The 57,226-nt window shown below is 62.0% G+C and carries 51 protein-coding genes, 1 other RNA gene and 2 pseudogenes (2 of these 54 only partly in view); 23 read left to right on the forward strand and 31 right to left on the reverse strand.

Annotation, left to right across the window (positions count from 1 at the left end):
• Both BLS75_RS11735 and BLS75_RS11740 read right to left on the reverse strand, forming a co-directional pair.
• Positions 1–183, reverse strand: the start of a protein-coding gene (locus tag BLS75_RS11735; protein ID WP_072450910.1) for a 5-guanidino-2-oxopentanoate decarboxylase. It extends 1,425 nt beyond the left edge of the window; only the first 183 of its 1,608 coding nucleotides appear in the window; it begins with the start codon at positions 181–183; its stop codon lies off the left edge, out of view.
• A 123-nt stretch (positions 184–306) separates the two neighbouring features.
• Positions 307–1,227, reverse strand: a complete 921-nt coding sequence (locus BLS75_RS11740; protein ID WP_015636908.1) for a LysR substrate-binding domain-containing protein — start codon at positions 1,225–1,227, stop codon at positions 307–309.
• A 255-nt stretch (positions 1,228–1,482) separates the two neighbouring features.
• Between BLS75_RS11740 and BLS75_RS11745 the strand changes: the two are divergent.
• From BLS75_RS11745 to BLS75_RS11780, 8 genes and pseudogenes are all read left to right on the forward strand, one after another.
• A pseudogene (locus tag BLS75_RS11745) lies at positions 1,483–2,247 on the forward strand (ATP-binding cassette domain-containing protein); the annotation flags it as partial.
• Positions 2,248–2,296: 49 nt separating this feature from the next.
• Positions 2,297–3,070: a transporter substrate-binding domain-containing protein gene (locus BLS75_RS11750; RefSeq protein WP_011063271.1), complete on the forward strand. Its 774-nt coding sequence runs from the start codon at positions 2,297–2,299 to the stop codon at positions 3,068–3,070.
• A gap of 51 nt (positions 3,071–3,121) precedes the next feature.
• On the forward strand, positions 3,122–3,835 hold the full coding sequence (locus tag BLS75_RS11755; RefSeq protein WP_053153682.1) for an ABC transporter permease: 714 nt from the start codon (positions 3,122–3,124) through the stop codon (positions 3,833–3,835).
• 9 nt (positions 3,836–3,844) lie between these two features.
• The gene (locus BLS75_RS11760; protein ID WP_072450911.1) at positions 3,845–4,534 is read left to right on the forward strand and encodes an ABC transporter permease; all 690 of its coding nucleotides are present in this window, start codon (positions 3,845–3,847) and stop codon (positions 4,532–4,534) included.
• A gap of 43 nt (positions 4,535–4,577) precedes the next feature.
• Positions 4,578–5,759, forward strand: coding sequence for a pyridoxal phosphate-dependent aminotransferase (locus BLS75_RS11765; protein WP_011063274.1), 1,182 nt, complete (start codon positions 4,578–4,580; stop codon positions 5,757–5,759).
• Positions 5,760–5,867: 108 nt separating this feature from the next.
• Positions 5,868–7,613, forward strand: coding sequence for an amidohydrolase (locus BLS75_RS11770; RefSeq protein WP_053159991.1), 1,746 nt, complete (start codon positions 5,868–5,870; stop codon positions 7,611–7,613).
• A complete protein-coding gene (locus BLS75_RS11775; RefSeq protein WP_072450912.1) occupies positions 7,613–8,539 on the forward strand; it encodes a CobW family GTP-binding protein in 927 nt (308 codons plus the stop codon). Before BLS75_RS11770 ends, BLS75_RS11775 begins: the two co-directional genes overlap by 1 nt.
• Before the next feature lie 165 nt (positions 8,540–8,704).
• On the forward strand, positions 8,705–9,406 hold the full coding sequence (locus tag BLS75_RS11780; RefSeq protein WP_019094240.1) for a hypothetical protein: 702 nt from the start codon (positions 8,705–8,707) through the stop codon (positions 9,404–9,406).
• A 100-nt stretch (positions 9,407–9,506) separates the two neighbouring features.
• On the opposite strand, the gene BLS75_RS11785 is transcribed toward BLS75_RS11780, so the two are convergent.
• Positions 9,507–10,862, reverse strand: coding sequence for a serine hydroxymethyltransferase (locus BLS75_RS11785; RefSeq protein ID WP_015636911.1), 1,356 nt, complete (start codon positions 10,860–10,862; stop codon positions 9,507–9,509).
• A gap of 527 nt (positions 10,863–11,389) precedes the next feature.
• Here BLS75_RS11785 and BLS75_RS11790 point away from each other — a divergent pair.
• Positions 11,390–11,992 (forward strand): helix-turn-helix transcriptional regulator, encoded by a 603-nt coding sequence (locus BLS75_RS11790; RefSeq protein WP_072450991.1) that lies wholly within the window; start codon positions 11,390–11,392, stop codon positions 11,990–11,992.
• Positions 11,979–12,860: a queuosine precursor transporter gene (locus BLS75_RS11795; protein ID WP_019094238.1), complete on the forward strand. Its 882-nt coding sequence runs from the start codon at positions 11,979–11,981 to the stop codon at positions 12,858–12,860. Before BLS75_RS11790 ends, BLS75_RS11795 begins: the two co-directional genes overlap by 14 nt.
• A gap of 94 nt (positions 12,861–12,954) precedes the next feature.
• Here the strand turns inward: BLS75_RS11795 and queC are convergent, their stop codons facing one another.
• The 7 genes from queC to cyoA form a co-directional block, all read right to left on the reverse strand.
• The gene (gene queC / locus BLS75_RS11800; protein WP_072450913.1) at positions 12,955–13,653 is read right to left on the reverse strand and encodes a 7-cyano-7-deazaguanine synthase QueC; all 699 of its coding nucleotides are present in this window, start codon (positions 13,651–13,653) and stop codon (positions 12,955–12,957) included.
• 120 nt (positions 13,654–13,773) lie between these two features.
• The gene (locus tag BLS75_RS11805) at positions 13,774–14,328 is read right to left on the reverse strand and encodes a cytochrome b (protein WP_072450914.1); all 555 of its coding nucleotides are present in this window, start codon (positions 14,326–14,328) and stop codon (positions 13,774–13,776) included.
• A gap of 158 nt (positions 14,329–14,486) precedes the next feature.
• The gene (gene cyoE / locus BLS75_RS11810; RefSeq protein ID WP_011063283.1) at positions 14,487–15,374 is read right to left on the reverse strand and encodes a heme o synthase; all 888 of its coding nucleotides are present in this window, start codon (positions 15,372–15,374) and stop codon (positions 14,487–14,489) included.
• A gap of 10 nt (positions 15,375–15,384) precedes the next feature.
• Positions 15,385–15,714, reverse strand: a complete 330-nt coding sequence (gene cyoD / locus BLS75_RS11815; protein ID WP_011063284.1) for a cytochrome o ubiquinol oxidase subunit IV — start codon at positions 15,712–15,714, stop codon at positions 15,385–15,387.
• Positions 15,715–16,341, reverse strand: a complete 627-nt coding sequence (locus BLS75_RS11820) for a cytochrome o ubiquinol oxidase subunit III (protein ID WP_011063285.1) — start codon at positions 16,339–16,341, stop codon at positions 15,715–15,717.
• A 3-nt stretch (positions 16,342–16,344) separates the two neighbouring features.
• Positions 16,345–18,363, reverse strand: a complete 2,019-nt coding sequence (gene cyoB, locus BLS75_RS11825) for a cytochrome o ubiquinol oxidase subunit I (protein ID WP_011063286.1) — start codon at positions 18,361–18,363, stop codon at positions 16,345–16,347.
• 3 nt (positions 18,364–18,366) lie between these two features.
• Entirely contained in the window at positions 18,367–19,311 is a 945-nt protein-coding gene (gene cyoA, locus BLS75_RS11830; RefSeq protein ID WP_011063287.1) for a ubiquinol oxidase subunit II, read from the reverse strand.
• 27 nt (positions 19,312–19,338) lie between these two features.
• Between cyoA and BLS75_RS32790 the strand changes: the two are divergent.
• Positions 19,339–19,533: pseudogene (locus BLS75_RS32790) on the forward strand (hypothetical protein); the annotation flags it as partial.
• A 574-nt stretch (positions 19,534–20,107) separates the two neighbouring features.
• Here BLS75_RS32790 and BLS75_RS11840 read toward each other — a convergent pair.
• Complete coding sequence (locus tag BLS75_RS11840; protein ID WP_011063288.1) at positions 20,108–20,617, reverse strand: disulfide bond formation protein B; 510 nt, start codon at positions 20,615–20,617, stop codon at positions 20,108–20,110.
• 363 nt (positions 20,618–20,980) lie between these two features.
• Positions 20,981–22,162, reverse strand: coding sequence for an NO-inducible flavohemoprotein (gene hmpA / locus BLS75_RS11845; RefSeq protein WP_072450915.1), 1,182 nt, complete (start codon positions 22,160–22,162; stop codon positions 20,981–20,983).
• Positions 22,163–22,318: 156 nt separating this feature from the next.
• Between hmpA and norR the strand changes: the two genes are divergently transcribed.
• From norR to BLS75_RS11870, 5 genes are all read left to right on the forward strand, one after another.
• Positions 22,319–23,875, forward strand: coding sequence for a nitric oxide reductase transcriptional regulator NorR (norR, locus tag BLS75_RS11850; RefSeq protein WP_072450916.1), 1,557 nt, complete (start codon positions 22,319–22,321; stop codon positions 23,873–23,875).
• Between the two features lie 177 nt (positions 23,876–24,052).
• The gene (locus BLS75_RS11855; RefSeq protein WP_065365220.1) at positions 24,053–24,955 is read left to right on the forward strand and encodes a chemotaxis protein; all 903 of its coding nucleotides are present in this window, start codon (positions 24,053–24,055) and stop codon (positions 24,953–24,955) included.
• A gap of 3 nt (positions 24,956–24,958) precedes the next feature.
• Positions 24,959–25,438 (forward strand): GNAT family N-acetyltransferase, encoded by a 480-nt coding sequence (locus BLS75_RS11860; RefSeq protein ID WP_015636918.1) that lies wholly within the window; start codon positions 24,959–24,961, stop codon positions 25,436–25,438.
• Between the two features lie 94 nt (positions 25,439–25,532).
• Positions 25,533–25,859, forward strand: coding sequence for a hypothetical protein (locus BLS75_RS11865; protein WP_015636919.1), 327 nt, complete (start codon positions 25,533–25,535; stop codon positions 25,857–25,859).
• A gap of 91 nt (positions 25,860–25,950) precedes the next feature.
• Complete coding sequence (locus BLS75_RS11870; protein ID WP_011063294.1) at positions 25,951–26,700, forward strand: YkgJ family cysteine cluster protein; 750 nt, start codon at positions 25,951–25,953, stop codon at positions 26,698–26,700.
• Between the two features lie 31 nt (positions 26,701–26,731).
• Here the strand turns inward: BLS75_RS11870 and BLS75_RS11875 are convergent, their stop codons facing one another.
• Both BLS75_RS11875 and BLS75_RS11880 read right to left on the reverse strand, forming a co-directional pair.
• Positions 26,732–28,315, reverse strand: a complete 1,584-nt coding sequence (locus BLS75_RS11875; protein WP_015636920.1) for a methyl-accepting chemotaxis protein — start codon at positions 28,313–28,315, stop codon at positions 26,732–26,734.
• A gap of 158 nt (positions 28,316–28,473) precedes the next feature.
• Complete coding sequence (locus BLS75_RS11880) at positions 28,474–28,719, reverse strand: hypothetical protein (RefSeq protein ID WP_011063296.1); 246 nt, start codon at positions 28,717–28,719, stop codon at positions 28,474–28,476.
• Positions 28,720–28,932: 213 nt separating this feature from the next.
• Here BLS75_RS11880 and BLS75_RS11885 point away from each other — a divergent pair, with 213 nt between their 5' ends.
• From BLS75_RS11885 to BLS75_RS11915, 7 genes are all read left to right on the forward strand, one after another.
• Positions 28,933–30,093 (forward strand): efflux RND transporter periplasmic adaptor subunit, encoded by a 1,161-nt coding sequence (locus tag BLS75_RS11885; protein WP_011063297.1) that lies wholly within the window; start codon positions 28,933–28,935, stop codon positions 30,091–30,093.
• Positions 30,090–33,185, forward strand: a complete 3,096-nt coding sequence (locus BLS75_RS11890; protein ID WP_072450917.1) for a multidrug efflux RND transporter permease subunit — start codon at positions 30,090–30,092, stop codon at positions 33,183–33,185. The genes BLS75_RS11885 and BLS75_RS11890 overlap by 4 nt, the downstream gene beginning before the upstream one ends.
• 8 nt (positions 33,186–33,193) lie before the next feature.
• A complete protein-coding gene (locus BLS75_RS11895) occupies positions 33,194–33,871 on the forward strand; it encodes a heavy metal response regulator transcription factor (protein WP_011063299.1) in 678 nt (225 codons plus the stop codon).
• Positions 33,861–35,225 carry a heavy metal sensor histidine kinase gene (locus tag BLS75_RS11900; protein WP_072450918.1) on the forward strand — a complete coding sequence of 455 codons (1,365 nt, stop codon included), beginning with the start codon at positions 33,861–33,863 and terminating at the stop codon, positions 35,223–35,225. The genes BLS75_RS11895 and BLS75_RS11900 overlap by 11 nt, the downstream gene beginning before the upstream one ends.
• A 220-nt stretch (positions 35,226–35,445) precedes the next feature.
• On the forward strand, positions 35,446–35,670 hold the full coding sequence (locus tag BLS75_RS11905) for a hypothetical protein (RefSeq protein WP_072450919.1): 225 nt from the start codon (positions 35,446–35,448) through the stop codon (positions 35,668–35,670).
• Between the two features lie 190 nt (positions 35,671–35,860).
• Positions 35,861–37,186 (forward strand): OprD family porin, encoded by a 1,326-nt coding sequence (locus tag BLS75_RS11910; protein ID WP_072450920.1) that lies wholly within the window; start codon positions 35,861–35,863, stop codon positions 37,184–37,186.
• A gap of 139 nt (positions 37,187–37,325) precedes the next feature.
• A complete protein-coding gene (locus tag BLS75_RS11915; protein WP_072450921.1) occupies positions 37,326–38,849 on the forward strand; it encodes a sensor domain-containing diguanylate cyclase in 1,524 nt (507 codons plus the stop codon).
• A gap of 68 nt (positions 38,850–38,917) precedes the next feature.
• On the opposite strand, the gene lpxC is transcribed toward BLS75_RS11915, so the two are convergent.
• The 17 genes from lpxC to rnpB all read right to left on the reverse strand — a co-directional run.
• A complete protein-coding gene (lpxC, locus tag BLS75_RS11920; RefSeq protein WP_011063304.1) occupies positions 38,918–39,829 on the reverse strand; it encodes a UDP-3-O-acyl-N-acetylglucosamine deacetylase in 912 nt (303 codons plus the stop codon).
• A gap of 112 nt (positions 39,830–39,941) precedes the next feature.
• Complete coding sequence (ftsZ, locus tag BLS75_RS11925; protein WP_011063305.1) at positions 39,942–41,135, reverse strand: cell division protein FtsZ; 1,194 nt, start codon at positions 41,133–41,135, stop codon at positions 39,942–39,944.
• A 72-nt stretch (positions 41,136–41,207) separates the two neighbouring features.
• A complete protein-coding gene (ftsA, locus tag BLS75_RS11930) occupies positions 41,208–42,467 on the reverse strand; it encodes a cell division protein FtsA (RefSeq protein WP_011063306.1) in 1,260 nt (419 codons plus the stop codon).
• 14 nt (positions 42,468–42,481) lie between these two features.
• The gene (locus BLS75_RS11935; protein WP_015636926.1) at positions 42,482–43,348 is read right to left on the reverse strand and encodes a cell division protein FtsQ/DivIB; all 867 of its coding nucleotides are present in this window, start codon (positions 43,346–43,348) and stop codon (positions 42,482–42,484) included.
• Positions 43,349–43,352: 4 nt separating this feature from the next.
• Positions 43,353–44,309 carry a D-alanine--D-alanine ligase gene (locus BLS75_RS11940; protein WP_011063308.1) on the reverse strand — a complete coding sequence of 319 codons (957 nt, stop codon included), beginning with the start codon at positions 44,307–44,309 and terminating at the stop codon, positions 43,353–43,355.
• Positions 44,306–45,760 carry a UDP-N-acetylmuramate--L-alanine ligase gene (gene murC / locus BLS75_RS11945; protein WP_011063309.1) on the reverse strand — a complete coding sequence of 485 codons (1,455 nt, stop codon included), beginning with the start codon at positions 45,758–45,760 and terminating at the stop codon, positions 44,306–44,308. The genes BLS75_RS11940 and murC overlap by 4 nt, the downstream gene beginning before the upstream one ends.
• Positions 45,753–46,823 (reverse strand): undecaprenyldiphospho-muramoylpentapeptide beta-N-acetylglucosaminyltransferase, encoded by a 1,071-nt coding sequence (gene murG / locus BLS75_RS11950; protein ID WP_011063310.1) that lies wholly within the window; start codon positions 46,821–46,823, stop codon positions 45,753–45,755. The genes murC and murG overlap by 8 nt, the downstream gene beginning before the upstream one ends.
• On the reverse strand, positions 46,813–48,024 hold the full coding sequence (gene ftsW / locus BLS75_RS11955) for a putative lipid II flippase FtsW (RefSeq protein WP_169892250.1): 1,212 nt from the start codon (positions 48,022–48,024) through the stop codon (positions 46,813–46,815). Before ftsW ends, murG begins: the two co-directional genes overlap by 11 nt.
• Positions 48,025–48,026: 2 nt before the next feature.
• Positions 48,027–49,373 carry a UDP-N-acetylmuramoyl-L-alanine--D-glutamate ligase gene (murD, locus tag BLS75_RS11960; RefSeq protein ID WP_019093698.1) on the reverse strand — a complete coding sequence of 449 codons (1,347 nt, stop codon included), beginning with the start codon at positions 49,371–49,373 and terminating at the stop codon, positions 48,027–48,029.
• Positions 49,374–49,378: 5 nt separating this feature from the next.
• Positions 49,379–50,461 carry a phospho-N-acetylmuramoyl-pentapeptide-transferase gene (gene mraY, locus BLS75_RS11965; RefSeq protein ID WP_011063313.1) on the reverse strand — a complete coding sequence of 361 codons (1,083 nt, stop codon included), beginning with the start codon at positions 50,459–50,461 and terminating at the stop codon, positions 49,379–49,381.
• Entirely contained in the window at positions 50,461–51,828 is a 1,368-nt protein-coding gene (murF, locus tag BLS75_RS11970) for a UDP-N-acetylmuramoyl-tripeptide--D-alanyl-D-alanine ligase (protein WP_072450922.1), read from the reverse strand. Before murF ends, mraY begins: the two co-directional genes overlap by 1 nt.
• A complete protein-coding gene (locus BLS75_RS11975) occupies positions 51,821–53,284 on the reverse strand; it encodes a UDP-N-acetylmuramoyl-L-alanyl-D-glutamate--2,6-diaminopimelate ligase (protein ID WP_011063315.1) in 1,464 nt (487 codons plus the stop codon). Before BLS75_RS11975 ends, murF begins: the two co-directional genes overlap by 8 nt.
• Positions 53,284–55,023, reverse strand: a complete 1,740-nt coding sequence (locus tag BLS75_RS11980; protein WP_072450923.1) for a peptidoglycan D,D-transpeptidase FtsI family protein — start codon at positions 55,021–55,023, stop codon at positions 53,284–53,286. The genes BLS75_RS11975 and BLS75_RS11980 overlap by 1 nt, the downstream gene beginning before the upstream one ends.
• Positions 55,020–55,313 carry a cell division protein FtsL gene (gene ftsL / locus BLS75_RS11985; protein WP_011063317.1) on the reverse strand — a complete coding sequence of 98 codons (294 nt, stop codon included), beginning with the start codon at positions 55,311–55,313 and terminating at the stop codon, positions 55,020–55,022. The genes BLS75_RS11980 and ftsL overlap by 4 nt, the downstream gene beginning before the upstream one ends.
• Entirely contained in the window at positions 55,310–56,251 is a 942-nt protein-coding gene (rsmH, locus tag BLS75_RS11990) for a 16S rRNA (cytosine(1402)-N(4))-methyltransferase RsmH (RefSeq protein WP_085983368.1), read from the reverse strand. Before rsmH ends, ftsL begins: the two co-directional genes overlap by 4 nt.
• A 2-nt stretch (positions 56,252–56,253) precedes the next feature.
• Positions 56,254–56,709: a division/cell wall cluster transcriptional repressor MraZ gene (gene mraZ / locus BLS75_RS11995; protein WP_011063319.1), complete on the reverse strand. Its 456-nt coding sequence runs from the start codon at positions 56,707–56,709 to the stop codon at positions 56,254–56,256.
• A 308-nt stretch (positions 56,710–57,017) separates the two neighbouring features.
• An RNA gene (rnpB, locus tag BLS75_RS12000) (RNase P RNA component class A) lies at positions 57,018–57,226 on the reverse strand (it continues 145 nt past the right edge of the window).

Genomic DNA, 57,226 nt, shown 5'->3' on the forward strand with positions numbered 1-57,226 from the left:
GGCCCGGGCGTAGCCGTCGGCCATGAACCCGGCCCCCTGTTCATGCCGTGGGCTGACGTGGCGCAAGCGGCTGCCGTGCAGGCCGCGATAGAGCTCGACGGTGTGCACGCCGGGAATCCCGAATACCGTGTCCACGCCATAACCTTCCAGCAAACGAACCAGGGACTGCGCACAGGTGGTCATCGACTACTTCCTCTTGTTCTTATGTGCGGGCGACACCCTGCGCCCGGCTGATGTCGAGGGACATTAGTCGCTGCACCCAAGGGGCAACAATCGAAAAAAATCGCGGCGATTGCTCAATAAAATTCACGCTTTGCCGTTACGACGGGGTTCCGGGTGCAAGCGGGTGATGCCCTGCAGCTGGGACTTGACCCACTCGCTGAACGCCAGCACCACCGGCCGCTCGGATTTGAGCAGGTCGGCCACCAGGTAGTAGCCGCGATTGGACTCGATCTCGGTGCCGAAGGGCTGCACCAGTTGGCCCCGGGCCAGGGCTTCGCCGCTGATCAGGTTGTCGCCCATGGCAATGCCCTGGCCGGCGATGCAGGCCGACTGCACGAAGTGCGCGTCGGCAAACACGATGCCCCGGCGCACGTCGACATTCGGCGCCCCGGCGGCCGCCAGCCAGACCCGCCAGTCGGAGTAGTCGATCATGTGCAGGAGCAAGGCGTGATCCAGGCCATCAAGGGTTTTCAGGCCACCCATGGCATTCACCAGGCTCGGGCTGCACACCGGGAAATAGCGCAGGGAGACGATCTTCTGCACGTGCTGGTTGGGCCAGTCGCCCATGCCATAGGCCACGAACAGATCGACGCTGCTGTCGCTGGTGTCCCCCGGAGTGCGGGGCGACACCAACTGCAGTTCAACCTGGGGATACAGCGCCTGGAATTCGGCGATATGGGTGCACAGCCAATAGGTAGCGAACCCCGGCGGGCTGCTGATGCACAGCCGGCCGCTGACCTGCTGGCCATCGGAGCGCTGGCCGGCCTCGAGGATATTGGCCAGCAGCAGGTGGATGTCCCGGGCATAGCGCTCCCCCTGGTAGGTGATGCGAATGCTGCGGCCCTGGCGCTCGGTCAGGGCAAACCCCAGGGTCTGCTCCAGGCTCTTGATCTGGTGGCTGATGGCGCTGGGCGTCAGGTTCAGCTCATTGGCGGCCTCGGCGACACTGCCCAGGCGGGCCACCGCGTCCAGAGCGCGCAACGCGGTCATGGAGGGATAACGCATACCGATCATGCCTCGACTACAAAAAAACGAGTGGCAGCACCATAGCTGCAATCGGCGTCCGGCAATAGCCTTGCTCGTCGCCGAAAAAAAAGCCCATTACTGAAAAAAATTACCGTGTCCCACTAAAAATGCTCGATTGACCCGCCGCCGTCGATGGCTAATTCTCAAGCCCTACCCTGTGCCGGGTACTGCCCGGCCATCGCACAATAACAAGAGGGTCGACCCTTGCAATCGCAGCCCAACTCCGTCAATCCCGTGGTGGCGATCGATGATCTGCACAAGAGCTACGCCGATCACCACGTGCTCAAGGGCATCGCCCTGCGCGCCAATGAAGGCGAAGTGGTGTCGTTGATCGGTTCCAGCGGCTCGGGCAAAAGCACCCTGCTGCGCTGCATCAACCTGCTGGAGATTCCCTGCAGCGGCAGCCTGCGCATCAATGGCGAAGAAGTGCGCATCAGGACCGACCGTGCCGGCAACCCGCAGGTCGCCGACCCGGCCCAGGTGGCGCGCCTGCGCACCCAGTTGAGCATGGTGTTCCAGAGCTTCAACCTGTGGCCTCACCGCACCGTCCTGGAAAACGTCATCGAAGCGCCGGTGTATGTCCTCGGTGAAGACCGCAAGGACGCCATCGCCCATGCCGAGCACCTGCTGGAAAAGGTCGGCCTGGCCAACAAGCGCGACGCTTTCCCTTCCTTTCTCTCCGGCGGCCAGCAACAGCGGGTGGCCATCGCCCGGGCCCTGGCCATGCGCCCCCAGGTGCTGTTGATGGACGAACCGACCTCGGCCCTGGACCCGGAACTGGTGGGCGAAGTGCTCAAGGTCATCCAGGGCATCGCCGAGGAAGGCCGTACCATGATCCTGGTGACCCACGAAATGGCCTTTGCCCGGGATGTGTCGAGCAAGGTGATGTTCCTTCACCAGGGGCTGGTGGAAGAAGAAGGGCCCCCCCAGCAAGTGTTCCTCAACCCGGTCAGCGAGCGCTGCCGGCAATTCGTCATGGCTCAGGAAAACCGCGTCTGACGTTTCGCTTCAATCCTTGAAAACAACAACTTCGATAAAGGGTAAAGCCATGAAAAACCTGCTCAAGGTGCTCGCCACCGGTTGCCTGTTCAGTGCACTGGCCAGCCACGCCGTGGCCGCCGACAAGATCGTCTTCGGCATCGCCCTGGAACCCTACCCGCCGTTCTCGATGAAAAGCGGCAACGGCGACTGGAGCGGCTTCGAACCGGAGCTGATCAAGGCTCTGTGCGACCGCATGCAGGCCCAGTGCCCACTCAAGGAAGTGGCCTGGGACGGCCTGATCCCGGCCCTGCAATCGAGCCAGATCGACGCCATCCTCAACTCCCTGAGCATCACCGACGAACGGGAAAAGGTCATCGATTTCTCTGCGCCCTACTACCAGACCCCGGCCATGTGGGTCGCCGACCAGAGCCTGGAGCTGGTCACCACCCCCGAAGGCCTCAAGGGCAAGCTGATCGGCGTGCAGGGTTCGACCTCCAACGCGACCTTCGCCAAGACCTACTACGGCAAGACCTCGACCCTGCGCTACTACACCACCCAGGACGACATGATCGCCGACCTGCAGAGCGGGCGCATCGACGTGATGCTGGCCGACGCCCTGACCATCGAGCCGATCCTCAAGACCGCGGCCGGCGCCGGTCTGGCGGACAAGGGCCTGGCGCCCAAGGACCCGCTGTTCGGTTCCGGCATCGGGGTCGGCCTGCGCAAGGGTGACAGCGCCCTGCAGCAGCGGATCAACACCGCCCTGGCCTCGCTCAAGGCCGATGGCACCTACGACAAGATCCGCAGCCGCTACTTCAGCGTCGACATTTCTGCCAACTAAGCCGTCCGGCCGGCCCGTTTGCGCGGGCCGCCGGCGTTGACTGGATACGTCATGATTTCTCTGTCCGACCTTTCCCAACTGTTCGTCGCCGACGGCTGGCTCGGCGCCCTGGCCCAGGGCGCGCTGGTGTCCCTGCAGATTTCCGCCGGGGCCTTTGTGCTCGGCCTGGGCATCGGCCTGCTGGTGGCGATGATCAAGCTCAAGGGCCCGCGCTGGCTGGTGAAGCTGGCCAACGCCTACACCACCCTGTACCGGGCCATGCCCGAACTGCTGCTGATTCTGCTGCTCTACTACGCCGGCACCGACCTGCTGAACATGGCCATGGCCGCCATGGACCGGCCGAGTGTCACGGTCAACGGCTTCATTGCCGCGGTACTGGTGCTGGGCATCGTCCAGGGCGCCTATTCGGCGGAGATCATCCGTGGCGCGATCCAGGCCATCCCCCACGGTCAGATCGAAGCGGCCCGGGCCTACGGCATCGAGCGCTGGCTGCTGGTGCGGCGCATCCTGTTGCCGAGCATGCTGCCCTACGCCATGGCCGGGCTGTCGAACCTGTGGCTGGTGCTGGTCAAGGACAGCGCACTGATCAGCATCGTCGGCTACAGCGAGCTGCTCTCGGTGGGCAAACAGGCGGCCGGTTCCACCAAGCATTACCTGGTGTTCTACCTGGCGGTCGCGGCCTTCTATTTCGTCATCACCCTGGTGTCCGGCAGCGTGTTCCGCGTGCTCGAACGACGCACCAACCGCTGGCTGCCCCAGCACTAGGAGGCTCGGATGGACTTTTCCTGGATCAACGGTTTTTCCGCCGAGCTGCTGCGCGGCCTGGGCATCACCCTCAAGCTCCTGCTGCTGAGCGGAATCTGCGGCTTTGCCCTGGCAGTAGTGGTGGGCCTGGGCCGGGTGTCGCGCAACCCTCTGATTCGTGCGCCGATGCAGTTCTACATCAGTGTGTTTCGCGGCACCCCGCTGCTGGTGCAGATCTACATCCTCTATTACGGGGTCGGCAGCCTGTTCGCCGCCTACCCGCCGATCCGCGGCAGCTTTCTCTGGCCCTACCTGCGCGAAGGTTTCTGGTATGTGGCCTTGGCCCTGACCCTGAGTGTCGGCGCCTACGTCGGCGAAGTGCTGCGTGGCGGCCTGCGGGCCGTGCCACGAGGCGAGCTGGAAGCCGCCCGCGCCTATGGCATGGGCCACTGGCTGACCCTGCGCCGGGTGTGGCTGCCCCGGGCCCTGGAACTGGTGCGCCCGACCCTGGTGGGGGAATGTGTGCTGCTGCTCAAGGCCACTGCACTGGCGTCCACCGTGGCGGTCACCGACCTGCTGGGCGCGGCCAACCTGGTACGGGCACAGACCCTGAAAGTCTACGAGCCGCTGCTGGCCGTGGCACTGATCTACATCGTCCTGGCCTTTGTCATCGAACATCTGTGCGCACGCCTGGGCAAGGTCCCCCAGCGTCAGGCCTGAACCCATTCATTGCGCGGGCAGCGAGGCCCGTGAGGAGAACAACATGCGTTACTCACCTTTCGTACAGCGCATCAGCGGCGAATCCGTCAGCGCCTGGGACATCCACTACGCAGCCATCGAGGCCCGTGGTCGCGGCGAAGACGTGATCGTGCTCAGCGTCGGCGACCCGGACTTCGCCACCGACGAGCGCATCAGCGCCGCCGCCAGTGCCGCCCTGGAGCAAGGCGACACCCACTACACCCACGTCCTCGGCCGCCCGGCCCTGCGTGAGGCCATCGCCGCCAAGCAGCGCCGCCTGCTGGGCATCGAGGTCAGCGCCGACAACGTGGCGCTGGTGGCGGGTGCGCAGAACGGCTTGTTCGCCACATCGCTGTGCCTGTTCAGCAGCGGCGACGAAGTGCTGGTGCCAGAACCCATGTACCTGACCTACGAGGCCTGCATCCACGCCTCGGGGGCGCAGATCGCCTGCGTCCAGCAGCCGGCGGCCAATGGCTTTCGCCTGACCGCCGCGGCCCTGGAAGCGGCGCTCACCGACAAGACTCGCGGCATCGCCCTGGCCACCCCGTGCAACCCCACCGGCAACGTCTACAGCCGTGAGGAGCTGGAAGCCGTGGCCGAGGTGGCGCGCAAGCATGACCTGTGGGTGATCTCCGACGAGGTCTACGGGCAACTGACCTACGACCGCGAACACCTGAGCATCGCTTCACTGCCGGGCATGGCCGAGCGCACGGTGATCCTCAACAGCCTGTCGAAAACCCATGCCATGACCGGTTGGCGCGTGGGCTGGGTGATCGCCCCGCCGGCCCTGGTCGGGCATCTGGACAACCTCTTGCTGTGCATGCTCTACGGCCTGCCGGGGTTTATCCAGGAAGCCGCGCTCAAGGCCCTGGAGCTCGATGAAGAAGTGATCGGCAGCGCCCGCGAGGTCTATCGCCGGCGCCGCGACCTGGTGGTGGCGGGCCTCAAGCAGGTGCAACTGCTGGACTGCCGCGAGCCGGAAGCCGGGATGTTCATGCTGGTGGACGTACGCCGCACCGGCCTGTCGAGCATGGATTTCGCCTGGCAGCTGTTCCGCGCCACCGGGGTCTCGGTGCTCGACGCCCAGGCTTTCGGCGCCAGTGCCGAAGGCTTCGTGCGGATCTCCTTCACCGTCGCCGACGAGGTGCTCAAGGACGCCTGCCAGCGCATTGCCGGCTTTGTCGAAACCCTGGGCGCACAACGCTGAATGCATGACCCGGGCCGCCCAGCGGCCCTGGTACCTCCGACAAGAACACTGCTGCGCCTTACTTTTTTGCCCACCTTTGAAGGGCCCCCTGCTTGAGAGGTTGACCCCGTGACCGCTTCCGACCAATTCAACTCCACCCATAGCGCCGTCGATCAATACGCTGAACTGGTGCTGCACAACGGCCGGATGTACACCCTCGATCCGGCCCAGCCCTGGGCCGACGCCGTGGCCATCCGCCAGGGCAAGCTGATCGCGGTGGGCAGCCTCGCCTCCCTGGCTTCGCTGATCGGCCCCAACACCCGCCAGCACGATCTGGACGGGGCCTTCTGCATGCCCGGCCTGCATGACATGCACACCCACCCGGACCTGGCCCTGGCCCCGCGCTACGCCGACGACCTGGACGTGGGCATCGAAGACCCGACCCCGGAGCAACTGGCAGCCGCGATCCACGCCTATGCCGACAGCCATCCCGGCGACGGCTGGATCTACGGCCAGTACTGGGTGCGCTACACCTTCCGCGAAGCCGGGCTGACCCCGGGCCGCGAATGGCTCGACAGCGTCATGCCGGACCGCCCGGTGGCCCTGCTGGACCGCATGTGGGGGACCATGATGGTCAACTCCAAGGCCCTGGAACTGGCCGGCATCGACCGCCACACCAGCGACCCGCGCAACGGCTACCTGGAGCGCGACGAGCTGACCGGCGAACCCAACGGCTTGTTGATCGACGGGGCCTACGCCCTGATCCATGCCGCCATGCCGCCGACTCCGGTGTCGGTGCTGCGCCGTGCCTATCGCGATGGCGTGCACTTCCAGACCTCTCGCGGGGTCACCGCCACCAAGTACGTGCACGTCTGCGAAAACCGCCTGCAGGCCCTCAAGGAACTGGACGATGCCGGCGAGCTGACCCTGCGGGTGGAAGCCGCCATCAGTTGGCAGGACGACATCTTCCCGGTGCGCCGGCGCTGGGAACTGCTCAGTGGCGAGCGGCATTTCTATCGCAGCGCGCGCCTGAGTGCCAACGCGGTGAAGTTCCACTTCGATGGCACCGTGGAGCCCAAGTCCTCCTACCTGCTGACCCCCTGGCCGGAAGAGTCGAGCTGGCGCGGCAAGCTCAACCTGACCCCGGAACACATCACCGACATGGTGGTGGACATGGACAAGCGCGGCCTGCGGGTGATCGCCCACTGCACCGGCGACGGCGCCTCCGACGTGTTCCTCGATGCCGTGGCCGAGGCCCGGCGGCGCAACGGCAACAGCGGCATCCGTCACCAATGCGCCCACAGCACCCTGCTGCACCCGGGCAACCTCAAGCGCTTCCAGGCCCTGGACGTGATCGCCGAGTTCTCTCCGGCGGCCTGGTACCCGACGCCATTCGCCAGCGGCGCACGCTCCGGCTACGGCCAGGAACGCCTCAAGCGCATCTATGACTTCAAGGGCGTGCTGGCAGCCGGTGGCATCGCGGTGTTCGGCACCGACTGGCCGGTGGCGTCCATCGATCCATGGCTGGCCCTGGAAACCATGGTCACCCGGCAGAACCCGTGGAACCAGGAACCCGACACCTTCGGTGACCCCATCAGCCTGGAACAGGCCCTGCAAGTGGCGACCCTCAACGGCGCCCATGCCATGGGCCTGGAACACCTGACCGGCAGCCTGGAGGCCGGCAAGTCGGCGGACCTGATCGTCCTCGACCGCGACCTGTTTGCCCAGGGCGCACGCAACTACATCCACCACACCCAGGTGCAACTGACCTTCGTCGAGGGGCAACTGGTCTACGACCGCCAGGGCACCTTCAGCGACACCCCGCTGCAAGCGGTGTGGGAAGGCCTGCCACCGGTGATCGAGGGCAAGGAATAATGAACAGCACCCCGAGCATCCCGGTAACCGTGGTTGCAGGCTTTCTCGGCGCCGGCAAGACCACCCTGCTCAACCGCATGGTGCAACGCGCCGACAGCGGCCGGCTAGCGGTGATCGTCAACGATTTCGGCGAGCTGAACATCGATGCGGCGATCATCGCCGAGGTCACCGACGCGGTGTACAGCCTGCAGAACGGCTGCATCTGCTGCACCGTGCAGGAGGACCTGCTGGCGCAACTGGTGAGCCTGTCCAAGCTGCGCCCGGCCCTGGAGCGAATTGTCATCGAGTGCAGCGGCGTCTCCGACCCGCAGCGCATCGTGCAGACCATCGGCTACCCGCAACTGCGCAACCGCCTGCACCTGGACGCGGTGATCACCCTGGTGGACGCCAGCGGCTACCAGGGCCTGGAAGGGGAAATGGCCCGCCTGTCCCGAGCCCAGGTGGCCTGCGCGGACTGGGTGCTGCTGAACAAGGCCGATCTGGTGGATGCCGAGCAATTGCAGAGCATCCGCACCAGCCTCGGCAATCGCGCCCCGGTGTTCGACACGGTGCAGGCCGAGCTGCCCCCCGAGCTGCTGCTGGCGCCGCCGGTGCGCTCCACCGAAGTGCTATTCAAGGCCCTGCCCCAGGCCCACGACCAGTTGTTCGAAAGCTGGGTGTGGAAAAGCTCGCGACCGCTGCAACCCAAGGCTTTGCGGGACTGGCTGGCGCGCCTGCCCGCCGACCTGCTGCGCCTCAAGGGCCTGGTGCGCCTTGAAGGCAATGAACAACCTTATTGGTTGCAGCATGTGGGCAGCCGCAGCCAGTTCACCCTGGCCGCCGACCAGCCCACCGAGCATGCCGCGCAATTGGTATTCATCGCCCGCCGGGGCAGCGATCTGCGCCAGGAACTGGAGGCTGGGGTCAGCGATACACAAGTGCTTTGAACGACAGGGAATCTGTGGCGCGTAGGCCGGTCTGAGAGAGGCGCGGCTGCCGGGCCGTCGCTTGGTCCGTGACAATAGGGCCCGGGTCCAATAGATTAGGCGCCCCCGAAAATCCCCCTGGGCCTTTCGCGCCTCAAACCTGTTAAACCAAGTAGTGGATGTTCAATGCCTGATTCCAACACCGAAGAATCCGTAGTCGCCTTGTCCAACAAGGCCGAATACGAAAACGCCATTCATCTTTCACAACACGTGTCCCAGGCCAAGACCATCAGCGAGATGGTGCTCGACGCCTTCCACACCTCGAAAGAAAGTGACCAGATTCGCGAACTGCGCGCAGCGATTCGCCAGGCCCACGACCGCTTTGACGACGACACCGCCTATGAACTCATGGGCCAGCTCAAGCAGCTCAAAGACGCCGAGGCCGCCGACCTCGCCGCCCTGGAAGACCTGAGCAAGAAATTCCCCATCAGCCGGATTCTCTCCAGCTACAAGGAGGATCCGGATTTCCAGGAGCTGGTCTACGGCCTGGCCCTGAAGGTGCTGAACCAGACCCACCAGGCCATCAGCAACCCCAGCGGCGGCAAGAGCAAGGCGCGTCCGAAGAAGGAAATGGAAGTGTTCGCCATCAGCAAGGACGGCGTCAGCGTCACCCTGCCGATGCGCCCGCGCTCCAAGGCCAACGTCGACCGTGAAGCCTTCGAATTCCTCGGCTTCAGCTTTGTCGGCGAAGGCGACGAGGCGGAACTGGAAAGCGAGATGTTCCTCGACAAGGATGGCAACGAACAGCAGGCCACCCGCAAGAACATCGTTACCGCGATCCAGCAGCAGACTGCGTTCGAAGGCTACAGCGCGCAACAACAGCTGTAACCCGCCGCTGCAGGAGCGAGCTTGCTCGCGAAGCGCCAGCACAGCCTTCTGCAGACCTGAAAAGCCCCGTATTCCAGCGTGAAGACGGGGCTTTTTTTCTTCAGCGATCCCCGTACTCAAGGATGGGGTACATCGCACACAACGCCTCGGTCTCCAGCCGGAAGCGCTCCTGCTGCGCGGGCTCCAGAACGTATGGCTGCTCGCCCCGCGGCTGCAGCTGATCCAGTATCCGGCACACCAGGTCGACGATCTGCCGACAGCCCTGGGGGTCCACATAGCGCTGTGCGATGGAGCCCGTGCCGATACACAAGCCATTGGCGGCAAATGACGATCGAGTCTCCCCCGGTGCGCGTTTTTTGCTGACAATGATTCCGCACTTTTCCAATGCCGATTCGGCGAGGGAGCCGCTGATACCCTTAGGCAAGCGCAACAGGATCGTGTGGTTTTCCGTCCCGCCGCCCATTACCTCGTAGTCCCGCGCCATGAACGCGCAGGCCATTTCATCCGCCGTGGCGCGAATCCGCCCCATGTAGGCATCGAACTGTGCAGACATGGCATAGCCCAGCGCGGCCGCCTTGGCGGCGATCATGTTGACTGCAGGCGCCCCCTGCATCCCGGGGAAAACTGCCTGGTCGAGCACCCGACGAAAGCTCGACCTCAGGCCGGGCACCTTGGTGTCCGCGTCCCGCCCGGAAAGAATCAGGCCGCCGCGTGGCCCGGCGAGCTGTTTGTGGGTGCAAGTGGTGGTGACGTGCGCCACATCGATCGGGCTCGGATGACGCCCCGTGGCAACCAGGCCGGCGATATGGGAGATGTCGGCAAGGACGATGGCCCCGGCTTCATCGGCAATGTCGCGAAAACGCTGGAAGTCCACGACCCGCGAATAAGCCGTTGCCCCACAGATGATGATGCGCGGGCGGTGGGCCATCGCCAGCTGACGTACCTCCTGGTAGTCGATGGTGCCCTGGGCCGTGGTGCCGTAGCGGATCGCCTTGTAGTGGGCACCGGTAAAAGCGAGGGAGCTGCCGTGGGTCAGGTCGCCGCCATGATCCAGGGCCATCCCGAGCAGGGTGTCCCCCGGCTCAAGCAGCGCGGACAACACCTGGTAGTTGGCGTTCGAGGCCGAGTGCGATTGCACCGCGGCGTATTGCGCGGCAAACAGCTCCCGTGCCCTGCGGATCGCCAGGGATTCCACCAGATCGACGTTTTCGCACCCGGCGTGATGGCGTTTGCCCGCAACCCCCTGCGCCGTCACGTTGACCAGCGCCGAGGCCGAGGCGGCAAGGCTTCTGGGGGTGGCTGCACAGGAAGATGAAACCAGGGAAAGCGTGCGTTGTTGCCGGCTTACTTCAGCGTCCAGGATCCTGGCCAGCTCGGCGTCTTCTGTTCGCAGGTCCGCCAAGCCACATCGCAGCAAGTCGGCCTGGTTCCTCAGTGGTTCGGTATCGGCTGCCATAAATCTGTGCCCCTTCCTTGAGTGCTGCGCGCCACGAACGAGGGCGTGCTTCCTGGGTTTTACGTTCGTTGGTGTGAGTCGGGCTGATCCGGGCCCTGGGTCAAGACTGTATAAGGCGTAACAGAATTAATCAAAAAATTAAACATCCTCAAAGTTAAATGCTTCTTTTTTGAAGTAAAAAGACATCGGCGCAGCCTTGCCGGTGCAAGCCTCAGGGCGGGAGTGGTGATGCCCACCCCCTGGGGCTTTATTGTCATGGCTGACGCATGCAACACTTGTCCGTTGCGGCCCCGTGCAAACCGGCCCCTCTCAGCGACTTGATCGCCCACAGTCCCCGTAGCGAAGTATCCCAGGACGGATACAGGCTGGCTAAAGGAGCACTAGCGAATTACCAGACAACACAAAAGCAACTGACAGGCTTCTGCCACAATGATCCCGCTATTGGCGCCAGGCAATCGATGTCATGCGCGATGTGAACGCTAAAAAATTCGATGCATTACGACTATAAGGAAATGGTGAGGCATTTGATGCACAGAAGAGAAAGAACAGAGTATTTAAAAAGCAATATCAAATACCTGATTAAAAGTCGCGGAGAGACACAACTGTCTTTATGCAACGCCAGTGGCCTGACCAGAACAACCATATACAACATCCTGGAAGGCAAGGTCAGCAACGTCCAGCAGTCCACCATTCGAAAAATCTCCGACTTCTTCGGTATTTCCTATGAGGAAATAGAAACCGTCGACTTTGAAGAGAAGGAGATCATCGAAAGCAGCATTTCCCCGCAAGGGAACATGAACCCGGCTGCTGTTCCGATCCTCAAGGAAAGCCAGTTGATGGTCAACATGGATAAACGTATTGGCGAACTCGCCACTTGTTTCCCATTGACCTACTACTTCGGTACATCCTCTAACTTGATAGCCGTGCGCCTGGAAAACGATATCAAGGGCATGTATGAGGTCGGCGGCCTGTTGATCGTGCAAAAGGGGACGATCACCGATGAAAAGGAAAAACTGGCTTACGACAAACAGGCCAGGAAACTGCTGATCATGAACGAGGTCGTCTTCGACCCGGATCGTATATCTGTCGTCGGCGATATCATTGAGGAACGCTTCAATGACTGCCTATGAAGGTGATATCGAGAACAGCAAGTACAAGCTTCTGGGGTTTGAGAACAATAAAAACCTGGCCGTGATCATGATCATCGACACCGGCAAGGTCATAAAAATAAAGCTGAGCGAAGTAGTGAACAGCGAAATAATGGATAACTTGAACAAAATGGAAGTTAAAAACCTGTATAAAAAGTTCTACTCCCAAGGAGGAACACTTACTGCATACGACTTGAACGACCGCAATGAAAACTCATGGATGATCTACATCATCCTCAACCTGCTGCTCTTTACCTTTTATATTTTCACCAGCATCGCTGCAACAAAGCCGATCTACCTTGAGTCCCTCGACATCATTATTACCCCGGGCACCTTTCTGTACCCTCTGACATTCCTGATCGTTGACCTGCTGAACGAGAACTTCGGACTCAGGCTCGCCAGAAGAGCCATTCTGTTTGCATTTGCAAGCAACGCCATGATCATCATCCTGCTCTACGCGTCCACGTTTCTCCCCGGGCTTCCAGGCTGGAAACTCGATACACCTTATAACGACGTTATTATCCAGGTGTCGTCTGTACTGGTAGCGTCTTCCGTTTCCTTCCTTGTTTCTGAAAACATAAACTCATATTTGCTGTGCAAGATAAAGGAACTCACAAACTCCAGATTCCTATTTCTGCGGATATTCCTCAGCACCTTGTTTGCGGTCATCATCGACAGCTTCGTGTTTTGCTACATCGCATTCTATGGAGCCATGCAAAACAACGACATCCTGAACATGATTTATGTTCAGATCGCGATCAAGGTCTGTTTTGCATTCTTCAATATATTGCCCGCCTATGGCGCACGATCACTGTTCAAGAGATACATAACGGATAGCCAGGCAAAATGATCGATCGCTGTTTGTAGAGCAACGCCGGAGCTCAACACCTATCTGCCAGGCAGGTTCAGTGTTGGGCTCCAAGGGCAGCAAGCGGCTCAAATCCTCACTTCAGACCCATCTTGCTCTTCAGGCTATCCATGACTTGCGTCTTGTTCTCCAGATAAGCGTTCAAGCCTTTTGCCCGCAGATTGCAGGCGTCGCAGTTGGCGCAGCCACTGCCCATGATGCCGTTGTAGCAAGTCAGGGTTTGCTCGCGAACCAGCTCCAGTTGATTGTGGTAGTCCGCCAGGGCCCAGGTTTCTGCCTTGTTCAGCCACATCAGCGGAGTCTCGAGGCGCAACTTGTACTCCATGCCCAGTTCGAGGGCCTTGTTCAAGGCCTTTACAAATTCATCGCGGCAATCGGGGTAACCCGAGAAATCGGTCTCGCACACTCCGGTAATCACGGTCTCGGCTTTTACCTGATAGGCGTAGATAGAGGCCAGGGTAAGGAACAGGATATTTCTTCCGGGTACAAAGGTACTGGGCAAGCTCTCGCCTGAGCTGTTCACCGTGGGCACCGGAATGTTGTCCCGAGTGAGGCTGCTGATCGCCAGTTCGTTGAGCAACGAAGCGTCCAGCACTTTGTGCACGGTCGCCCCCAACTGCTTGGATAGCCGCTGCGCGGTCTCGATTTCCGCGTGGTGCCGCTGGCCATAGTCGAACGTAATGCAGTGCACTTCGTCATAGAACGGCAAGGCGTGGATCAGACAGGTTGTCGAGTCCTGTCCGCCGCTGAACACGATAACCGCTGTTTTCTTCATCATTCTGCTTCCTGCATGAGTTGGGTCATTTGAATAGTTGGGCAGCCCACGCAAGGGCTCTCAATAAAATACCCCGCGCGTCTCTCGAAGGCGGGGCTTTTCCGTGTTCGGGTGCGCGGCTCACGCCGAGTGTGCACTGCCGGCCATGCGCCGCAGAATATGCCCCTGGCCCTTGATGCAGTGCAGGACCAGCGCCGCCACATGGCCGACGATCAGCACCAGCAGGGTCCAGCCCAGGAGGCTGTGGAAATTGTTGCCCAGCTCGGTCATCCACTGGATCTTCGGCCCGTCGAAGCCGTTCATTACCGGCAGACCGAAGGCGGAAAAGGCACGGCCCGAACCGTACTGACGCAACAGGCCGAGAAACGGAATGGCAAACATCCCGGCATACAGCAGCCCATGCCCCAGGGTTGCTGCAAGGTTGAGGCTCGGCGGCCGGCGATGACGGTTCAACAGGCTCCAGACCACACGCACCAGCAGCAGGGCCATCAACAGCAGGCCGACTTGCTTGTGGGTCGGCCAGAGGAACTTGTCCAGGGCCGAATCGGCCAGCAGGTAATGCGCACTGGTGGTGCTGTAGATCCAGGCAAAGGCCAGGGCCATGGCCCAGTGCAGTCCGCGACTGATGACGCCATAGCGCGCCTTCGAGTCGTACAGTTCAATACGGTTTTCCATTGCATCCACTCAGGTTCTATCCACGAACGGCGCATTTTACCCGGCCAGGCCAGGCCTTCGGGCCGAAAAACTTTAAATGATGTGACCATCAACCCAGCGCAATGAAAAAAGCCCCGCGCTTCTTGCGAAGGCGGGGCTTTTCCTGTGGCCTGGACAGCTTAGTGTGCGTAGGTCAGCAGGAGCTCGGTCGGGGCCTTGAAATCCACCGACATCATCACGCTCAGCGCGGTGATGGTGAAGATCGAGAACACGAAGAGCTTGCGCGCCCACACGGTGTCATCCACTGCCTTGTAGCCGGTCCAGGCCATGTACAACCAGTACATGCCCATGGCCGCCGCTACCGCCAGGTAGCTCATGCCGGCGTAACCGCTGAAGGTCAGCATCAGGGTCGCCACCAGGAATGCCAGGATGTAGAGCAGGATGTGCTTCTTGGCCACGCGGATGCCACGCTTCACTGGCAGCACCGGAATCGATGCGGCCAGGTAATCGTTGAAGCGGAAGATCGCGATGGCGTAGGAATGCGGCATCTGCCACAGGCTGAACATCACCAGCAGGGTCAGCGCAGCCATGTCGAAGCTGTTGCTGACCGCGACATAGCCGATCACTGGCGGCATGGCTCCGGACAGGCTGCCCACCAGCGTGCCGTGAACCGACTTGCGCTTGAGGTACAGGCTGTAGAAGCCGACGTAGATGACAAAGCCGATTACCGCGAACAACGCGGCCAACGGGTTGGCCACGTAGTACAGCAGGGCGACGCCGGCGACACCGAGGATAGAGGCATAGACCAGTGCCACTTCCAGGGAAATCAGGCCCTGGACCAGCACGCGGTTCTTGGTGCGCTCCATCTTCAGGTCGATGTCACGGTCGATGCAGTTGTTGAACACGCAACCGGACGCTACCACCAGCGAGGTGCCGATCATGGCGGCCAGGAAAATGGCCAGATCGACATGCCCTTTCGAGGCCAGGAAGAACCCGCCTGCCACAGAAAGCACGTTACCGAAAATGATCCCCGGTTTGGTGATTTGGATAAAGTGCTTGAGCGACATCGGGTTTACCTCACTTCGCCATCATGACGGTGTGGATGCTGAACATGATCCACAACGACAGACCAACCAGCAGAACAATGACCAACGCGGCGAAGATGAACGCCACCACGTTGTTGCGCTGTGCTTCGGAACGGTCCAGGTGCAGGAAGTACACCAGGTGCACCAGCACCTGGATGACTGCGAACGCCAGGACGATCCACAGGGTCACGTCTTTGGGCAGCGATGGGTACATCACCAGACCGAACGGGATCAGTGTCAGGATGACCGACAGGATGAAGCCGATGGCGTAGGACTTGACGCTGCCGTGACCGGCTTCGTCGTGGGAGTGTGTGTTGGCCATTTACATAGTCCCCATCAGGTAAACAACGGTGAATACGCAGATCCACACCACGTCCAGGAAGTGCCAGAACAGGCTCAGGCAGCTCAGACGGGTCTTGTTGGTCGCCGTCAGGCCGTTTTTCTGCACCTGGTACATCATGATCGCCATCCAGATCAGACCGCTGGTCACGTGCAGACCGTGGGTACCGACCAGGGTGAAGAACCCGGACAGGAAGCCGGAACGGCTAGGGCCATAGCCTTCGGAGATCAGCAGATGGAACTCGTTGATCTCCATGCCGATGAAGCCCAGGCCGAACAGGAAGGTCATGGCCAACCAGCCCAGTACCTGCTTCTTGTTGCCCCGGAAGAACGCCAGCATGGCGAAGCCGTAGGTGATCGAACTGAACAGCAGCAGGGCGGTTTCACCCAGTACGTATGGCAGTTCGAAGATGTCGTGGCCCGACGGGCCACCCGCTACGTTGTTAACCAGTACCGCGTATACCGCGAAGATCGACGCAAACAGAATGCAGTCGGTCATCAGGTAGAGCCAGAAACCGAATACGGTCATCTCGCCCGAGTCGTGGTGATGGTCATCGTGCCCATGGTCATCGACATGGGCGTGTCCAGCATTGGTCACTAAGTTCGACATGGATTAAGCCTGTTCCAACGAGGTTTCAACACGGGTAGCCGGGATCTTGTTCTCCGATACCAGACGCTTGTGCTGTTCGGCTTCGATGCGCTCGATCGTTTCGACCGGCACCATGTAGCCTTGATCATCACGGGCAGCGTGGATCGCGAAATAGATCACGGTGCCGGCCAGGCTTGCGATGGCCAGCCACCAGATGTGCCAGATCATGGCGAAACCGAACACGGTCAGCAGAGCCCCCATGACCAGACCGGTAGCGGTGTTGTTGGGCATGTGGATCGGCTGGTAGCGGCCAGGCTGCGCGTAGGCAGTGCCGTTTTCCTTGGCTTCGGTGAACGGATCGATGCCTTCGGCTTTCGGCAGTACCGCGAAGTTGTAGAACGGAGGTGGCGACGAGGTCGACCATTCCAGGGTGTGAGCGTTCCAAGGGTCGCCGGATACACACATGTTCTGCTTGCGGTCACGCACGCTGACGTACAGCTGGATCAGCTGGCAGGCGATACCCACGGCGATCATCACCGCACCCACCATGGCGACGTACAGGTACGGCACCCACTCAGGGTTGGTGGTGGCGTTCAGACGACGGGTCATGCCCATGAAGCCCAGTGCATAGAGCGGCATGAACGCGACGAAGAAGCCGGAGATCCAGAACCAGAACGCAGCCTTGCCCCAACCTTCATGCAGCTTGAAGCCGAAGGCTTTCGGGAAGTAGAAGCTGAAGCCGGCGATGTAGCCGAATACCGCGCCGCCGATGATCACGTTGTGGAAGTGAGCGATCACGAACAGGCTGTTGTGCAGAACGAAGTCGGCACCCGGAATGGCCAGCAGTACGCCGGTCATGCCGCCGATGGCGAAGGTCACCATGAAGCCCAGGGTCCACAGAACCTGGCTGGTGATGCGCAGACGGCCGTGGTAGATGGTGAACAGCCAGTTGAACAGCTTCACCCCCGTCGGAATCGAGATCAGCATCGTCGCCAGGCCGAAGAAGGCGTTGACGCTGGCCCCCGAACCCATGGTGAAGAAGTGGTGCAGCCAGACCATGAAGCCCAGTACCGAGATCGCGCCGGAAGCGTAGATCATCGAATGGTGGCCGAACAGGCGCTTGCCGGAGAAGGTCGAGATCACTTCAGAGAAGATACCGAACGCCGGCAGGATCAGGATGTACACCTCGGGGTGACCCCAGGCCCAGAACAGGTTCACGTACATCATTGGATTGCCACCAAGTTCATTGGTGAAAATGTGGAAATCCATGTAACGGTCAAGCGTCAGCAGTGCCAGGGTAGCGGTGAGGATCGGGAATGAAGCCACGATCAGCACGTTGGCCCAGGTGCAGGTCCAGGTGAAGATCGGCATGTCCATCATCTTCATGCCCGGGGTACGCATTTTCAGCACGGTGGCCAGGAAGTTGACCCCCGTTAGCGTTGTCCCCAGCCCTGATAGCTGTAGCGCCCAGATGTAGTAGTCCACACCCACGCCCGGACTGTATTGCAAGCCCGACAGCGGCGGATAGGCAACCCAGCCGGTCTTGGCGAATTCGCCAACGCCCAGGGACAGGTTGATCAGCACCACGCCCGAAACCAGCAGCCAGAAGCTCAGGGAGTTGAGGAACGGATAGGCCACGTCACGCGCGCCGATCTGCAGCGGCACGACAAGGTTCATCAGGCCGGTGAAGAATGGCATCGCCATGAAGATGATCATGATCACACCGTGGGCGGTGAAGATCTGGTCATAGTGTTCAGGTGGCAGGTAGCCAGGCGAACCCTCGGTGGCCATGGCCAGCTGGGTACGCATCATGATGGCGTCGGCAAAACCACGCAGCAGCATGACCATGGCGACGATGATGTACATCACACCGATTTTCTTGTGGTCGACGGACGTCAGCCACTCGGTCCACAGATAGGTCCACTTCTTGAAGTAGGTGATTGCCGCGAACAGCGCCACGCCACCGAGCAGAATCATGGCAACGGTGACCATGACAATCGGCTCGTGGAACGGAATCGCTTCCAGACTTAATTTACCAAACATCGTTTACTCCTCTGCCCCGGCAGCTGAATGCGAACTCACGTCCATCCCTTCCGTTGCGGCCACTTCCTTTTCTTTCTTCTCGTGCTTGAGCGGCTTGCCCGGTTTCATGCCTTCATACTTGTCGATGACGGTCTGGAACAGGTTTGGCGCGTAGGCGGAGTAGAGCTCTACAGGATTGTTCTGGCTTGGCTTGGAAAGGGCTTCGTATTCAGCGGTGTCCAGCTGTTTAGGTGCCTTCTTGACTTCGTTTACCCAGGCGTCGAAATCTTCCTGACTGGTAGCGATCGCTTTGAACTTCATGCCGGTGAAACCCGCGCCGCTGTAGTTGGCGGAGATACCTTCAAGTTCGGTGTTCTGGTTGGCAATCAGGTGCAGCTTGGTGGTCATGCCCGCCATCGCGTAGATCTGGCCGCCCAGGCCCGGGATGAAGAACGAGTTCATCACGGTGTCGGAGGTCACGCGGAAGTTCACCGGGGTATGGGCCGGGAAAACGATCTTGTTGACGGTGGCGATCCCTTGGTCGGGATAGATGAACAGCCACTTCCAGTCCATGGCGACCACTTCGATGGTCACTGGCTTGACGTCGGAATCCAGCGGACGGTACGGGTCCAGGGCGTGGGTCGACTTGTAGGTGACATAACCCAGGGCAATGATGATGAGCACCGGAACCAGCCACACCGCGATCTCGATCTTGGTGGAGTGGGACCACTTCGGCGCGTAGGTCGCGTCCTTGTTGGAGGCGCGGTATTTCCAGGCGAAGGCGAAGGTCATGATGATGACCGGCACAACCACCAGCAGCATCAGGATGGTTGCCGTGATGATCAGGTTTCGTTCATCCAGACCGACCTGACCCTTGGGATCGAGCAAGGTCCACTTGCAGCCTCCCAGCATTAACATGCCGAGCAGCGGCAATAAGCCTAGTAATCTGGGGTACCTGTTTTTACTCATCTCACGACCTCTAAAGCAGCTTGCGCAATGCAGTTGGGTTTTGATCGCCAACACTTCACCCTGCCAAGGGTTGGCATTTTTCTTCAATTGAATAAGGGCCTGCCCGTTGCGTTAAGCGCTCAACGACACATCCCGGGCTAGCAGTGGTTCTTATTCGATCTCGTGGTCAAAGGCCTTGTTACAGACCAATTCCATTTGGTGCGGAAGTTTGGAAGGCGCCGACACCCGCAGTCGCATGGAGCGCTCTATCCGCCCCTCGACCGTCCTCGTGTGCTCAGGGTTGAGCAGCGTCGGAAATTCAGTGCGGGCGATTGTAGATATGTCGCGTTTTATAAACCATGTCTTATCCCGAAATAATTTTTATCCCATGGCGCAACAATCCCTCATGATTGTTGCGAAGGATCGCAATCATAGCGATTTTCATTTGCAACAAAAAGCCCCAAAAAGGACCTGAAACACCCCCCTTCCAGGACTCTCGATCCCCCCTGAGGGCCGCCTTCCATCAGGCTTCACCCCTTGTAAAACGGGCGCTGTGAAGATTTGTATCGATAGCAGGCTATGGTTCTCGGCCGACAGGCTCGCGTACACAAACTGACAGGCTCTCATTGAACCAGCGCGCCAGAATGCAGTCTGTTGCAGCGACTCAACCGCCCCTCTGCGACCGCGGCACTGTGACAACATGTCGCACTTTTGCCGCACCTGCGCTTGCCGCAAATCACGGACTTTTCAGGTGCCGAATGAACGGCACAAAAAAGCCCCGGCCCTCCCATGGGGAGCCGGGGCTTTTACGGGCGAATCAGTAGGTTTTCTTGCGATTGCGCACCACACCCAGAGGCACCAGGATCACCGTCAGCACGAACGCCACCAGCGCCCACTGGGCCAGGGACAGACCCAGGATCGGCGGGTACGGCGTGGAGCAGAAACCGTCCACCTGAAAGCCCAGGGGGAAGATCTTGGCCAATGGCAAGCTGTCGACAATCGGCTGCAGTACATCGATGCCACAGCTCACCGAGGGGTAGAACTGGGTGTACACATGGTGCCCGGCCACGCCCGCGCCGGCGAGGGCGCAGATGACCACCAGGGTTTCCATGACCGTGACCCCACGTCGCGAACTCATCGCCGCGCCGATGAAGGCAAACAGTGCAATCAGCAGCAAGGCATAACGCTGCAGGATGCACAGCGGGCACGGCGCCTCGCCCAGCACCACCTGCATGTACAGGGCTCCGCCGATCAGTGCCAGGCAAATAATCCCCAGCAGCACCAGGAAACGCCGCTCGCGTCCCAAACCCAGTCTGTCGTCACTCATCCCTATTCCTTTTTCTGTTGTGTTCAGCCTGCCCCCGAGACCCGAGGCGGCAGACCGAGATTGTCTTCGATGAACCCGTCGATCGCGTGCAGGCCAATGCTCGCAGAGGCACACCCGGCTGCCGGGAAGTCTACACGTTGAACATGACCTTTGAATGCAGGGACGTACAGCGCCACTGCAACGCGGCTTCGGGCGCTTTGCCAGTTGCGGACAATAGCGACAAGCAGGTTAAGAGTGGATTAACCGCCATACCAAATACGCCGAGAATAAAGGCGGTTTCGGGAAAATCAGCGAATGCCGGAGTCACATGAAACGAAGGGGAGAGAGAAAAGGCCGGCGCCCGTGGGGAGCCGGCCGGGGTGGTTATTCCAGGGCCGCTGCCGGACCGAAGAACTCATAGCGGCTCTGCTGCTCGGGAATGCCCAGGGCCTGAAGGTGGCGCTTGACCGCGGCCATGAAACCCTTGGGCCCGAGGAAGTAGGCGTCCAGGTCGCGTTGCTCCGGCAGCCACTCGGCCAGTTGCTCGCGGGTCAGCATGCCCAGCTTGTCCGCCGCCGGGCTGACACCGTCATCCTCGGCGTAGCAATAGAAGCGCTTGAGCTGTGGATACCGCTGGGCCAGTTCATCGACCCAGTTGCGAAAGGCATGCACCTGGCCGTTGCGGGCGCAGTGGATGAAATGCACCGGACGCTCGGTGGCCAGCGCCGCCTCCAGCATCGGCAGGGTTGGAGTGATGCCCACCCCGCCGCTGATCAGCACCAGCGGTTTGTCGCTGGCCGCCAGGGTGAACTCCCCCGCAGGAGGGAACAGCATGACGCTGCTGCCCACCGGGCATTGGTCATGCAGGTAGTTGGAGGCCACGCCGCCGGTTTCGCGCTTGACGCTGATGCGGTACTGGCCCTGGTTGGAAAGTGCCGAGAGGGAGTAGTTACGACGGATTTCCTCGCCCCCTATAAAGAGCTGCAAACCGATGTACTGCCCCGGTTCAGCGGCGAGGATCGGCCCCTGGTCCAGCGGTTCGAAATAAAAGGAGGTGATTTCCGCGCTTTCTTCCACCTTCTGCACCAGCCGGAACTCACGGGCACCGCGCCAGCCGCCGGGGGCCTGGGCTTTCTCGTCGTAGATCGCCGCCTCGGCGCCGATCAGGATATCCGCCAGCTGGTTATAGGCGGCGGCCCAGGCATCGATCACTTCCTGGGTGGCGATCTCGCTGCCCAGCACTTCGGAAATGGCCCGCAGCAGGCAACCGCCAACGATGGGGTAATGTTCCGGAAGGATCTGCAAGGCGACGTGCTTGTTGATGATCTTGGCCACCAGGTCCCCCAACTGGTCCAGTTGGTCGATGTGCCGTGCATACATCAGAACACCATTGGCCAAGGCCCTGGGCTGATCGCCGCTGGCCTGATGCGCCTGGTTGAACAGTGGCCGCACTTGCGGGTACTCGGAGAGCATCATCCGGTAGAAGTGGGTAATCAGGGCTTCGCCGCCGCTTTCGAGCAGGGGCACAGTGGCTTTGATAATGGCACGATCTTGAACGCTTAGCATAAGGACAACTCCTGGACTTTATGACTGCTTGCAGGTTTCCTATGCCCAATCAGTTTTCGTGCCAGAAATAAATACGTTAAATATCAACAAGTTAAAATAAATATAGTCATAAAGACACTCTGTCTTTTATAGTCATTAAGACACCACGGAGTCATTATGACTGCAAAATCCCTGCTCACCGCCCTGCTTCCCCTGGTCACCGACCTGTCCCGCGAACTGCCCGAAGGCGAGCGCTATCGCCGCCTGCTGGAAGCTCTGCGCGCCCTGCTGCCCTGCGATGCCACTGCACTGCTGCGCCTGGATGGCGAGTGGCTGGTGCCCCTGGCGGTCAATGGCTTGAGCACCGACACCCTGGGCCGCCGTTTCAAGGTCAGCGAGCATCCGCGCTTCGCCGCCCTGCTCGGCAGCCCGGGCCCGACCCGCTTTGCCAGCGACAGCGACTTGCCCGACCCCTACGACGGCCTGGTGGAAGGGCTCGATGATCACCTGGAAGTGCATGACTGCATGGGCTGCCCGCTGTTCGTCGACGAGCGCCCCTGGGGCCTGCTGACCCTCGATGCCCTGGACCCGCAGCGCTTCGAACCCATCGAGCTGGATGCCCTGCAAGCCTTCGCCAGCCTCGCCGCCGCAACGGTCAGCGCCGCCCAGCGCATCGAACGCCTGGCCCAGCGCGCCGAAAACGAGCACCAGCGGGCCGAGGTCTATCGCCAGGCCAGTGGGCAGAACCGCGAGATGATCGGCCAGAGCAAGGCCCACAAACGCTTGCTGGAGGAAATCAAGCTGGTGGGCGGCAGCGACCTGACGGTGCTGATCACCGGAGAAACCGGCGTCGGCAAGGAACTGGTCGCCCAGGCTATCCACGCGGCTTCGCCCCGGGCCGAGCAGCCGATCATCAGCCTCAACTGCGCGGCCCTGCCCGACACCCTGGTGGAGAGCGAGCTGTTCGGCCACGTGCGCGGCGCCTTCACCGGGGCCACCCAGGATCGCCGGGGAAAATTCGAACTGGCCAATGGCGGCACGCTGTTTCTCGATGAAGTGGGCGAGTTGTCGCTGACAGTGCAGGCCAAACTGCTGCGGGTGCTGCAAAGCGGCCAACTGCAACGCCTGGGGTCGGACCAGGAGCATCGGGTCGACGTGCGCCTGATTGCCGCCACCAACCGCGATCTGGCGGAAGAAGTGCGCAACGGCCGCTATCGTGCCGACTTCTACCACCGTCTCAGCGTCTACCCCCTACGGGTGCCGGCACTGCGCGAGCGCGGCCGCGATGTGCTGCTGCTCAGTGGCTACTTCCTGGAACAGAACCGCTCGCGCATGGGCCTGGGCAGCCTGCGCCTGAGCGCTGAGGCGCAACAGGCGCTGCTGGCCTACCACTGGCCGGGCAACGTTCGCGAGCTGGAGCACTTGATCGGGCGCAGCGCTCTGAAAGCGCTGGGCAACCACCCCGAGCGACCGAAGATCCTCAGCCTGGATGCCGGCGATCTGGACCTGCCCCGGGCCAGCGAAAGAACCAGCGCCCCCGTCGAGCCTGCTGGTGCAACCCAGGCCATGCCTGCCGTAGCCGGCGACCTGCGCCAGGCCACCGACCACTACCAGCGCCAACTGATCAGCAGTTGCCTGGAGCGGCACCAGCACAACTGGGCCAGCGCCGCCCGTGAGCTAGGCTTGGACAGGGCCAACCTGAGCCGCCTGGCCAAGCGCCTGGGCCTGCGGTAAACGCCAGCGCCGACAAAGCGCCCCGCCCCTCTGCAGGAGCCGGCTTGCCGGCCAGGGTCGCGCCGCCGACGGAAAGCGGGAACACCGCTAAAGCCAGCCCTGAACACGTCGATAACCCGTTATCAATGGTTGTCCGTGGCCCGTGCCACGAGCCAATTTTCTCCAGAGAAGGTTTTTATGTCCTCCAACAAAGCCCGCGCAGATTCGCTATCGCTTCTGCTGTTTACCTTGCGCAGCGGCAAGCTGATGGCAATCAACCTGCTTAAAGTCAGTGAGATCATTCCCTGCCCGCCGCTGACCAAGCTGCCCGAATCCCACCCCCACGTGAAAGGCATCGCCACCCTGCGGGGCAACTCGCTGTCGGTGATCGACCTCAGCCGGGCCATCGGCGAGCGGCCCCTGGCCGACCCCGACAGCGGCTGCCTGATCGTCACTGACGTCAGCCGCTCCAAACAGGGCCTGCACGTGCAGGCCGTGAGCAAGATCGTGCATTGCCTGACCACCGATATCCGTCCACCGCCCTTCGGTTCCGGCGGCCTCAAGTCCTACATCACCGGGGTGACCCAAGTGGACGGCACCCTGGTGCAGGTACTGGATATCGAGAAAGTGATCCATGGCATCGCCCCGGCCCAGATCGAGATGGCGCCCACCGAGCTGAGCATGGAAGACGCCGAAGCCCTGGGCAACGCGCGGATCCTGGTGGTGGACGACAGCCAGGTGGCACTGCAGCAATCGGTACACACCTTGCGCAACCTCGGCCTGCAATGCCATACCGCCCGCAGCGCCAAGGAAGCCATCGACTGCCTGCTGGAACTGCAAGGCACGGCCAACGAGATCAACCTGATTGTCTCGGACATCGAGATGTCGGAGATGGACGGCTACGCCCTGACCCGCACCCTGCGGGAAACCCCGGACTTCGCCCACCTCTACGTGCTGCTGCACACCTCCCTGGACAGCGCCATGAACAGCGAGAAAGCCCGTGTGGCCGGCGCCAACGCCGTGCTCACCAAGTTTTCCTCGCCAGAACTGACCCGCTGCCTGATCGACGCAGCCAAGACCATTGCCACCCAGGGCGCCTGAGGCATGAGCCAGATCCACTGTTTGTTGATGCGCCGCGATCTCACTGCCCCTTTGGCAGCGCCGCAGTGGCCTGCCGGCATCACTGTGCACAACTACAGCCCCGAGCATGCGCAGGCTGTGCATCAGTTGATGCATCTGGGCTACCAGGACGGTGGCGGCGACGTCCCGGTGCTGGACAGCTGGCGCCAGGCCTTCGAGAGCGATGCCGAATACGACCCCGAACTGTGCCTGGTGGCCCGGGATGCCGAAGGTGTGATCGGCGTCGCCCAGTGCTGGACCAGCGCCTACATCAAGGACCTGGTGGTACACCCCCGAGCGCGCGGCCAGGGCCTGGGGCGCGCCTTGCTGCAGCAAGCCTTCATCCTGTTCGCCGAACGCCGGGAAGGCTGCGTCGATCTGCGGGTACTGGAAGGCAACCTGGGGGCCCGGCGCCTCTACGAAAGCGTCGGCATGTACATCGTGCGTCACGAAACCCTCGACTGATCCGCCGGTCACTATCCTGTAGCCGCCGAAGGCTGCGAACGGCCGGATCAGCCCCGGCGATCCCAACGCCCCTGCGCCCCAAGGAGCCGCCCCCATGAACGCCAAGACTCTGTGCCTGCTCTGCCTGGCCACCCTCACCGGCCAGGCCAGCGCCTCCAGCGACGATGCCTGGGCCGCCCTGGAGCAGGCCATCCGAATCAGCTGTACCCAGGCCAGCGGCCTGCAAAACCCCAAACCCGTGGGAACCATCGCGCAATTTCCCGACCAGGTCGGCGTCAGCGCCCTGTTGCTGCAAGGCCGCTACCCGCAGAAACACATGCGCGGCCAATCGGGCATCGAACTGTGCCTGTACAACAGGCAGACCGGCCAGGCTGCGGTCAGCGAGTGGGACTCGATCCGGCCGGCCCTCAAGGCCCGGTGAATGGCGCATAACTTGCTTCGGCATAGCCCCGGGTAGCGTCCATGACGGTTTTCCCACTTGACTCCTGCTGATCCACAAGGCGCTTCGTGCAATGAACACTCAGTTTTCCTGCGTCGGCTGCGGCAAATGCTGCAACGATCACCACGTGCCCCTGACCCTGCTGGAAGCCCGTGACTGGGCGGCCGACGGCGGCCAGGTGATCATTCTGGTGGAAGCCTTCCTCGGCAATGGCCTGGGGCTGCCGATGCAGCAGCGCGAGCACGCCGAACGCCGTTCCTGCCGGGTCCGCAGTGGCGCCACCGAAGCCTATGTGGCGATCACCTTCGCCGCCTACAACGTCGGCCCCTGCCGGAATCTTGACGAAGACCAGCTGTGCCGCATCTACCAGCGCCGGCCACTGGTGTGCCGCATCTACCCCATGGAAATCAATCCGCACATTCCCCTCAACCCGCAGGCCAAGGAATGCCCGCCGGAATCCTGGGAACAGGGCCCGCAACTGATTCTGGGGAATGAACTGGTGGATCAGGAGCTGGCCGAGCTGATCCGCCGCTCGCGCCAGGCCGACCGTGACGACATCCACACCAAGGAAGCCATTTGCGCCTTGCTGGGCATTCGCACCACAGCGCTCAAGGGCGACGGTTTCACCGCTTACCTGCCGGACATGGGCGCCCTGGCTAACGCCATCGACCAGGTCCAGGCTGCACCACCCGGAGCACCGGGCCAGCCCTGGCGCTTTCACCTGTCCGGAGACGATATCGCCGGTCAGGTCCAGGCCGCCGGTGCCCAGGTGGTCAGTGAAACGCCTCTGGACTACGCCTTCATTTCCCTGCGCGCCGCCTGAGCCGCGGACAACGGCGGATCGGCGAACAGCCCTAGCCGCGCTTGTGCCAGAACTCCAGGGCCAGTTGCCGCAAGTCCCCCGCCAGCCCGGCCACGTCGCCTGAGTTGACGTGGCTGAGCTGGCCGGCACTGACGGTCGCCTCACAGGCATTGCGAATGCCGATGATGTTGCGGTTGATGTCCTCGCTGACTGCGCTCTGCTCTTCCACCGCTGCGGCGATCTGCAAGCTCATCTCGGTAATCTGGTTGACCCGCTGGCTGATGCCGTCCAGGGCCACCGCCGCGCGCTTGGCCTGGTCGACACTGCTCTCCAGGTGCTGGCTGCTGTGCTGCATGGCCTCCACCGCATTGCGCGCGCCCATTTGCAGGGTGCTGATCATGCGCTGGATCTCGTTGGTGGAATCCTGGGTGCGCTGGGCCAGCCCGCGCACTTCATCGGCGACCACGGCAAAACCCCGGCCCTGCTCCCCGGCCCGCGCCGCCTCGATTGCCGCATTCAGGGCCAGCAGGTTGGTCTGCTCGGCGATGCTGCGGATCACCTCCAGCACCCCGGAAATGTCGGTGCTATGGCTTTCCAGTTGATGGATGACCTCGGTGGCCCGCTCCAGCTCGCTGGCCAGGCGCAGCACCGCACTGCGGCTTTCGCCCACCAGCAGGTGGCCCTCACGGGTTTCGCTTTCCGCCTGGTCTGCCGCCACCGAGGCCTGCTGGGCATGGGTGGCAACCTCGGCGACGCTGGCCGCCATCTGGTGAATGGCCGCCGCCACCTGATCGGTTTCCGCCTGCTGTTCCAGGGTGCTGTTGTGGCTGCTGTGCAGATGCTCCACCAGTTCCGCGGCATGCCCCTCCAGGCGCTGGGACGCATCGCCGATGCGCCCCACTACCGCGCCCACCTGGGCTTCGAGCATCTGCAGGGCGAACTCAATGCGCCCGAACTCGTCGGTACGGCCGGTATAGATGCCCTGGCTCAAGGGGTTGTCACCGATCTGCCGGGCGCGCTCGGCCAATCGATCCAGTGGACGCGCTTGCACGCCGACCGCCGTCAGGCTCAGGCACCACCCCATGGCCATCACGGCCCCCTGGACCATCCAGGATTCGGGCAGCAGCCACACTGAAACGCCGTAGCTGCCGATGAAGCCGGCGCTGATGGAGGCCCAGAGACGCAACCGCAGGCTGATCACCGGCAACAGGCTCCACCACGAGGGGCCGGCACCGTTGAGCTGGGCATAGGCCCGCTCCGCCGCCTCGATCTGACGGACGCTGGGTTTGGTGCGCACCGACTGGTATTCCACCGCCTGGCCATCGCGGGTCACGGGCGTGACATAGGCACTGACCCAATAGTGATCGCCGTTCTTGCAACGGTTCTTCACCATGCCCATCCACGAACGGCCGCGCTTGAGGGTGCGCCACATGTGGGCGAAGGCCGCGGAGGGCATGTCCGGGTGGCGCAACAGGTTATGCGGCGAGCCCAGCAACTCCTCACGGCTGTAGCCACTGATCTTGATGAAATCAGGGTTGGCGTAGGTGATCGCGCTAGTCAGATCAGTGGTCGAAAGGATATTCGCATCAGGGGCAAAGTCCACGTTTCGCCCAGTAACCGGAAGGTTGATCTTCATGGATAGCGCGCTCGTATGTGTTGGGTGGAGTCGGCAGGGCTGCTGACTCTAAGCGCACTGATGCCACAAATACTGATCCAGCTCAGGTTTAAAGCAATTAGCCATCATTGCGATTAAAAAAGCGCAAATCGGGATTTTTTCTGCGAATGTCGGCGATATCAGCGTTTGCCCATGGAGCGACGAGTGCCGGGAGGCGCTGCGCCGGGGGTCTTGGTGTGTCCGTTGCTGGCACCATTTTTGTACCAGGGCTGCTGGGCATTCTTGGCAGGAGCAAACTCGGAAGGCTTGAAGGGAAACTTGAACGCCGGGATCGCCGCCGTGCTCGGGGTGTCGGTAGCGGTTGCGTCGGCGGCCGGGTCGACGTTCAGGGCGTCATCCGCAGCGGGTTGTGCAGGGGAAGTCATGGAAACTCCAGGAGAGAAAGGAAATCCGCGCCGGGGTGCAGGCCGCAGTGGGCGCCAGTATACCTGTGCGCCAACCATCTTTGATCGGGGCCCACCGGGAGTTTTCTGACAGCGCTGACAGCTGGCCGTCACGGTGCTGACCGGGTTGTCGGGCTATAACTGTGCCCAGATCATGGCCATCCTTCCGACATCATTGCCCGGCGCTCTCTCCCCATGCCCATTGCCAAGAAAACAGTCGTGACCGCAGCGGTACTCGTGGTGCTCATCGCCGGTGTCGCGTGGTTCCTGAACAAGCCCGCCACCGCCAGGCTGGCCGCGCCCACGGCAATTCCGGTACGGGTGGTCAGCGTGCACCAGCAGGATGTGCCGCGTTACGCCAGCGGCATCGGCACGGTACTGTCGCTGCACAGCGTGGTGATTCGCCCACAGGTGGATGGCATCCTGACCCGGCTGCTGGTCAAGGAGGGGCAACTGGTCAAGACCGGCGACCTGCTGGCGACCATCGATGATCGTTCGATACGCGCCAACCTCGATCAGGCCCGGGCCCAGCTGGCGCAGAACCAGGCCCAGTTGCAGGTGGCCCAGATCAACCTCAAGCGCTACAAGCTACTGTCGGTGGATGACGGCATCTCGAAGCAGACCTATGACCAGCAAGTGGCCCTGGTCAATCAGCTCAACGCCACGGCCCAGGGTAACCAGGCTGCCATTGATGCCGCTCAGGTACAGCTTTCCTACACTCAGATCCGCTCTCCCGTCAGCGGCCGGGTGGGGATTCGTACCGTTGATGAAGGCAACTTCCTGCGCATGAGCGATACCCAGGGCCTGTTCTCGGTGACCCAGATCGACCCGATTGCCGTGGAGTTTTCCCTGCCCCAGCAAATGCTGCCAACCCTGCAGCAACTGATCCGCGCCCAGGACCCGGCGGCGGTCAAGGCCTTCCTCGGCGCTGACAGCAACAGCGCCGGGGCCCTGCTGGGCAACGGGCACCTGACCCTGATCGACAACCAGATCAACGCCGGGACCGGCACCATCCGCGCCAAGGCGGAGTTCAGCAACGCCCAGCAGCAGCTGTGGCCCGGGCAACTGGTGACGGTGAAAATCCAGACCGCCCTGGACCAGAACGCCCTCACCGTACCGCCGACCGTGGTCCAGCGCGGCCTGGACCAGCACTTCGTGTACCGGGTCAAGGGCCAGCAGGTGGAAGTCGTGCCGGTGCAGGTGGTGTATCAGGACAGCGGGTTGAACATCATCTCCGGGGTTCAGGCTGGCGATGTGCTGGTCAGTGACGGCCAGTCGCGGCTCAAGCCCGGCTCCCAGGTCCAGGTATTGAGCGATCCACCTCAGGTGGTACAGGCGACGGAGCCCCAGCCATGAAGGGCCATGGCTCGGTGTCCGCCTGGTGCGTCGACCATCCGGTCGCCACCGTCCTGCTGACCTTCGCCCTGGTACTGTTGGGCGCCATTGCCTTCCCGCGCCTGCCGGTGGCTCCGCTGCCAGAGGCCGAGTTCCCGACCATCCAGGTGTCCGCCGCCCTGCCCGGTGCCAGCCCGGACACCATGGCCTCTTCCGTGGCCACGCCCCTGGAGGTGCAATTCAGCGCCATTCCCGGCATGACCCAGATGACCTCCAGCAGCGCCCTGGGCTCGTCCTTGCTGACCCTGCAGTTCACCTTGAACAAGAGCATCGACACCGCCGCCCAGGAAGTGCAGGCGGCGATCAACACCGCCGCTGGCAAGTTGCCCAAGGACATGCCCACCCTGCCCACCTGGAAGAAGGTCAACCCGGCGGACAGCCCGGTGCTGATCCTCAGCATCAGTTCGACGCAGATGCCCGGCACCGAGCTCAGTGACTACGCGGAAACCCTGCTGGCCCGACAGATCAGCCAGATCGACGGGGTCGGCCAGATCAACATCACCGGCCAGCAGCGCCCGGCGATCCGGGTCCAGGCTTCGGCGGACAAACTGGCGGCCATTGGCCTGACCCTGGCCGACATCCGCCTGGCGATCCAGCAGACCAGCCTCAACCTGGCCAAGGGTGCACTGTACGGCGAGTCGAGCATCTCCACCCTGTCCACCAACGACCAGTTGTTCCATCCCGAGGAATACGGCCAGTTGATCGTTTCCTACAAGGACGGTGCCCCCGTGCACCTGCAGGATGTGGCGCGGGTAGTCAACGGTTCGGAAGATGCCTACGTCCAGGCCTGGTCCGGCGACCAACCGGGGGTCAACCTGGTGATCTCGCGCCAGCCCGGGGCCAATATCGTCGAGACCGTGGACCGCATCCAGGCTGCCCTGCCAGGCCTGGAGGCCATGCTCCCGGCCTCGGTGCAGGTCAAGGTGCTGGTGGACCGGACCCAGACCATCCGCGCCTCATTGCACGAAGTGGAGATCACCCTGCTGATCGCCGTGCTGCTGGTGGTGGCGGTGATGGCGCTGTTCCTGCGCCAGTGGTCGGCGACCCTGATCGTCTCCGCGGTGCTGGGCGTGTCCCTGACCGCCAGTTTCGCCTTGATGTACGTGCTGGGCTTCAGCCTGAACAACCTGACCCTGGTGGCCATTGTCGTGGCCGTGGGCTTTGTGGTGGATGACGCCATCGTCGTGGTGGAGAACATCCACCGCCACCTGGAAGCCGGCGACGGCATGCGCGAGGCGGCAATCAAGGGCGCCGGCGAGATCGGCTTCACCGTGGTCTCCATCAGCTTCTCCCTGGTGGCGGCGTTCATTCCCCTGCTGTTCATGGGCGGCGTGGTGGGCCGGCTGTTCAAGGAGTTCGCCCTGACCGCCACTTCCACCATCATGATTTCGGTGGTGGTCTCGCTGACCCTGGCCCCCACCCTGGCGGCCCTGTTCATGCGCGCGCCGGTGCACCCGGCCCATGCCAAGCCGGGCTTCGGCGAGCGCCTGCTGGCGGTCTACGAGCGCGGCCTGCGCAAGGCCCTGGCCCATCAGAAACTGATGCTGGGAATCTTCGGCCTGACCCTGAGCATGGCCATTGCCGGTTATATCCTGATCCCCAAGGGCTTCTTCCCCGTGCAGGACACCGGCTTCGTGCTCGGTACTACCGAGGCTGCGGCGGACATTTCCTACCCGGACATGGTGAAAAAGCACCAGGCGCTGGCCGAGATCGTCGCCGCCGACCCGGCAGTGCAGGCCTTCTCCCACTCGGTGGGGGTCTCGGGCAGCAACCAGACCATCGCCAACGGCCGTTTCTGGATTTCCCTCAAGAACCGTGGCGACCGGGACGTGTCTGCCAGTGCCTTCATCGACCGCATCCGCCCGCAACTGATGAAGGTGCCCGGCATTGTCCTGTACCTGCGGGCCGGCCAGGACATCAACCTCAGCTCTGGTCCCAGCCGCGCCCAGTACCAGTACGTACTGAAAAGCAACGACGGCCCGACCCTGAGCACCTGGACCCAGCGCCTGACGGAAAAGCTGCGCAGCAACCCGGCCTTCCGTGACATCTCCAACGACCTGCAACTGGGCGGCAGCATCACCCACATCCATATCGATCGCACGGCTGCCGCGCGTTTCGGCCTTACCGCCAGCGATGTCGACGAGGCACTGTACGACGCCTTCGGCCAGCGCCAGATCAACGAGTTCCAGACCGAGATCAACCAGTACAACGTGATCCTTGAACTCGACACCCAGCAACGGGGCAAGGCCGAGAGCCTCAACTACTTCTACCTGCGCTCGCCGCTGACCGGAGAAATGGTCCCGCTCTCTGCCCTGGCGCGCTTCGATGCGCCCACCATCGGCCCGCTGTCGATTGCCCACGACGGCATGTTCCCGGCGGCCAACCTGTCCTTCAACCTGGCCCCCGGCGTGGCCCTGGGCGATGCGGTCATCCTGCTCAACCAGGCCAAGAGCGAGATCGGCATGCCAACGGCCATCAGCGGCAATTTCCAGGGCGCGGCCCAGGCCTTCCAGAGCTCGCTGGCCAGCCAGCCGTACCTGATCCTGGCGGCGCTGGTGGCGGTGTACATCATTCTCGGGGTGCTGTACGAAAGCTTCGTGCATCCCTTGACCATCATTTCCACCCTGCCCTCGGCCGGGCTGGGCGCCTTGCTGATGCTCTGGCTGTGCGGCCAGGACTTTTCCATCATGGCGCTGATCGGCCTGGTGCTGCTGATCGGCATCGTCAAGAAGAACGGCATCCTGATGATCGACTTTGCCCTGGAAGCCCAGCGCCACGGCGGCCTGCCTCCCGAGGAGGCGATCTACCAAGCCTGCATCACCCGCTTCCGGCCGATCATCATGACCACCCTGGCCGCCCTGCTCGGTGCCCTGCCGCTGATGCTCGGCTACGGCGCCGGCGCCGAACTGCGCCAGCCCCTAGGGATTGCCGTGGTGGGCGGCCTGCTGGTCAGCCAGGCCCTGACGCTGTTCACCACGCCGGTCATATACTTGTGGCTTGAGCGGCTGTTCCACCGGCCCCAGCCGGCCCTGTTGCCGGCCACCACTACCTGAGGCGGGTCATGCGCGTTCTGATTATCGAAGACGAAGAAAAAACGGCCGATTACCTGCACCGCGGGTTGACCGAGCAAGGCTACACCGTCGACCTGGCCCGGGACGGCGTCGAAGGCCTGCACATGGCTCTGGAGGGCGACTATGCCGTGATAGTGCTGGATGTGATGCTGCCCGGCCTGGATGGCTTTGGCGTATTGCGAGCACTGCGTGCGCGCAAGCAGACCCCAGTGATCATGCTCACCGCCCGCGAACGCGTGGAGGACCGCATCAAGGGCCTGCGCGATGGCGCCGACGACTACCTGGGCAAGCCCTTCTCCTTCCTTGAGCTGGTGGCGCGCCTGCAAGCCCTGACCCGTCGCAGCGGTGGGCATGAGCCGGTGCAGATCAGCATCGCCGACCTGTGGATCGACCTGATCAGCCGCAAGGCCAGCCGTGCCGGCAGCCGCCTGGACCTGACCGCCAAGGAGTTTTCCCTGCTCAGCGTGCTGGCCCGGCGCCAGGGCGAGATCCTGTCCAAGACCGCCATCGCGGAAATGGTCTGGGACATCAATTTCGACAGCGACGCGAATGTCGTCGAAGTGGCGATCAAGCGCCTGCGGGCCAAGCTCGACGGCCCCTTCGAACAGAAACTGCTGCACACCATCCGTGGCATGGGCTATGTGCTGGAGAGCCGCGGTGCCGAGTAACTCCATCGCCCTGCGCCTGAGCGGGCTGTTCACTCTGGTGGCGCTGCTGATCTTCCTGCTGATTGGCGGGGCCCTCTACCAGCAGGTGGACAAGGGCCTGGGGCTGCTCCCGGAAGCCGAACTGGATGCGCGCTACAGCGTGCTGGAGTCGGCCCTGACCCGCTACGGCAACCCCGAGCACTGGGCCAAGATCAACGCCAAGCTCAAGCTGCTGAGCGAGGAAGACAAGCGCATCCGCTTCTGGGCCATCAGCGGCGACCCCGGCTATGAATACGGCAACCCCGACGCGCAGATCCGCGAATTCGCCCAAGGCCCCCTGGGCATGCGTGACCTGAACCTGAGCGATCACCCCTATCCGCTGAAAGTCCTGGTCAGCCAGTTGCCGGCCAAGGAACAGCGCCCGGCCCTGCGCTTTCTGATCGCCATCGACACCGACACCTTCCACCAGACCCAGCATCAGTTGCTGATGGCCCTGATCGGCCTGGCCATTGTCGGCGTGCTGCTGGCCTCGGCCCTGGGCTACTGGGTGGCGCGGATCGGCCTCAAGCCGCTGATCAAGCTCTCCCAGGAAGCCCAGCGCCTGGCACCGCCACGGCTGTCCGGGCGCCTGCAATTGTCGCCACTGCCGCCGGAGCTGAAGCAGTTCGTCAACTCCTTCAACTCCACGTTGGAACGGGTCGAACACGCCTACTCGCGCCTGGAGTCGTTCAACGCCGATGTGGCCCACGAACTGCGCTCGCCCCTGACCAACCTGATCGGCCAGACCCAGGTCGCCCTGACCCGGGGGCGCTCGGCGGAGCATTACTTCGAGGTACTGCAATCGAACCTCGAAGAGCTGGAGCGGCTGCGTTCGATCATCAACGACATGCTGTTCCTGGCCAGTGCCGACCAGGGCAGCAAGGCCACCAAGCTCACCACCAGTTCCCTGGCGGCGGAAGTGGCAACGACCCTGGACTACCTGGACTTCATCCTCGAAGACGCCCAGGTCAGGGTCGAGGTCCAGGGCGATGCCCAGGTGCGGATCGAGGTTGCCCACCTGCGCCGGGCCCTGATCAACCTGCTGAGCAACGCGGTGCAGCACACCGCAGCCGGGGAAGTGATCCAGGTGCGGATCGAGGTCCAGGAACACCAGGTGGCGATCGCCGTCAGCAACCCGGGGCAGGACATTGCCAGTGAACACCTGCCACGGCTGTTCGAGCGTTTCTACCGGGTGGATGCCTCGCGCAGCAACAGCGGTGCCAATCACGGCCTGGGGCTGGCCATCGTCAAGGCCATCGCCCTGATGCATGGCGGCGATGTGTTCGTGCGCAGTGACCGGGGCATCAATACTTTCGGCCTGTACCTGCCTCTCTGACTCGGGATTCTCGGATTCTCGGATTCTGTAGGAGCCGGCTTGCCGGCGAAGGCGTCAACACATCCGGCGCAAGGCGATAGGGCGCGTTCGCTGGCAAGCCAGCTCCTACTATTGTTTTTTTTGTAACAGTCCTTATCCTGTTCGGCTCTTTTTCCAGCAGCCACGTGGTTATATTTTTGTCGCACCGAATTGAACTTGCTCTGCAAGAAGGTCTTCAGAAATGTCCAACAGTATGGGTATCGCCAGCGCGTTCGTTTTGTCTTCCCTGTTCGTGGCACCAATGGCCATGGCCGAAGAATCCCAGGGATTCGTGGCAAGAAATGCCGCACGCGCCGCCGCTTTCGAACAAGCCCAGATCGCCCAGGCAGCCCAGCAGCAAAACACTCAGAAAGCCCAGAAGATCACTGCCGAGCAAAGCAAGAGCGACACTCAGAAAGACAGTTGATCCACGCTTCCGACTTGTTTCCCTCGACAACTTCTCTGCTTTCAACCCGGGAGTAAGTTGTCTTAAAGCCGCTGAGTTCAGCGGCTTTTTTTTGCCGTATGGAAACCCTCGGCACACTCGTCATACCCAGAACAAGAAACACCCGAATTCACAATAAGAAGCCATTGTCGTTCACCAAAGGAGCTAAACGTTGTTCAAGACCTCACTGAAGATCAGCCCCCTGTTCATTGCAATCGCCGCAACGATCCCGACACTCGGGCAAGCGGCCGAAGAAACCAAGGCCGAGGGTTTTGTCGAGGGTTCGAGCCTCAAGCTCAACGCCCGCAACTACTACATGAACCGCAACCGCCTGCAGCAGAGCAAGGACAACATCGAATGGGGCCAGGGTTTTCTCGGCGTCTTCGAGTCGGGCTACACCCAGGGCACCGTGGGTTTCGGCCTTGATGCCAACGCCATGCTCGGCCTCAAGCTGGACGGTGGCGGCGGCACCACCAAGTCGAGCATCCTGCCTATCAGCGACGATGGCCGGCACAAGGCACCCGGCTCGTTTTCCACCGCCGGCGCCACCTTGAAAATGCGGGCCTTCGATACCGAGCTCAAGGCTGGCGACCTGTTCCTCAACAACCCGGTGATCGCCGGCGGCATGAGCCGCATGCTGCCCCAGACCTTCCGCGGCGTGAGCCTGACCAACCACAGCTTCGACGGCTGGTTGATCGAGGGCGGCCAGGCCAGCTTCACCAAGCCGTACAACCAGAGCGGACACAAGCGCATCGGTACTTCCTACGGCAGCCTGCGCGAGGGCGACGAGAGCCTGCACCTGAACTGGGCCGGCGTGGCCTGGAGCGGCGTGCCAGGGCTGACCAGCAGCCTCTACGCGTCCGAACTCAAGGACATCTGGAACCAGTACTACTACGACCTGGACTACACCTACGCGGTCAACGAACTGGTCAGCCTCAACCCGGGCCTGCACTTCTATCACACCCAGGACACCGGCCAGGCGCTGCTGGGCAACATCGACAACAACACCTACAGCCTGCACTTCACCGTCGGCGTGGGTAACCACAGCGTCACCGCGGCCTATCAGCGGGTCAACGGCAACACACCGTTCGACTACATCGCCCAGGGCGACAGCATCTACCTGGACAACTCCCAGCAGTATTCGGACTTCAACGGCCCCAACGAGCGTTCGTGGAAGCTCAAGTACGCCTATGACTTTGCCGGTCTCGGCCTGCCGGGCCTGACTTCGGCGCTGTCCTACTCGCGCGGCGAGCTGGACCTGACCAAGGTCGATCCGGCCAGCCGCGGCTATGCCAGTTGGTACAGCGCCGACGGCAAGAACGCCAAGCACTGGGAGCGCGACCTGGACCTCAAGTACGTGGTGCAGGGCGGCAGCGCCAAGGACCTCGCCGTACGCCTGCAGTGGGCCACCAACCGTGGCGGCAACGGCTACGGCGCGCTGGACAACGACACCGACGAATACCGGGTGATCGTCGACTACCCGATCAACGTCTTCTAAGCTACTCAAACAAAAAGACCAGCATGTTTTGCTGGTCTTTTTTTTATCGGAGATTTATACAAGCGCGCAGGCGTGACCGATTTCTGTAGCCCACGTCCACACTAGACTCAAAACTGTCGACGCAGCAGAAATCAAAATCATGAACGTGAGTAGTGCGACACCCCGCACAGGGAAGATCGCGTCAAATACCGAGCGCCTGCTGATCCTCTCCAGCTCGCTGATCGTTGTAGCCATTCTCGGCATCGTCACCTACCTGTTGATCCGCGAACACGCCGCTGCCGAACAGGCTGCCACACGTGCCGCCAACAACATCGTGCAACTGATCGACGCCGATGTATTGCGCAACGTCGAGCTCTACGACCTGTCTCTCAAGGGACTGATCAGTGCCGCGCAACGCGACGATCTGAAGGATGTTTCGGCGGCCATACGTCACCTGGCGCTGTTCGACCGGGCCACCGCAGCGCCCTACAAGGGCGACATCCTGCTGCTGGACAGGCACGGCGACGTGCTGGCCGACTCGGCCTCGGTCGTGCCGCGCACGGGCAACTACGCCGATCGCGAGTACTTTCGATCGCACATCGACAATCCGGACCCGAGGATGATGATCAGCCCGCCGTTCCGCGCGCGCACCGCCGATCACGACTGGCGGATCAGCTTCAGCCGCCGGCTCAGCGACGAGCATGGCCAGTTCATCGGGGTGGCCGAAGCGGCCATGCGCCTGAGCTACTTCAACGAGCTGTTCAGAAATCTGGATATCGGTCGCAACGGTACGATCAACCTGGTGAGCCGCGACGGCGTTCTGCTGGCCCAGCAACCGCCGCTGGCAGACGACCTGATAGGCAAGAACTTCAGCAGCCGCCCCAACTTCGTCCGCATTCTGCGCGAAGGCAACGGCAGCTTCAGCAGCGTCTCCAGCGTTGATCAGAAGCAGCGGCTGTACACCTTTTCCCAGGTCGGCGATCTGCCCCTGATCGTGATTGTCGCGCTGTCCATCGACGAGGTCTTCGGAGCCTGGCAACGCACCGCGGTGCTGATCAGCGGCGCCACTGGCGCCCTTTGCATCGCCCTGTTCTGGCTGACCTGGCAGTTGTGCCGCGAACTGCGGCGCCGGCAGAGCGCCGAGCAGGAACTGGCGCGCCTGGCAGCCGTCGATGCCCTCACCGGCCTGGCCAATCGCCGTACCCTGGACCAGGTGCTGGGCAACGAATGGTCGCGGGCCCGGCGCGCCAACCTGCCGTTGTCGCTATTGATGGTCGATGTCGATCACTTCAAATCCTTCAACGACCGCTTCGGCCATCCGCTGGGGGACCAGGCCTTGCGTGCGGTGGCACAGAGCATTGGCGCCTGCGTCGGGCGCCCATCGGACCTGGCGGCGCGCTATGGCGGCGAGGAGTTTGCGGTCATCCTGCCAGGTACCGACAGTGCCGGCGCCGCCGTACTCGCCGAGAAGATCCGCACCAGCATCGCCGCCTTGCCGGCCATCAGCGAACACGCCGCGCCGCTGACCGTGAGCATTGGCATCAACACCTGGTCGGGTAACCCCGATATCGGTCTTGAACAATGGGTGAGCGACGCCGACAAGGCGCTGTATCAGGCCAAGTACAGCGGGCGCAACCGGGTTGTTTCCAACATGTCCCAGGGCGGCTCCAAGCGCGGCGCTTGAAACCGCAGGCATAAAAAAAGGCCATCCGGGGGGATGGCCTTCAAAAACAAAAGGAAAGAGAGAGTGACTTACACGGCCGCAACCGGACGCATGTAAGAGATCGGTGCAGTGCTGGCATCTTCGAAGGTCACGACTTCCCAGGCATCTTTCTGCTCAATCAACTTGCGCAGTAGCTGGTTGTTCAGTGCATGGCCCGACTTGAAGCCTTTGAACTCACCTATCAGGCTGTTGCCCAGCAGGTAGAGGTCGCCAATTGCATCCAGGATCTTGTGCTTGACGAATTCGTCTTCGTAGCGAAGACCGTCTTCATTCAGTACGCCATCCGAATCGACCACAATTGCGTTTTCCACGCTGCCGCCGAGTGCGAGGTTGTGCTTGCGCAGGTACTCGATATCACTCATGAAACCAAAGGTACGGGCGCGGCTGACTTCTTTTACAAACGAAGTACTGGAGAAGTCCACGCTTGCACTCTGGGTGCGGTCACGGAAAACCGGGTGATCGAAATCGATCTCGAAGCTCACTTTAAAACCATCGAAAGGCACGAAAGTGGCGCGCTTGTCGCCGTCTTCCACGGTCACTTCACGAAGGATGCGGATGAACTTTTTAGCTGCGTCCTGTTCTTCGAGGCCAGCAGATTGAATCAGGAATACGAAGGGTCCGGCACTGCCATCCATGATCGGGACTTCAGACGCGGAGAGCTCGACGTAGGCGTTATCGATGCCCAGGCCAGCCATGGCCGAGAGCAAGTGCTCCACCGTGTCCACTTTGACGTCACCGTTGACCAGAGTGGTCGACATCGTGGTTTCGCCAACATTTTCCGCGCGAGCAGGAATCTGCACCACAGGGTCCAGGTCGGCACGACAAAACACAATGCCGGTGTCGACAGGCGCAGGCTTGAGGGTCAGGTATACCTTCTCCCCGGAATGCAGGCCTACACCTGTGGCACGGATAATATTCTTCAGGGTGCGTTGTTTAATCATGGCTTGGGCCGCTTCAGCGCAAATTGCGAACTGGTATCAACAAAGGCTGGCGATAATAGCAGACCATGCCTTTGCTGAACACCAATCACCCTAATACCCCTGATGCATTCCATCAATCGGCCTGACGACGCAGGAATGCCGGGATGTCCAGGTAGTCCAGATCATCTTGCGGATTCAGCTTCGCCGCGGTCGCCGCGTTCGACTGCGCCTGATTGCGCATGACGGTCGGACGGTCCAGGTCACGGTAGTTCACCGACGGCAGTTCCTGGCGAGCAGGGGCTGGCGCTTGCGACTGGGCGGACATGGAAGTCTGGACGGTGTTGTCGATGACCTTCACAGGCTTCTCGATTTTTGCGCCCAGGCCGGTGGCCACTACGGTTACATGCAGCTCGTCACGCATGTCCGGATCGATAACGGTACCGACCTTGACCATGGCGTGTTCGGAAGCGAAGGCCTCGATGATGCTACCCACGTCGGAGTACTCGCCCAGGGACAAGTCCGGACCGGCGGTGATGTTCACCAGGATGCCGCGTGCGCCTTCCAGGTTCACGTCTTCCAGCAGCGGGTTGCGGATCGCCGCTTCAGTGGCTTCACGTGCACGGTTCGGACCGCTGGCGCAGCCAGTGCCCATCATCGCCATGCCCATTTCGCTCATCACGGTACGTACGTCGGCGAAGTCGACGTTGATCATGCCCGGACGCTTGATGATGTCGGAAATACCGCGAACGGCACCGGCCAACACGTCGTCCGCCTTGGCGAAAGCCGACAGCAGGCTGGCGTCCTTGCCGAGGATGGTCAGCAGTTTCTCGTTGGGGATGGTGATCAACGAGTCGACGCTTTCGCTCAGCGCGCGGATGCCCTCATCGGCGATCTGCATGCGCTTGCGGCCTTCGAACGGGAACGGACGGGTCACCACCGCAACGGTGAGGATGCCCATTTCCTTGGCCACTTCAGCAATGATCGGCGCCGCACCGGTACCGGTACCGCCGCCCATGCCGGTGGTGATGAACACCATGTTGGTGCCCGCCAGTACTTCAGCGATACGCTCGCGGTCTTCCAGGGCGGCTTGACGGCCGACTTCCGGATTGGCACCCGCACCCAGGCCCTTGGTCACGCCGGTACCCAGTTGCAGGATGGTCCGCGCGCCGATGTTTTTCAGCGCTTGAGCATCGGTGTTGGCGCAGATGAACTCGACGCCTTCGATGTTGCTCTTGACCATGTGATTGACCGCGTTGCCGCCGCCACCGCCAACACCGATAACCTTGATTACCGGACTTTGCGGGATGTTGTCTACGAGTTCGAACATTTTCCCTCTCCTTTCATTTCTCTAGTTTTTCGCCTACTGCCTACTGCTTTGAAACGGTGTTGCGGTAAATCTTTAGAAGTTGCCCTGCACCCAGCTCTTGATGCGATCGAGCAGTGCCGCCTTGGGCTCGTCGCTGCTGTAGCTGTCGCGGCTGCCGATGCCGGAGAACGAGATGCCGTCGGACTGTTTCTGCAGCCCGTACAGCAGCAAGCCGACACCGGTGGAATAGATCGGGTTGCGCACCACGTCGGACAGGCCCTTGACACTGTGGGGCACGCCCAGGCGAACCGGCATGTGGAAAATTTCCTCGGCCAGTTCCACCGCGCCTTCCATCTTCGAAGTGCCGCCAGTGAGCACGATGCCCGCCGGGATCAGGTCTTCGTAGCCACTGCGGCGCAGTTCGGCCTGGATCAGGGTGAACAGTTCGTCGTAACGCGGTTCGACCACCTCGGCCAGGGCCTGGCGCGAGAGTTCGCGCGGTGGGCGGTCGCCAACGCTTGGCACCTTGATCGTTTCGCCGGCACCGGCCAGCTTGGCCAGGGCGCAGGCGTAACGGATCTTGATTTCCTCGGCGTACTGGGTCGGGGTACGCAGGGCCATGGCGATGTCGTTGGTCACCTGGTCGCCGGCAATCGGAATCACCGCAGTGTGGCGGATCGCGCCTTCGGTGAAGATCGCCATGTCGGTGGTGCCGCCGCCGATATCCACCAGGCACACGCCCAGCTCTTTCTCGTCGTCGGTGAGCACCGAGTAGGCCGAAGCCAGTTGCTCGAGGATGATGTCGTCGATTTCCAGGCCGCAACGGCGCACGCATTTTTCGATATTCTGCGCGGCATTCACTGCACAGGTGACCACGTGCACCTTGGCCTCCAGGCGTACGCCGGACATGCCCAGGGGTTCACGCACGCCTTCCTGGTTGTCGATCACGTAATCCTGCGGCAGGGTGTGCAGAACCCGCTGGTCAGCCGGGATCGCCACGGCCTGGGCAGCGTCGAGGACCCGCTCCAGGTCCGCCGAACTGACTTCACGGTCGCGAATCGCCACGATGCCGTGGGAGTTCAGGCTGCGGATGTGATTGCCCGCCACACCGACGAACGCCGAGTGGATACGGCAGCCCGCCATCAGTTGCGCCTCTTCCACCGCACGCTGGATCGACTGCACGGTGGATTCGATATTCACCACCACGCCCTTCTTCAGGCCACGGGAGGGATGGGTGCCGATGCCGACGATTTCCAGCGAGCCATCGGCCGCGACTTCGCCCACCAGCGCCACAACCTTGGAGGTACCGATATCCAGGCCGACGATCATTTTGCCGCTTTGCACATTTGCCATGGTCCTGCCTCTTCTTAATTCTTCGCGACGGCAGGTTGCGCCGTCGTGGGTGCCGCCGGATCGCGCCAGCCGACGGCCAGGCCGTTGGCGTAGCGCAGATCGATGCGCGCGATGTTCGTGATCTGTTCTTTCAGCGTTTTTTCATAAATGGCAATGAAGCGGCGCATCTTCTCCACCAGATGATCGCGGCCCAGGAGCAGTTCGATACCCGGGCCGGCACTGCCGGCGCCGGTGGTCAGGAACCAGCTGCCGCGCTCGCGCAGCTCCAGACGGGCGATCGAAAAGCCCAGCGGCCGCAGCATCTGGCTCAACACCTGATACTGCTGCATCACTTGCTGCTGGGCCCGCTGCGGCCCGAACAACTGCGGCAAGTGCTCATAGTTCGCCAGTTCACGCGGGGTGAAGGCCTGGCCCTGGTTGTTCAACAGCGCCTCGTCGCCCCAGCGGGCCACCGGCAGTTGTTCTTCCAGGCGAATCACCACTTGGTCCGGCCACACCCGACGTACCTCGGCGTGGGCGATCCAGGGCATCTGCTCCAGTTCGGTGCGCATGCTCGCCAGGTCGATGGTGAAGAAGCTCGCCGCGACATAAGGCGCGATCCGCTGCTGCACCGCCTGCTGGCTGATGTAGCTCAAGTCCCCCTGCACCGCGATCTTGGTGATCGGGCGGTCGGCGTACGGCAGCAGGCGCTGGGCCCCTTCATAGGTGCCAAACCCCAGAGCCACCAGCAGCACCGGCCAGAACAGGCTTTTCAGAAAGCCGAAGTTGGCTTTCGGCAGGCGCGCCGACATCGGCTCTTTGGCCACCATTCGGCTGGCACCCCGCGGCACCGGCTTGCGGCCGGGTGCGGGTTGCTGATGACGAAGCGACGCGCCTTGCATGGACTTAACCTCTCGCCTCAAGACTGGCTGCCAGGATGGCCAATACCAGTTGCTGGAAATCCAGGCCGGCCGCGCGGGCCGCCATCGGAACCAGACTGTGATCGGTCATGCCCGGAGCGGTATTCACTTCCAGGAACCAGAACTGCCCCTGGGCGTCCTGCATCACGTCGGCACGTGCCCAACCGGCGATACCGAGCGCCTCACAGGCTTTCGCCGTGAGTTCCATGAGTTCCTGTTCCTTGGAGCTGTCGAGCCCGCACGGGATCCGGTACTGGGTATCGGAAGCCAGGTACTTGGCGTCGTAGTCGTAAAATGTGTGGGGAGTGCCCAGGGCGATGGGTGGTAGCACCTGGTCACGCAGGGTCGCGATGGTGAACTCCGGACCCTGGATCCATTGCTCGACCAACACTTGCGAATCGTAGGTACTGGCCGCCTTCCATGCGTCGATCAATTCGGACGCGGAAGTCACCTTGGCCATACCGATACTGGAGCCTTCATGAGCCGGTTTGACGATCAAAGGCAGGCCCAGTTCCGCCACCGCGGAAATACAATCGGCCTCGGAGCTCAATACGGCGTGGCGCGGCGTCGGAATGCCCAGGCTGTGCCAGACCTGCTTGGTACGCAGTTTGTCCATGGCCAGGGCCGAAGCGAGGATGCCGCTGCCAGTGTAAGGAATCCCCAGGCACTCCAGCAGCCCTTGCATACTGCCGTCTTCACCGCCACGACCGTGGAGAATGATGAAGGCACGGTCGATCTTCTCGCTCAAGAGACGTTGCAGCAGATCATCGCCGACGTCGATGCCGAAGGCGTTCACACCGCCGCTCTGCAGCGCTTCAAGCACGGCCTTGCCGGACTTGAGCGACACTTCGCGTTCGGCGCTCTTGCCACCGTAAAGAACGGCGACGCGACCGAAATCGCTCGGTTTCACGGTAGAGAACAGGTTGGCGTAGGCAGCGGTCATTTCGCCCCCTTGCCAGCGGCTACAGCACCGGCGAACAGCGGGCTGCCGAGCAGTTTTGGCGCCAGGCCACCAATGTCACCGGCACCCTGACACAGCAGGATGTCACCGGCGCGCAGCAACGGCTTGACCAGCGGTGCCAGGTCGACCCCACGCTCGATGTAGATCGGGTCCAGTTGGCCACGCTGACGGATGCTGTGGCACAACTGACGGCTGTCGGCGCCCGGGATCGGCTCTTCGCCGGCCGGGTAGACCTCCATCAGCAGCAATACGTTGGCATCGGCCAGTACCTGCACGAAGTCGTCGTACAGGTCGCGGGTACGGCTGAAACGGTGCGGCTGGTAGACCATCACCAGGCGGCGTTCCGGCCAGCCACCGCGCACGGCCTTGATCACCGCAGCGACTTCGGTCGGGTGGTGACCGTAGTCGTCCACCAGCATCACGTTGCCCCCTTCCACCGGCAGTTCGCCGTAGACCTGGAAGCGTCGGCCCACACCCTGGAAGCCCGACAGGCCCTGGACAATGGCTTCATCGCTGATGCCTTCGTCGGTGGCGATACAGATGGTCGCCAGGGAGTTCAGCACGTTGTGGTTGCCCGGCATGTTCACCGACACGTCCAGCGGCTCGCGGTCGCGACGCAGTACGGTGAAGAAGGTCTGCATGCCTTGCTGGCGTACATTGATGGCGCGCACGTCGGCTTCTTCGCTGAAGCCGTAGGTCACGGTCGGACGCTTGACCTGCGGCAGGATCTCGCGCACTACCGGATCGTCCAGGCACATCACTGCCAGCCCGTAGAACGGCAGGTTGTGCAGGAAGTCGACAAAGGTTTTCTTCAGTTTGTTGAAGTCACCGTCGTAGGTCGCCATATGGTCGGCGTCGATGTTGGTGACCACAGCCACCAGCGGTTGCAGGTGCAGGAAGCTGGCATCGCTTTCGTCGGCTTCGGCAATCAGGTAACGGCTGGTGCCCAGTTGTGCATTGGTGCCCGCTGCATTCAGCCGCCCGCCGATGACGAACGTCGGGTCCAGGCCGCCAGCGGCGAATACCGAGGCCAGCAGGCTGGTGGTGGTGGTCTTGCCGTGGGTGCCGGCCACGGCCACGCCGTGACGGTAGCGCATCAGTTCGGCGAGCATTTCCGCCCGTGGCACCACTGGAATACGCCGTTCCAGAGCGGTGGCGACTTCCGGGTTGGAGGTGTTCACGGCGCTGGAAACCACCAGCACATCGGCATTGGCAGCGTTCTCGGCGCGGTGGCCGATGAAAATCTGTGCGCCAAAGGACTCCAGGCGCTCGGTAACCGGCGATGCCTTGAGGTCGGAACCGGATACCTGGTAGCCCAGGTTCAGCAGCACTTCAGCAATCCCGCACATGCCCACGCCGCCGATACCGACGAAGTGGATGCGGCGGATGCGGCGCATTTCCGGCTGCGGCATGGCTTTCTGATTCTCAACCATGGGCCACCTCCAGGCAGATATTCACTACGTCGTGGGTGGCGCCGGGCTTGGCCAGGCGGCGGGCGGCCTGGGCCATGTTGTCGAGTCGTTCTGGTTGCATCAAAACCTCTGTCAGGCGAGCGGCAAGGTCCGCAGCACCAGTCGTTCTTTGCGGCATCAGGAAGGCAGCACCTTCACGAGCCAAATATTCGGCATTGCGGGTCTGGTGGTCGTCGATCGCGTGGGGCAAAGGCACCAGCATCGAGGGCAGACCGGCGGCAGCCAGTTCGCTGACGGTCAACGCGCCTGCGCGACAGACCACCAGGTCGGCCCAGCCATAGGCTTGGGCCATGTCTTTGATAAAGGGCTGCACCTGCGCCTCGACGCCGGCGGCGCGATAGCGCTCTGCAGTGACTTCATCGTGGTTTTTGCCGGCCTGGTGGAACACCTCCGGGCGCAGCTCGGGGGCGACCTGTGCCAAGGCTTCCGGCAACAGCTTGTTCAACGGCTCTGCGCCCAGGCTTCCGCCCAGGATCAGCAAACGCGCCTTGCGTCCGGCCAGAGCCTCGCGCGGTGTTTCGAGGAACAGTTCGGTGCGTACCGGGTTGCCCGTGGTGCGCCGGCTTTGCGAGGCACCGAAGGTGTCCGGGAAAGCTTCGCAGACTCGGGCAGCCAACGGCACCAGCAGCCGATTGGCGGTACCGGCCACGGCGTTCTGTTCGTGAACGATGACCGGCACCCCGGACAACTTCGCGGCAACTCCACCAGGGCCGGTCACATAACCGCCAAAACCCAGGACACAGACCGGCTTCAACTGGCGAATGACCCGCCGCGCCTGGAGCACGGCCTTGATCAACACGAACGGCGCCTTGAGCAGGGACAGCTTGCCCTTGCCCCGCAAACCGCTGACGTTGATCAGGTGCAACGGCAGCCCGGCCGCAGGCACCAGATCGTTTTCGATGCCACGCGGGGTGCCCAGCCAATGCACGGTGTAGCCACGGGCCTGGAACTCGCGGGCGCAGGCCAGTGCCGGGAACACGTGGCCTCCGGTGCCGCCGGCCATGATCAGGACATTAGCGCCCATGGCTCGGCTCCTCGGCAAAGTCACTTTCACTGAACTCCATCTCTTCACTGCCCAGGTGGGTCCTGCTCTCCCATTCGATACGCAGCAACAACCCCAGACAGGCGCAGCAGATCACCAGCGAGCTGCCGCCATAACTGAGAAAAGGCAAGGTCAGGCCCTTGGTCGGCAACAGGCCGACATTCACCCCGATGTTGATCAGGAATTGACCAATCCACAGAAACGACAGGCCGTAGGCGACATAGGCGGCAAAGAACTGCTTGGCCTTTTCCGCCCACAGGCCGATGTACATGCCGCGGATACAGACAAAGACGAACAGCGCTACCGTGCACAGCGAACCGACGGCGCCCAGCTCTTCAGCCAGTACCGAGAACACGAAGTCTGTATGAGCCTCCGGCAGGTAGAACTGTTTCTGCACGCTGTTGCCCAGGCCGACGCCCAGCCACTCGCCGCGACCAAAGGCGATCAACGCCTGGGACAGCTGGTAGCCGGCACCGAACTGGTCGGCCCAGGGGTCGGCGAAGTTGGTCAGACGTGCCATACGATAGGGTTGCATCTGGATCAGCAGCACCACCGCTGCAACCGCCAGCACCACCATCAGGGAAAACCGGAACAGCCCGACCCCTCCCAGGAACAGCATGGCCGCAGCGGCGCCCATCATTACGACAGTGGCGCCGAAGTCCGGCTCCATCAGCAGCAGGCCAGCCATGGGCAGCAGCACGATGAACGGCTTGAAGAAGCCCATCCAGCTCTCGCGCACTTCTTTCTGGCGCCGCACCAGGTAACCGGCGAGGTAGATCACCACGAACACCTTGGCGATCTCGGAAGGCTGGACGTTGAAAAAGCTGAAGCCGATCCAGCGCATCGAACCGTTCACTTCCCGGCCGATCCCCGGAATGATCACCATCACCAGCAGGCCGAAGGCACCGATCAGCATCAACCAGCCCAGGCGCTGCCAGGTGGCGATCGGGATCATCATGGTGACGATGCAGGCCCCCAGGCCCAGCAGGATGTAGATCAGGTGGCGAATCATGTAGTACAGGGCGCTGCCCGACTGCGCCGCCGCCACTTCAGTGGAGGCCGAGGCAATCATGACCAGGCCCAGGCCGAGCAGGGTCAGGCAACCGGCGAGCATCGGGAAATCGAGGTCGATGCCCCGACCGGTGATGATCGGCGATGGATAGGGCTTGATGATGTTTCTCAGGTTCATGCCAGCTCCTCCACAACGCGGACGAACTGGTGGCCACGGTCTTCGTAGTTCTTGAACATGTCGAAACTGGCGCAGGCCGGCGACAGCAGCACCACATCACCGGGCTGGGCAGTGGCGCGGCATTGCTCCACGGCTTCCTGCAGCGAGCCGACACGAATCAGCGGCACGGCGTCACCGATGGCTTCGCCGATCTGATCGGAGTCGCGCCCCATCAGGATCACCGCGCGGCAGTTGGCCGCCACCGGGCCGCGCAGATCCTTGAAGTCGGCGCCCTTGCCGTCACCACCGGCGATCAGCACGATCTTGCCTTCGATGTCGGCGCCAAGGCCTTCGATGGCCGCCAGGGCGGCGCCCACGTTGGTGGCCTTGGAGTCGTTGTAGTACGCCACGCCATCCAGATCGCGGACCCATTGGCAGCGATGCTCGAGGCCGGCGAAAGTGCGCAGCGCCGCGAGCATGGCGTCGAACGGCAAGCCCACTGCATGACCCAGGGCCAAGGCTGCCAGGGCGTTGGACTGGTTATGGGCGCCGCGGATCTTCAGCTCGCGCACGGGCATCAGGTTCTGGAACTCGAAGGCCAGGTACTTCTCGCCATCCTCTTCGCGCAGGCCGAAGGCCTTGAAATCAGGCTTGCTCAGGCCGAAGGTCCAGCATGGCAGGCCTTCACCGATCAATGGCCGGGTCAGAGCGTCCTGGCGGTTGAACACCACCTGCCGGGCGCCACGGAAGATCCGGTGCTTGGCCAGGTGGTAGGCCGGCAGGCCGCTGTAACGGTCCATGTGGTCTTCGCTGATGTTGAGCACGGTGGCCACTTCGGCGCCCAACTGGTCGGTGGTCTCCAGCTGGAAGCTGGACAGCTCCATCACGTACAGCTCGACGTCATCGCTGAGCAGGTCCAGGGCCGGGGTCCCGAGGTTGCCGCCGACCGCCACGCGCTTGCCCGCCGCCGCTGCCATCTCGCCCACCAGGGTGGTCACGGTGCTCTTGGCGTTGGAACCACTGATTGCCACGATCGGTGCCTTTGCGTTACGCGCGAACAGCTCGATATCACCGGACAATTTCACCCCACGGGCAGCAGCAGCCTGCAGGGCCGGGGTCGCCAGGGCCAGGCCGGGGCTCACGTAGAGTTCGTCGGCACGGCACAGGAAGTCCACGTCCAGCTCGCCACAACGCACCTCCACCTGCGGGTAGTCACGCCGCAGCGTGGCCAGCTCAGGTGGATTTTCCCGCGTATCGGCCACCGCAAAGGCAACGCCCCGGCTCGCCAGGAAGCGAACCAGGGACATGCCGCTCTTGCCGAGGCCGACAACGATGCGGAAGTGGTCAGAAGCGATCAGAGACACTCGTTCTACCTCAGCTTCAGGGTGGCAAGGCCGATCAGCACCAGAATCACGGTGATGATCCAGAAACGGACGATCACGCGCGGCTCGGGCCAGCCCTTGAGTTCAAAATGGTGGTGAATCGGCGCCATGCGAAACACACGGCGGCCGGTCAACTTGAAGGAGGCAACCTGGATCACCACGGACAGGGTTTCCATCACGAACACGCCGCCCATGATGAACAGAACGATTTCCTGACGGACGATGACCGCGATAGTGCCCAGGGCCGCGCCCAGCGCCAGGGCGCCAACATCACCCATGAACACCTGCGCCGGGTAAGTGTTGAACCACAAGAAGCCCAGGCCCGCGCCAATCAGCGCACCACAGAAGACAATCAGCTCTCCCGCCCCGGGGACATAGGGAATCAGCAGGTATTCGGCGAACTTCACGTTACCCGACAGGTAGCAGAAGATCCCCAGCGCACCGCCCACCATCACCGTAGGCATGATCGCCAGGCCATCGAGGCCATCGGTCAGGTTGACCGCGTTGCTCGAACCGACGATGACGAAATAGGTCAGGACCACGAAGCCGATGCCAAGGGGAATGCTCACGTCCTTGAGCATCGGGATCAGCAGAGTGGTTTCCACCGGACTCTGGGCAGTCATATAAAGGAAGATCGCCGCGCCCAGGCCGAACACCGATTGCCAGAAATACTTCCAGCGGCTGGGCAGGCCACGGGAATTCTTCTCGATCACCTTGCGATAGTCGTCGACCCAGCCGATGGCGCCAAAGGCCAGGGTCACCAGCAGCACGACCCACACATAGTGGTTGCGCAGGTCGGCCCACAACAGGGTGCTGATACCGATGGCCGAGAGAATCAGCGCGCCGCCCATGGTCGGTGTGCCCGATTTGGACAGGTGAGATTGCGGACCATCGTTACGCACGGACTGGCCGATCTGGCGGTTCTGCAGAGTACGGATCATCCACGGACCCAGGCACAGCGCCAAAGACAGCGCGGTCAGTACCCCGAGGATCCCGCGCAGGGTCAGGTACTGAAAGACCGCGAAGCCTTTGTAGAACTGTTGCAGGTACTCCGCTAGCAGCAGCAGCATCAATGTTTCTCCGTACTGGAGCCGCACAAAGCCGCGACGATGTTTTCCATCACCGCGCTGCGCGATCCTTTGATCAAAATGGTGGTATTTGGGTCTTGCTCGACGCCCAGGGCGGCAATCAGGTCAGCCTGGCTGGCGAAGTGGCGCGCGTGCTCGCCGAAGGCGGCAACGGCATGAGCCATCATCGGGCCTACGGCGTAGAGGGCCGAAACCTTGCCAGCGGCATATGCACCTACTTCGCGGTGCCCCTGCTCCGCCCACTCGCCCAACTCGCCGATGTCTCCGAGCACCAGGACGGTGCGGCCGGAAAAGCCGGCGAGTATATCAACGGCGGCGCACATTGAGGTGGGGTTTGCGTTGTAAGTGTCATCAATGACCCGCATGCCGTTCTTGGCCAGTTGGGCGACGGTACGCCCCTTGACCGGCTGCACCGCATTCAGGCCGGTGACGATGCCGAACAGCGAGATGCCCATGGCGTGGGCCGCGGCTGCCGCAGCCAGGGCATTGGCAACGTTATGGGTGCCCAGCAGGTTCAATTGCACCGCCTCCACACCCTTGGGGCTGTGCAACTTGAAGGATGGGCAGCCACGGGCATCGCGACCGATATCGGAGGCAAAGAAATCGGCAGAGCTGTCAGTCAGGGCGAAGCTCAGTACCTGACGGCCGGCAGCACGGGCCTTCCAGATAGGGAAAGCCTTGTCGTCCAGGTTGAGCACGGCGATCCCGGCGCTATCGAGGCCTTCCAGGATTTCCCCCTTGGCCTCGACAATCTTCTCCGGCCCGCCAAACTCACCGACATGAGCGGTGCCGGCGTTGTTGATGATCGCTACGTGGGGGCGAGTCATGGCCACGGTGTAGGCAATCTCGCCGACGCGCGAAGCGCCCAGCTCTATCACTGCGGCTGTGTGTTCCGGGGCCAGTTCCAGCAGGGTCAGGGGCGCACCCAGGTCATTGTTCAGGTTGCCCCGAGTAGCGTGTACCGGACCACGGGTGCGCAGGATGCTGGCAAGCATTTCCTTGACCGTGGTCTTGCCGCTGGAGCCGGTTACCGCAGCGACCGGGCGGCTGAACGCGGCGCGATTGAGCGCACCCAACTGCCCCAGCGCCAGGCGAGTGTCCTTGACCAGCAGTTGCGGCAGCGTGCTGTCGGGAACCTCACGTTCAACCAACGCCGCCACGGCGCCCTTGGCCGCCACTTCATTCAAGTAATCGTGGCCGTCAAAGCGTGGGCCGGTAAGAGCAATAAACAGTTGGCCGGCCTGAATCGCCCGGCTATCGATACTGACGCCGCTAAAACGAGCATCGCCCGCGATCAGGCGGGCGTCCAATGGAGCCGAGACTTCACTGAGTTGCAGGGCTTTAAGCATGGCCCACCTCCCACGCGGTCAAGGCTTTGTCCGCCTCGGCGAGATCAGAAAAATCATGTCGCTGGCCGTTTATTTCCTGGTAATCCTCATGGCCTTTACCGGCTAGCACCACCACGTCATCCGCCGACGCGGAAGCGATCAGGCGAGCAATGGCCAACCCGCGACCGGCTACGAATTCCACCTTTTCTGCCGCGCTGAAGCCGGCACGAATATCGTCGAAGATTTGGGCCGGGTCTTCGCTGCGTGGGTTGTCATCAGTCACCAGCACACCGTCGGCCAGACGCTCGACCACCTCAGCCATCAACGGACGCTTGCCGCGGTCCCGGTCACCGCCACAACCGAACAGGCACAGCAGGCGGCCCTTGGCGTGCGGACGCAGGGCCAGCAAGACTTTTTCCAGGGCATCCGGGGTGTGGGCGTAATCCACCACCACCAGCGGCTGAGTACCGCCACCCAGGCGCTGCATTCGTCCGGCGGGGCCTTCAAGCTTGGGCAGGACCGCAAGAATTTCGTCCAGCGCGTACTCAAGACCCAGCAACGCACCTACCGCAGCCAGCACGTTGCTCAGGTTGAAACGCCCGAGCAGGCAACTGCGCAGGTGGTGCTCACCCTGCGGGGTCACCAGGGTCGCGCGCACGCCATCATCGTCAAAACGCGCTTCGCGGCAGTACAGATAGGCAGCGGCGTCTTCCAGGCTGTAAGTGATCAGTCGCGACTCGTGTTTGTCCGCCGCCAGTTGCCGGCCAAAATCGTCGTCGAGGTTGATCACCCGGCAACGCAGGTCGTTCCAGGCAAAGAGCTTGGCCTTGGCTGCGCCATAGGCTTCCATGGTCCCGTGGTAATCCAGATGGTCACGGGACAGGTTGGTCAGCACCGCCACATCGAAAGCCAGTGCCGCCACGCGCCCCTGATCCAGGCCATGGGACGAGACCTCCATGGCCACCGCCTTGGCTCCTGCGTTCTTCAGGTCCGCCAGGGTGGCCTGCACGGCAATCGGGTTCGGCGTGGTGTGCATGCCGCTTTGCAGCGCGCCATGAAACCCGGTCCCCAGGGTACCTACCAGGCCACAACGCTGGCCCAGCAGGTCCAGGGCCTGAGCCACCAGTTGGGTAACGCTGGTCTTGCCGTTGGTGCCGGTCACGCCCACCAGGTTCAACTGGCGGCTCGGGTCACCATAGAAGCGCCCGGCTATGTCCGACAGCTGCGCCGCCAGGCCCTTGACCGGAATCAGCGGTACATCGGTCAGCGGCAACACAGTTGCCCCTTCCACTTCATAAGCCACCGCTGCAGCGCCGCGCTGCAGGGCATCGGCAATGTGCGCACGCCCATCGAACTTGGCGCCGGGCACCGCAAGAAACAGGTCCCCGGCCCGCACGTTACGGCTGTCCAGGGTCAACTCACGAATCAGCAGGTCGCGACCGGCGTGGGCGAAAATCTTGTTCAGGCTAAGAGACATCAGCCGCGCCCTCCATTGGCTCGTACAGGGGTGCCGGATGCGGCGTTGGCCTGCTGCGTGGTCGGCAGGTTGTCCGGGGTGATGTTCATCAAGCGCAGGGTGCCGGACATCACTTTGCTGAACACCGGCGCCGATACCAGGCCACCGAAGTAACCGGCTTTGCTCGGTTCGTCGATCACCACCACGATGGCGTAGCGTGGATCACTCATCGGACCGAAGCCGGCGAACAGCGAGCGGTAGGAGTTCTCGGCGTAGCCCTTGGTACCCACCGAAGTCTTGCGCGCAGTACCACTCTTGCCAGCCACGTGATAGGCCGGAACCTGTGCACGGAATACTCCGCGCGGGGCCTCGATCACTTGCTGCAGCATGCCCTGCATGGTCTTGGCGACATTTTCCGGAATCACCTGGGTGGTCTGCGGAGTCTTGTCGGACTTGATCAGTGTCAGCGGCGCAATACGGCCGTTGTTGGCCAATGCGGAAAAGGCGTGCACCAGCTGGATCGCGGTCACCGACAGGCCGTAGCCATAGGACAGGGTCGCGGTTTCCGCCTTGCGCCATTCACGGTAATTCGGCAGGTTGCCGACCCGTTCACCTGGGAAGCCGAGCCCCGTGTCCTGGCCAAGACCGATTTTCTGTGCCAGGCGGAAAATGGTTTCGCCGCCGATATCGAAGGCCACCTTACTCATGCCGACGTTACTGGAGTTGATCAGGATGCCGGTCAGGTCGAGTACCGGACCTTCGGTCTTGGAAACGTCACGGATGGTGTATTTGCCCAACTGCAGGGTGCCCGGGTAGACCTCGACGGTATCGCTGGGCTTCCAGCGTCCGGTTTCCAGCGCGGCGCTCATGGAGATCGCTTTCATGGTCGAGCCAGGCTCGAATACGTCGATCATCGCCCGGTTGCGCATCATCGCCGGCTGCAGGTTGCGCCGGTTGTTAGGGTTGTAGGTCGGCTGGTTGACCATGGCCAGGATCTCGCCGGTCTTCACATCCATGATCACCAGGCTGCCAGCCTTGGCACCGTTCTCGACGATGGCGTTGCGCAGCTCGCGATTGGCCAGGTATTGCAGGCGCAGGTCAATCGACAACGCCAAGGGCTTGCCGGCCTTGGCGTTCTTGGTGACCTGGACGTCCTTGATCAGCCTGCCGCGCCGGTCCTTGATCACCTGGCGCTTGCCCGGAACCCCTGCGAGCCATTCGTCGTAGGCCAGTTCCACCCCTTCGCGACCGCGGTCGTCGATATCGGTGAAACCCACCATGTGCGCGGTTACTTCGCCGGCTGGATAGAAGCGTCGGAACTCCTCGATGCCATAGACACCGGGGACCTTAAGATCCAATACGGACTGGCCCTGTTCAGGCGTCAGGCCTCGGACCAGATAGATGAATTCTTTACTGGCCTGGGCTTCAAGCCGCTCGGCCAGGGCTTTCGGGTCTTGGCCAAGTGCCATGGCCAGCGCCGGCCAGCGGTCCTTGGCCAGCTGCATTTCCTTGGCATTGGCCCACAGGGTGGTCACGGGCGTACTGACGGCCAGAGGCTCGCCATTGCGATCGGTAATCAGACCGCGGTGCGCGGGAATCGGAATGTGCCGGACACTGCGTGCATCGCCCTGCCCCTTGAGGAAGTCACGGTCGACCACTTGCAGGTCGATGATGCGCCAGGCAATCGCCGACACCATGACCGCCAGCAAACCCAGCACTACACGGAAACGCCATGGATAGAGCGCGCCTTCGAGCTTCATGGCGCCACCATGCGAACTTCGGCCGCGCCGGGAATGTGCATTTTCAATTGTTCGGTGGCCAGCACTTCAATGCGGCTGTGAGCAGTCCAGGTGCTTTGCTCAAGAATAAGACGGCCCCATTCGGCCTGGGCTTTGTCACGCACGCTCAACTCGCCGTACAGCGTATTGAGCAACTGACGGTTCCAGTGGGCGCTGTAGGACACCGCAATCGCGGAAACCAGAACGCCGACGAATAGCAGGAACATGAAAAAGCTTCCGCCCGGAAGTGGCTTGGCGAAAAGCTTGCTCACCGAAGCTTCTCCGCGACGCGCATGACGGCACTGCGGGCACGCGGGTTGGCCTTGAGCTCTGCCTCGGAGGCGAACTGCGCTTTGCCATGGATCTTGATTTTCGGCACAAAGGCTTCGAAACGTACCGGCAGATTGCGCGGCAGGTTGTCCGATTCGCCCTTGACCAGACGACGCATGAACAATTTGACGATGCGGTCTTCCAGGGAGTGGAAGCTGATCACCACCAGGCGACCACCCACTTCCAGGGACTCCAGTGCAGCTTCAAGGCCAGCCTCGAGATCACCCAGTTCATTGTTGACGTGAATGCGCAGCCCCTGGAAAGCACGGGTAGCCGGGTTCTTGCCCTTCTCCCAAGCCGGGTTGGCGACTTTCAACACTTCAGCCAGATCGGCGGTACGCTCGAACGGCTGGATCTCGCGGCGCTCGACCACGGCTCGCGCCATGCGACCGGAGAAACGCTCTTCGCCGTACTCCTTGAATACCCGGGCAATTTCCTCTACCGGAGCGGTGGCGATGAACTGCGCAGCACTGATGCCGCGAGTCGGGTCCATGCGCATATCCAGCGGGCCGTCATTGAGAAAACTGAAGCCGCGCTCAGGGTCGTCCAGCTGCGGCGAAGACACCCCCAGATCCAGCAGGACACCGCTGACCTTGCCCGCCAGGCCGCGTTCGGCAACTTCCGAACCGAGCTCGGCGAAACTGCGCTGTACAACGACAAAGCGGCCGTCTTCGGCCGCTAGCGCTTGCCCGGTGGCAATCGCCTGGGGATCCTTGTCGAATCCGAGGAGGCGCCCCTGGGGCCCGAGCTTGCTGAGAATCAGCCGACTATGCCCGCCACGCCCGAAGGTGCCATCCAGATAGCAGCCATCAGGACGTACGGCGAGAGCCTCGACGGCTTCGTCAAGCAGTACGGTGATGTGGTTAAAGCCGCTATCAATAGTCACAGGATCAAATCACGCAGTTCATCAGGCATGGCGCCCGGTTGTTGAATAGCTGCCAGGTCCGCTGCGGAAACAGCATTCCAAGCATCCTCGTCCCACAATTGGAACTTGTTCAGTTGGCCCACCAGCATTGCGCGCTTATCCAACTTGGCATATTCACGCAGGCGCGGCGGCACCAGAAAACGACCACTGCCATCGAGTTCAAGATCGACGGCGTTACCAATCAGCAAACGCTGCAAACGACGGTTCTCTTCGCGAAGAGAAGGCAGTGCGCGCAGCTTGGTTTCAATCAGTTCCCACTCATCGAGGGGGTAAACACACAAACAGGGATCAACGGCATCGATGGTGACGATTAACTGCCCGGAACTTCGCGAAACGAGCTCGTCACGATACCGGCTCGGCATGGCGAGACGGCCTTTTGCATCGAGACTGATAGCGTTAGCTCCGCGAAACACGTCAGCGTTTCTCCAAATTTTAGCGTTTTGCGCTCAAAAAACCCACTTCATGCCACTTTCCGCCACTTGCGCACACTATAGGAATGCGCCCACACCACCGTCAAGGCGCGCGGCGACGGAAAAGCCTTATAGAACGGAGATTTAGGAGACTTAAAGGAGAGGTAACGAGAATTCGAAGGGTGTTTCAGAGCATCAACTTCCGACAGCTCAATAAGCTGCAGCGCGAAGTTAAAGTAATTTATTAAGAGTAAGATTTTTTCGGTATTACAAAAACGCTTCTGCTATTGATTCAAGCAGGGAGGGAAAAGGTGGAGAGTCGATCTGTAAGCCGGGTTCTGTCGAGGACAGTCATTCCTCTACGATGGCCATCACTGGACATCTTTAGCAACCTACCCGGTTCCAGCGCGGGCCACGCCTTGGAACCCTATTTGGTCTTGCTCCGAGTGGGGTTTACCTAGCCACGAACTGTTACCAGACGTGCGGTGCGCTCTTACCGCACCTTTTCACCCTTACCGGC

Source organism: Pseudomonas sp. NFPP12 (assembly GCF_900103205.1).
Taxonomy (GTDB): domain Bacteria; phylum Pseudomonadota; class Gammaproteobacteria; order Pseudomonadales; family Pseudomonadaceae; genus Aquipseudomonas; species Aquipseudomonas protegens.

What these genes read in the sequence shown, in the direction of transcription:
- BLS75_RS11740 (WP_015636908.1), bottom strand. Translation starts at nt 1,227, where the DNA reads ATGCGTTATCCCTCCATGACCGCGTTGCGCGCTCTGGACGCGGTGGCC.
- BLS75_RS11750 (WP_011063271.1), top strand. Translation starts at nt 2,297, where the DNA reads ATGAAAAACCTGCTCAAGGTGCTCGCCACCGGTTGCCTGTTCAGTGCA.
- BLS75_RS11755 (WP_053153682.1), top strand. Translation starts at nt 3,122, where the DNA reads ATGATTTCTCTGTCCGACCTTTCCCAACTGTTCGTCGCCGACGGCTGG.
- BLS75_RS11760 (WP_072450911.1), top strand. Translation starts at nt 3,845, where the DNA reads ATGGACTTTTCCTGGATCAACGGTTTTTCCGCCGAGCTGCTGCGCGGC.
- BLS75_RS11765 (WP_011063274.1), top strand. Translation starts at nt 4,578, where the DNA reads ATGCGTTACTCACCTTTCGTACAGCGCATCAGCGGCGAATCCGTCAGC.
- BLS75_RS11775 (WP_072450912.1), top strand. Translation starts at nt 7,613, where the DNA reads ATGAACAGCACCCCGAGCATCCCGGTAACCGTGGTTGCAGGCTTTCTC.
- BLS75_RS11780 (WP_019094240.1), top strand. Translation starts at nt 8,705, where the DNA reads ATGCCTGATTCCAACACCGAAGAATCCGTAGTCGCCTTGTCCAACAAG.
- BLS75_RS11785 (WP_015636911.1), bottom strand. Translation starts at nt 10,862, where the DNA reads ATGGCAGCCGATACCGAACCACTGAGGAACCAGGCCGACTTGCTGCGA.
- BLS75_RS11790 (WP_072450991.1), top strand. Translation starts at nt 11,390, where the DNA reads ATGCACAGAAGAGAAAGAACAGAGTATTTAAAAAGCAATATCAAATAC.
- BLS75_RS11795 (WP_019094238.1), top strand. Translation starts at nt 11,979, where the DNA reads ATGACTGCCTATGAAGGTGATATCGAGAACAGCAAGTACAAGCTTCTG.
- queC (WP_072450913.1), bottom strand. Translation starts at nt 13,653, where the DNA reads ATGAAGAAAACAGCGGTTATCGTGTTCAGCGGCGGACAGGACTCGACA.
- BLS75_RS11805 (WP_072450914.1), bottom strand. Translation starts at nt 14,328, where the DNA reads ATGGAAAACCGTATTGAACTGTACGACTCGAAGGCGCGCTATGGCGTC.
- cyoE (WP_011063283.1), bottom strand. Translation starts at nt 15,374, where the DNA reads ATGTCGCTCAAGCACTTTATCCAAATCACCAAACCGGGGATCATTTTC.
- cyoD (WP_011063284.1), bottom strand. Translation starts at nt 15,714, where the DNA reads ATGGCCAACACACACTCCCACGACGAAGCCGGTCACGGCAGCGTCAAG.
- BLS75_RS11820 (WP_011063285.1), bottom strand. Translation starts at nt 16,341, where the DNA reads ATGTCGAACTTAGTGACCAATGCTGGACACGCCCATGTCGATGACCAT.
- cyoB (WP_011063286.1), bottom strand. Translation starts at nt 18,363, where the DNA reads ATGTTTGGTAAATTAAGTCTGGAAGCGATTCCGTTCCACGAGCCGATT.
- cyoA (WP_011063287.1), bottom strand. Translation starts at nt 19,311, where the DNA reads ATGAGTAAAAACAGGTACCCCAGATTACTAGGCTTATTGCCGCTGCTC.
- BLS75_RS11840 (WP_011063288.1), bottom strand. Translation starts at nt 20,617, where the DNA reads ATGAGTGACGACAGACTGGGTTTGGGACGCGAGCGGCGTTTCCTGGTG.
- hmpA (WP_072450915.1), bottom strand. Translation starts at nt 22,162, where the DNA reads ATGCTAAGCGTTCAAGATCGTGCCATTATCAAAGCCACTGTGCCCCTG.
- norR (WP_072450916.1), top strand. Translation starts at nt 22,319, where the DNA reads ATGACTGCAAAATCCCTGCTCACCGCCCTGCTTCCCCTGGTCACCGAC.
- BLS75_RS11855 (WP_065365220.1), top strand. Translation starts at nt 24,053, where the DNA reads ATGTCCTCCAACAAAGCCCGCGCAGATTCGCTATCGCTTCTGCTGTTT.
- BLS75_RS11860 (WP_015636918.1), top strand. Translation starts at nt 24,959, where the DNA reads ATGAGCCAGATCCACTGTTTGTTGATGCGCCGCGATCTCACTGCCCCT.
- BLS75_RS11865 (WP_015636919.1), top strand. Translation starts at nt 25,533, where the DNA reads ATGAACGCCAAGACTCTGTGCCTGCTCTGCCTGGCCACCCTCACCGGC.
- BLS75_RS11870 (WP_011063294.1), top strand. Translation starts at nt 25,951, where the DNA reads ATGAACACTCAGTTTTCCTGCGTCGGCTGCGGCAAATGCTGCAACGAT.
- BLS75_RS11875 (WP_015636920.1), bottom strand. Translation starts at nt 28,315, where the DNA reads ATGAAGATCAACCTTCCGGTTACTGGGCGAAACGTGGACTTTGCCCCT.
- BLS75_RS11880 (WP_011063296.1), bottom strand. Translation starts at nt 28,719, where the DNA reads ATGACTTCCCCTGCACAACCCGCTGCGGATGACGCCCTGAACGTCGAC.
- BLS75_RS11885 (WP_011063297.1), top strand. Translation starts at nt 28,933, where the DNA reads ATGCCCATTGCCAAGAAAACAGTCGTGACCGCAGCGGTACTCGTGGTG.
- BLS75_RS11890 (WP_072450917.1), top strand. Translation starts at nt 30,090, where the DNA reads ATGAAGGGCCATGGCTCGGTGTCCGCCTGGTGCGTCGACCATCCGGTC.
- BLS75_RS11895 (WP_011063299.1), top strand. Translation starts at nt 33,194, where the DNA reads ATGCGCGTTCTGATTATCGAAGACGAAGAAAAAACGGCCGATTACCTG.
- BLS75_RS11905 (WP_072450919.1), top strand. Translation starts at nt 35,446, where the DNA reads ATGTCCAACAGTATGGGTATCGCCAGCGCGTTCGTTTTGTCTTCCCTG.
- BLS75_RS11915 (WP_072450921.1), top strand. Translation starts at nt 37,326, where the DNA reads ATGAACGTGAGTAGTGCGACACCCCGCACAGGGAAGATCGCGTCAAAT.
- lpxC (WP_011063304.1), bottom strand. Translation starts at nt 39,829, where the DNA reads ATGATTAAACAACGCACCCTGAAGAATATTATCCGTGCCACAGGTGTA.
- ftsZ (WP_011063305.1), bottom strand. Translation starts at nt 41,135, where the DNA reads ATGTTCGAACTCGTAGACAACATCCCGCAAAGTCCGGTAATCAAGGTT.
- ftsA (WP_011063306.1), bottom strand. Translation starts at nt 42,467, where the DNA reads ATGGCAAATGTGCAAAGCGGCAAAATGATCGTCGGCCTGGATATCGGT.
- BLS75_RS11935 (WP_015636926.1), bottom strand. Translation starts at nt 43,348, where the DNA reads ATGCAAGGCGCGTCGCTTCGTCATCAGCAACCCGCACCCGGCCGCAAG.
- BLS75_RS11940 (WP_011063308.1), bottom strand. Translation starts at nt 44,309, where the DNA reads ATGACCGCTGCCTACGCCAACCTGTTCTCTACCGTGAAACCGAGCGAT.
- murC (WP_011063309.1), bottom strand. Translation starts at nt 45,760, where the DNA reads ATGGTTGAGAATCAGAAAGCCATGCCGCAGCCGGAAATGCGCCGCATC.
- murG (WP_011063310.1), bottom strand. Translation starts at nt 46,823, where the DNA reads ATGGGCGCTAATGTCCTGATCATGGCCGGCGGCACCGGAGGCCACGTG.
- mraY (WP_011063313.1), bottom strand. Translation starts at nt 50,461, where the DNA reads ATGCTGCTGCTGCTAGCGGAGTACCTGCAACAGTTCTACAAAGGCTTC.
- murF (WP_072450922.1), bottom strand. Translation starts at nt 51,828, where the DNA reads ATGCTTAAAGCCCTGCAACTCAGTGAAGTCTCGGCTCCATTGGACGCC.
- BLS75_RS11975 (WP_011063315.1), bottom strand. Translation starts at nt 53,284, where the DNA reads ATGTCTCTTAGCCTGAACAAGATTTTCGCCCACGCCGGTCGCGACCTG.
- BLS75_RS11980 (WP_072450923.1), bottom strand. Translation starts at nt 55,023, where the DNA reads ATGAAGCTCGAAGGCGCGCTCTATCCATGGCGTTTCCGTGTAGTGCTG.